The 45,846-nt window shown below is 62.7% G+C and carries 40 protein-coding genes (1 of these 40 running past the window's edge); 31 read left to right on the top strand and 9 right to left on the bottom strand.

The window, feature by feature from the left end; translation table 11 throughout:
• The first annotated feature begins 179 nt into the window (after positions 1-179).
• The 13 genes from AC56KL_RS19140 to AC56KL_RS19080 all read left to right on the top strand — a co-directional run bounded on the left by AC56KL_RS19140 (position 180) and on the right by AC56KL_RS19080 (position 17,656).
• Positions 180-497, top strand: a complete 318-nt coding sequence (locus tag AC56KL_RS19140; RefSeq protein WP_497181759.1) for a hypothetical protein — start codon at positions 180-182, stop codon at positions 495-497.
• A 180-nt stretch (positions 498-677) separates the two neighbouring features.
• Positions 678-1,478, top strand: coding sequence for an ABC transporter permease (locus AC56KL_RS19135; protein ID WP_497181758.1), 801 nt, complete (start codon positions 678-680; stop codon positions 1,476-1,478).
• On the top strand, positions 1,478-2,737 hold the full coding sequence (locus AC56KL_RS19130) for an ABC transporter ATP-binding protein (protein WP_497181757.1): 1,260 nt from the start codon (positions 1,478-1,480) through the stop codon (positions 2,735-2,737). The genes AC56KL_RS19135 and AC56KL_RS19130 overlap by 1 nt, the downstream gene beginning before the upstream one ends.
• Positions 2,734-4,203: an FkbM family methyltransferase gene (locus AC56KL_RS19125; protein WP_497181756.1), complete on the top strand. Its 1,470-nt coding sequence runs from the start codon at positions 2,734-2,736 to the stop codon at positions 4,201-4,203. The genes AC56KL_RS19130 and AC56KL_RS19125 overlap by 4 nt, the downstream gene beginning before the upstream one ends.
• A gap of 34 nt (positions 4,204-4,237) precedes the next feature.
• Positions 4,238-7,168, top strand: a complete 2,931-nt coding sequence (locus tag AC56KL_RS19120) for a glycosyltransferase (protein ID WP_497181755.1) — start codon at positions 4,238-4,240, stop codon at positions 7,166-7,168.
• Positions 7,161-8,615, top strand: a complete 1,455-nt coding sequence (locus AC56KL_RS19115; RefSeq protein ID WP_497181754.1) for a UbiA family prenyltransferase — start codon at positions 7,161-7,163, stop codon at positions 8,613-8,615. Before AC56KL_RS19120 ends, AC56KL_RS19115 begins: the two co-directional genes overlap by 8 nt.
• A 4-nt stretch (positions 8,616-8,619) precedes the next feature.
• Positions 8,620-10,545, top strand: coding sequence for an MFS transporter (locus AC56KL_RS19110; RefSeq protein WP_497181753.1), 1,926 nt, complete (start codon positions 8,620-8,622; stop codon positions 10,543-10,545).
• Entirely contained in the window at positions 10,542-11,600 is a 1,059-nt protein-coding gene (locus AC56KL_RS19105; protein ID WP_497181752.1) for a glycosyltransferase family 2 protein, read from the top strand. The genes AC56KL_RS19110 and AC56KL_RS19105 overlap by 4 nt, the downstream gene beginning before the upstream one ends.
• Before the next feature lie 10 nt (positions 11,601-11,610).
• On the top strand, positions 11,611-12,000 hold the full coding sequence (locus AC56KL_RS19100) for a GtrA family protein (protein ID WP_497181751.1): 390 nt from the start codon (positions 11,611-11,613) through the stop codon (positions 11,998-12,000).
• On the top strand, positions 12,000-12,869 hold the full coding sequence (locus tag AC56KL_RS19095) for a GNAT family N-acetyltransferase (protein WP_497181750.1): 870 nt from the start codon (positions 12,000-12,002) through the stop codon (positions 12,867-12,869). The genes AC56KL_RS19100 and AC56KL_RS19095 overlap by 1 nt, the downstream gene beginning before the upstream one ends.
• Positions 12,859-13,635 (top strand): PIG-L deacetylase family protein, encoded by a 777-nt coding sequence (locus AC56KL_RS19090; protein WP_497181749.1) that lies wholly within the window; start codon positions 12,859-12,861, stop codon positions 13,633-13,635. Before AC56KL_RS19095 ends, AC56KL_RS19090 begins: the two co-directional genes overlap by 11 nt.
• 35 nt (positions 13,636-13,670) lie before the next feature.
• Positions 13,671-15,788, top strand: a complete 2,118-nt coding sequence (locus AC56KL_RS19085; RefSeq protein ID WP_497181748.1) for a DUF7024 domain-containing protein — start codon at positions 13,671-13,673, stop codon at positions 15,786-15,788.
• A gap of 176 nt (positions 15,789-15,964) precedes the next feature.
• Complete coding sequence (locus tag AC56KL_RS19080) at positions 15,965-17,656, top strand: histidine kinase famiy protein (protein WP_497181747.1); 1,692 nt, start codon at positions 15,965-15,967, stop codon at positions 17,654-17,656.
• Between the two features lie 118 nt (positions 17,657-17,774).
• Here the strand turns inward: AC56KL_RS19080 and AC56KL_RS19075 are convergent, their stop codons facing one another.
• From AC56KL_RS19075 to AC56KL_RS19060, 4 genes are all read right to left on the bottom strand, one after another.
• On the bottom strand, positions 17,775-19,301 hold the full coding sequence (locus AC56KL_RS19075) for a DEAD/DEAH box helicase (protein ID WP_497181746.1): 1,527 nt from the start codon (positions 19,299-19,301) through the stop codon (positions 17,775-17,777).
• 374 nt (positions 19,302-19,675) lie between these two features.
• Entirely contained in the window at positions 19,676-20,443 is a 768-nt protein-coding gene (locus AC56KL_RS19070) for a hypothetical protein (RefSeq protein WP_497181745.1), read from the bottom strand.
• A 9-nt stretch (positions 20,444-20,452) separates the two neighbouring features.
• Positions 20,453-21,073 carry an LON peptidase substrate-binding domain-containing protein gene (locus tag AC56KL_RS19065; RefSeq protein ID WP_497181744.1) on the bottom strand — a complete coding sequence of 207 codons (621 nt, stop codon included), beginning with the start codon at positions 21,071-21,073 and terminating at the stop codon, positions 20,453-20,455.
• A 59-nt stretch (positions 21,074-21,132) separates the two neighbouring features.
• Positions 21,133-21,564: a hypothetical protein gene (locus AC56KL_RS19060; RefSeq protein WP_497181743.1), complete on the bottom strand. Its 432-nt coding sequence runs from the start codon at positions 21,562-21,564 to the stop codon at positions 21,133-21,135.
• Between the two features lie 198 nt (positions 21,565-21,762).
• Here AC56KL_RS19060 and AC56KL_RS19055 point away from each other — a divergent pair, with 198 nt between their 5' ends.
• The 4 genes from AC56KL_RS19055 to AC56KL_RS19040 all read left to right on the top strand — a co-directional run bounded on the left by AC56KL_RS19055 (position 21,763) and on the right by AC56KL_RS19040 (position 26,027).
• Positions 21,763-24,024, top strand: a complete 2,262-nt coding sequence (locus AC56KL_RS19055; RefSeq protein ID WP_497181742.1) for a CHASE domain-containing protein — start codon at positions 21,763-21,765, stop codon at positions 24,022-24,024.
• 145 nt (positions 24,025-24,169) lie between these two features.
• Positions 24,170-24,550: a YbaN family protein gene (locus AC56KL_RS19050; protein WP_497181741.1), complete on the top strand. Its 381-nt coding sequence runs from the start codon at positions 24,170-24,172 to the stop codon at positions 24,548-24,550.
• 120 nt (positions 24,551-24,670) lie between these two features.
• Positions 24,671-25,147, top strand: coding sequence for an RrF2 family transcriptional regulator (locus AC56KL_RS19045; protein ID WP_497181740.1), 477 nt, complete (start codon positions 24,671-24,673; stop codon positions 25,145-25,147).
• Positions 25,128-26,027, top strand: a complete 900-nt coding sequence (locus AC56KL_RS19040; protein ID WP_497181739.1) for an NAD(P)/FAD-dependent oxidoreductase — start codon at positions 25,128-25,130, stop codon at positions 26,025-26,027. The genes AC56KL_RS19045 and AC56KL_RS19040 overlap by 20 nt, the downstream gene beginning before the upstream one ends.
• Before the next feature lie 25 nt (positions 26,028-26,052).
• On the opposite strand, the gene AC56KL_RS19035 is transcribed toward AC56KL_RS19040, so the two are convergent.
• Positions 26,053-26,463 (bottom strand): hypothetical protein, encoded by a 411-nt coding sequence (locus AC56KL_RS19035; RefSeq protein ID WP_497181738.1) that lies wholly within the window; start codon positions 26,461-26,463, stop codon positions 26,053-26,055.
• Between the two features lie 188 nt (positions 26,464-26,651).
• Here AC56KL_RS19035 and AC56KL_RS19030 point away from each other — a divergent pair, with 188 nt between their 5' ends.
• Both AC56KL_RS19030 and AC56KL_RS19025 read left to right on the top strand, forming a co-directional pair.
• Positions 26,652-27,635, top strand: a complete 984-nt coding sequence (locus AC56KL_RS19030) for an MBL fold metallo-hydrolase (RefSeq protein WP_497181737.1) — start codon at positions 26,652-26,654, stop codon at positions 27,633-27,635.
• A 20-nt stretch (positions 27,636-27,655) separates the two neighbouring features.
• Positions 27,656-27,967: a hypothetical protein gene (locus tag AC56KL_RS19025; protein WP_497181736.1), complete on the top strand. Its 312-nt coding sequence runs from the start codon at positions 27,656-27,658 to the stop codon at positions 27,965-27,967.
• Between the two features lie 24 nt (positions 27,968-27,991).
• Here AC56KL_RS19025 and AC56KL_RS19020 read toward each other — a convergent pair whose 3' ends face one another.
• Positions 27,992-28,885: a LysR family transcriptional regulator gene (locus AC56KL_RS19020; RefSeq protein WP_497181735.1), complete on the bottom strand. Its 894-nt coding sequence runs from the start codon at positions 28,883-28,885 to the stop codon at positions 27,992-27,994.
• Between the two features lie 103 nt (positions 28,886-28,988).
• Between AC56KL_RS19020 and AC56KL_RS19015 the strand changes: the two genes are divergently transcribed.
• Genes AC56KL_RS19015 through AC56KL_RS19005 form a run of 3 tightly spaced genes read left to right on the top strand, consistent with a single transcriptional unit; the run spans position 28,989 to position 30,514 of the window.
• The gene (locus AC56KL_RS19015; RefSeq protein ID WP_497181734.1) at positions 28,989-29,594 is read left to right on the top strand and encodes a glutathione S-transferase family protein; all 606 of its coding nucleotides are present in this window, start codon (positions 28,989-28,991) and stop codon (positions 29,592-29,594) included.
• Between the two features lie 15 nt (positions 29,595-29,609).
• The gene (locus tag AC56KL_RS19010; RefSeq protein ID WP_497181733.1) at positions 29,610-30,128 is read left to right on the top strand and encodes a hypothetical protein; all 519 of its coding nucleotides are present in this window, start codon (positions 29,610-29,612) and stop codon (positions 30,126-30,128) included.
• Entirely contained in the window at positions 30,116-30,514 is a 399-nt protein-coding gene (locus AC56KL_RS19005; RefSeq protein ID WP_497181732.1) for a hypothetical protein, read from the top strand. The genes AC56KL_RS19010 and AC56KL_RS19005 overlap by 13 nt, the downstream gene beginning before the upstream one ends.
• Positions 30,515-30,556: 42 nt before the next feature.
• On the opposite strand, the gene AC56KL_RS19000 is transcribed toward AC56KL_RS19005, so the two are convergent.
• Complete coding sequence (locus AC56KL_RS19000) at positions 30,557-30,745, bottom strand: hypothetical protein (RefSeq protein WP_497181731.1); 189 nt, start codon at positions 30,743-30,745, stop codon at positions 30,557-30,559.
• A gap of 92 nt (positions 30,746-30,837) precedes the next feature.
• On the opposite strand from AC56KL_RS19000, the gene AC56KL_RS18995 reads away from it, so the two are divergent.
• The 9 genes from AC56KL_RS18995 to AC56KL_RS18955 all read left to right on the top strand — a co-directional run bounded on the left by AC56KL_RS18995 (position 30,838) and on the right by AC56KL_RS18955 (position 43,390).
• Positions 30,838-31,950: an HAF repeat-containing protein gene (locus tag AC56KL_RS18995; protein WP_497181730.1), complete on the top strand. Its 1,113-nt coding sequence runs from the start codon at positions 30,838-30,840 to the stop codon at positions 31,948-31,950.
• Between the two features lie 236 nt (positions 31,951-32,186).
• Complete coding sequence (locus AC56KL_RS18990) at positions 32,187-34,937, top strand: type VI secretion system Vgr family protein (RefSeq protein ID WP_497181729.1); 2,751 nt, start codon at positions 32,187-32,189, stop codon at positions 34,935-34,937.
• Between the two features lie 45 nt (positions 34,938-34,982).
• On the top strand, positions 34,983-36,728 hold the full coding sequence (locus tag AC56KL_RS18985; RefSeq protein ID WP_497181728.1) for an esterase/lipase family protein: 1,746 nt from the start codon (positions 34,983-34,985) through the stop codon (positions 36,726-36,728).
• Between the two features lie 111 nt (positions 36,729-36,839).
• Complete coding sequence (locus tag AC56KL_RS18980; protein ID WP_497181727.1) at positions 36,840-38,228, top strand: T6SS immunity protein Tli4 family protein; 1,389 nt, start codon at positions 36,840-36,842, stop codon at positions 38,226-38,228.
• 3 nt (positions 38,229-38,231) lie between these two features.
• Positions 38,232-38,498 carry a PAAR domain-containing protein gene (locus AC56KL_RS18975; protein ID WP_497181726.1) on the top strand — a complete coding sequence of 89 codons (267 nt, stop codon included), beginning with the start codon at positions 38,232-38,234 and terminating at the stop codon, positions 38,496-38,498.
• 628 nt (positions 38,499-39,126) lie between these two features.
• Positions 39,127-40,350, top strand: a complete 1,224-nt coding sequence (locus tag AC56KL_RS18970) for a tyrosine-type recombinase/integrase (RefSeq protein WP_497181725.1) — start codon at positions 39,127-39,129, stop codon at positions 40,348-40,350.
• Between the two features lie 216 nt (positions 40,351-40,566).
• On the top strand, positions 40,567-40,839 hold the full coding sequence (locus AC56KL_RS18965; RefSeq protein ID WP_497181724.1) for a helix-turn-helix transcriptional regulator: 273 nt from the start codon (positions 40,567-40,569) through the stop codon (positions 40,837-40,839).
• A gap of 184 nt (positions 40,840-41,023) precedes the next feature.
• On the top strand, positions 41,024-41,839 hold the full coding sequence (locus tag AC56KL_RS18960; protein ID WP_497181723.1) for a hypothetical protein: 816 nt from the start codon (positions 41,024-41,026) through the stop codon (positions 41,837-41,839).
• Positions 41,840-42,109: 270 nt separating this feature from the next.
• Positions 42,110-43,390, top strand: coding sequence for a tetratricopeptide repeat protein (locus AC56KL_RS18955; RefSeq protein WP_497181722.1), 1,281 nt, complete (start codon positions 42,110-42,112; stop codon positions 43,388-43,390).
• A 110-nt stretch (positions 43,391-43,500) separates the two neighbouring features.
• Here AC56KL_RS18955 and AC56KL_RS18950 read toward each other — a convergent pair whose 3' ends face one another.
• Positions 43,501-45,120, bottom strand: a complete 1,620-nt coding sequence (locus AC56KL_RS18950; RefSeq protein ID WP_497181721.1) for an SIR2 family protein — start codon at positions 45,118-45,120, stop codon at positions 43,501-43,503.
• Positions 45,121-45,431: 311 nt separating this feature from the next.
• Positions 45,432-45,846: the 3' portion of a group II intron reverse transcriptase/maturase gene (locus tag AC56KL_RS18945; protein WP_497181720.1), read on the bottom strand. 1,328 nt of this gene lie beyond the right edge of the window; only the last 415 of its 1,743 coding nucleotides appear in the window; the start codon falls outside the window, past its right edge; the stop codon is at positions 45,432-45,434.

Here is a 45,846-nt window from a genome sequence, read left to right as displayed (position 1 = left end):
GCTATTGGTGCTGCCATGCGCAAACTGGCACATCTGTGCTTTGGTGTCGTCCACTCCGGCAAGCCCTATGATCCAAAATACGCGATGTAGGGCTTGACGGGCAAGACGGTATCTACAGGTTCACCATGCTGCCGGCGTGCTACATTATTGCCATTACCCTTTCGATCCAGGAGAAGTCAATGAGCACCATGACCGGCAACGACCTGCCTGCCAAACCCGCCCTGGGCAAGAGCCTGCTGACGGTAGCGCTCGTCACGGCCGCGATCCTGATGATTCCGCTGGTCGCGATGCAGTTCACCGCCGAGGTCAACTGGACCGGCTCCGACTTCGTGGCCGCCGGCATCCTGCTGGGCCTGGCAGGCCTGGGCATCACCTTCGCGCTGCGCACATTGCGCAGCGCACGAAGCCGTCTCATCGCTATCGGCGTGGTCGGCCTCGCCTTCCTGTACTGCTGGGCAGAGATGGCCGTCGGGATCTTTACCAACCTGGGCAGCTGATAGCGCCCGTCGCGGAGACAAGTCATGACAAATTGAGCTTGACTCCAGACAAGATGTTACACCTGTAACAACGGATTGAGAGTTGGATGAAGTATAATTTTGGGTTCATCCGGCCAAGCCAATCCACATGATTTTCACCCTGACGTACCTGAACGGGGCGCTGCCAGCACGGGCCGCCCCATGATCTCGCCACTGATGCTGCGAGGCCTGTGGGCCTATCGCGGTTTCGTGCTGGGCAGCGTCAAGCGCGAATTCCAGTCGAAATACGTGAACGCGATGCTGGGCGCCGTCTGGTCGGTGCTGAGCCCGCTCGCCATGATCCTCGTGTACACCGTGATCTTTTCCGAGGTCATGCGTGCCAAGCTGCCGGGCAACGATTCCGGCGCCGCCTATTCCATCTACCTGTGCGCCGGCATCCTCACCTGGGGGCTATTCGCCGAGATCGTCGCCCGCGGGCAGAACATGTTCCTCGAGCAGGCCAACCTGATCAAGAAAATCAGTTTCCCGCGCATCTGCCTGCCGATCATTGTCGTGCTCAACGCGCTGGTGAATTTCGGCGTGATCTTCGGCCTGTTCCTCGTTTACCTGTTTGCTACCGGAAACTTCCCGGGCGCCGTGTTCTTCGCCATCGTCCCGGTGCTGCTGCTGCAGATCCTGCTGGCCATCGGCCTGGGGATGGTCACCGGTATCCTGAACGTGTTCTTCCGCGATGTCGGCCAGTTCGTGACCATCGCCATGCAGTTCTGGTTCTGGCTCACGCCGATCGTCTACCCGGCCTCGATCCTGCCCGAAGAAGTACGCCCCATGCTGGCCTACAACCCGATGGCGGCCGTGGTGGCGGCGCACCAGGCGATCCTGGTCGAAGGGAGAATGCCCGACTGGAATGGGCTGATCCCGGCCGCCCTGCTGGCCCTGCTGCTGTGCATCCTGGGCCTGCGTTTGTTCCGCAAGCGCTCCGGCGAAATGGTGGATGAACTCTGATGGGCACCATCGTCGTCAGCAAGCTGGGCAAGGCCTACAAACAATACCCGACACGCTGGTCGCGCCTGGGGGAATGGCTGCTGCCCGTGCGCGGGCCGCGTCACAAGCTCAAGTGGGTGCTCACTGACATCACGTTCCAGGTCTCGCCCGGCGAAGCCGTCGGCCTGATCGGCATCAACGGTGCGGGCAAGAGCACGCTGCTGAAACTCATCACGGGCACCACCCAGCCGACCACCGGCGCGGTCTGGATGGAAGGCCGCGTGGCCGCCCTGCTGGAACTGGGCATGGGCTTCCACCCGGACTTCACGGGGCGCCAGAACGTCTACATGGCCGGCCAGCTGCTGGGCATGACGGTGGACGAGATCACGGGGCTGATGCCGCAGATCGAGGACTTCGCCGGCATCGGCGAGTACATGGACCAGCCGGTGCGGGTCTACTCGAGCGGCATGCAGATGCGCGTGGCCTTTTCGGTGGCCACCGCGCGCCGCCCGGACATCCTGATCGTCGACGAAGCCCTGTCGGTGGGCGACGCCTACTTCCAGCACAAGAGTTTCGACCGCATCCGCCAGTTCCGCAAGGAGGGCACCACCCTGCTCCTGGTGTCGCACGACAAGCAGGCGATCCAGTCGGTGTGCGACCGCGCCATCCTGCTCGATGGCGGCCGCCTGGCGCGCGAAGGCAAGCCGGAAGAAATCATGGACTACTACAACGCCATGATCGCGGAACGCGAGAATGAGCAAGGGCGCGAAACCGTCCGGCAGAACACGACGGACGACGGCAAGGTCCAGACCATCTCCGGCACCGGCGAAGCGACCGTCGCCGACATCGCCCTGCTCGACGAGAACGGCCAGCGCGCCGAAGTGGTCGACGTGGGCGCCGCCGTCACGTTAGAGGTGAAGGTGAAGATCAATGCACCGATCCCGCGCATGGTGCTCGGCTACATGATCAAGGACCGCCTGGGCCAGCCGATGTACGGCACCAATACCCACCTCAAGGGGATGCCGCTCGAGAACGTCGTGCCAGGGGAAGAGGTGGCGTACCGCTTCGCTTTCCCGATGAACCTCGGCCCCGGCACCTATTCGGTGGCGACCGCGATCGTCAGCACCGAGACCCACCTGGTGAATAACTACGAATGGCGCGACCTGGCGCTGGTGTTCACCGTGATGAACATGCGCCGCCCCCACTTCGAGGGCTCGGCCTGGCTCGACCCGGCCATCGACATCCAACGCAGTCCATTGACGCATGAGTTGACGCAATGAGCTTTATCTCCTATTCGCAGAATGCCGAGGACGTGCTGCTGTGGCGCGCGCTCGGCCACATCAAGAACGGCTTCTACATCGACGTCGGCGCCAACGATCCGGAAGAGCATTCGGTCACCAAGGCCTTCTACGACGCCGGCTGGCGCGGCATCAGCATCGAGCCCCTGCCCTCCTTCCACCAGGCCTTCCTCGACCAGCGACCGCGCGACGTCAACCTGGCGATTGCCGCCGGCAGCGCGAACGGCGAACTGACGCTGTACGACACCCCGGCAGTGCGCGGCTGGGCCTCGCCGGAACAGGCGGTCGCCGAACTGCACCGCTCCGAGGGCCACGAAGTCGTCGAGATGAGCGTGCCGGTGCGCACCCTGGCCTCCGTCTGCGAGCAGTACGTGCGGGAAGGCCAGCCGATCCACTTCCTGAAGGTCGATGTGGAAGGCTTCGAAGGCGAAGTGCTGAAAGGGATGGACTTTGCGCGCTGGCGCCCGTGGATCCTGGTGATCGAAGCCACGCTGCCGAACAGCCGCGAAACCAACCATGCGGCCTGGGAAGAGTTGATCACGGGCCAGCGCTACCGCTTCGCCTGGTTCGACGGCCTGAATCGCTACTACGTGGCGGAAGAACACGCCGCGCTGCTGTCCCACTTCGGCGTGCAGCCGAACGTGTTCGACGATTTCATCCCGCACCACCTCGACAAGGCCTGGGCGGCCGAGAAGAAGCTGGCGGCCTTCCTGCGCGAGACCGAAAAGAATGCCGCCGAGGCCGGCAAAGCGGCACGGCTGGCGGCCGAGGATGCGGCGGCGGCGCATCGCGCGGCCCTGCTGAATGCCCAGGAATCGGCGCGCACGATCGAAGCCGCGCAACAGGCCACGCTGCAGGCCCAGCACGCGACCCTGGAGGCGCAGGGCGTCGTCGCGCAGGCCCAGGAAGCCACGCATCAAGCCCAGGAACGCGCCGAACGCATGGCGACCGACGCGCAGGAAGCGAATGCGCGCGCCGTCCAGGCCGAGCACGCAAGGCAGGCCGCCGAGGCGCGCATCGCCGCACTGCAGGCGGAGCTGGCGGCCAGCCAGCACAGCGGCCACCAGCTCACCGAATGGGCGCGCGGACTCGAAGCGCGCCTGCTCGCCACCCACAACAGCACCTCGTGGAAGATCACGGCCCCGCTGCGCGGCCTTGGGCTGGTGCTGCGCTCGGTGCGCCGGCCGGACCTGGCGCGCCGCGTCGTCACGCGCGTCACCAGGAACGAACGCCTGCGCCGCCTCCTGATCCCGGTGCTGCTGCGCTATCCGGCGCTGGGCAAGAAGGTCAGCAGCTCGCTGGCCGCCATCAAGCAGGCGGCGCCTGAACCGGTGGCGCCGGCCGCGGCCGCCGTTCCGGAAGAACTCAGGGGCCTGCCGGTCTCGGTGCGCGCGGTGCTGGGCGACCTGCGGCGCGCCCGCGATGCCGGCGCCGCCGGCGGGAACTGAGGGCCACATGCCGGCCCAGGGAATGCACAAGACTATGCGTATCGTTATCGACTTTCTCCACGCGCAGGACGGCATCGCGCCGGCCGCGCTGACCCTCGCCAGGACATTGGCCGACACGCTCAAGGGCGGCGCGCACGGCTTGCAGCTCGCCGCGCCCCTGTCCAGCCCGGAGCTGCTGGAAGACCTGCGCATGGCCTTCCCCGGCTGCGTGCGCGCCGTCGACCTGGGCGGCGCCGGACTGGCCGGCAACCCGCGCCTGCAGGCCGCCCTGCGCGAGCATGCGCTGGCCAGCCTGGCGCCGGATGTCGTTCTCGTGCCAGTGCCGGATCCCCATGCAGAAGCGACGGAAGGCGCGCCCTTCCCGGTCCTGTACCGCGATCCGCAGGAAGCCGATGCGGCCGCCCTTCTGGTCGAACTCGAAGCCACCGCGGCCGAGCGCGTGCAATGTCCGCTGGCAGGCCGCCCGAAGCTGGCCTACGTATCGCCGCTGCCGCCGGTGAAATCCGGCATCGCCGACTACAGCGCCGAGCTGGCGCCGGAACTGGCCAGGTTCTACGACGTCACGCTGATCGTCGACCAGGAACGCGTCGAGGACGCGCGCCTGGATGGCCTGCCGCTGCGCGCCCCCGACTGGCTGCGCCACCATGCCGGTGAATTCGAGCGCGTGGTCTACCACGTCGGCAATTCGCACGCGCACCAGCACATGTTCGAGCTGATCCGCGACGTGCCGGGCATCGTGGTGCTGCACGACTTCTTCTTCTCGGGGGTACTCGACAACCTGGAACGCGAAGCCTACCTGCCGCAGGGCTTCATGAAGGCGCTCTACGCGTCGCACGGCTATACCGGCCTGCTGGACCACCGCAAGGAAGGCCGCAATCCGGCGATCTGGACCTACCCGGTCAACAAGGGCGTGCTGGACAATGCGGCCGGCGTGATCGTCCATGCCGATTTCTCGAAGGAGCTGGCGGTGCAGTGGTACGGGCCGGGCGCCGCCGATGGCTGGCGCACCATCCCGCTGCTGCGCGGCCGTCCGGAAGCGTCCGGCACGCCTGACGCGCGCGCCGCCGCGCGCGAGCGCCTGGGCGTCAAGGACGGCGAGTTCCTCGTCACCACCTTCGGCATGCTGGGCCGCACCAAGCTCAATGAAGAGCTGCTCGACGCTTTTCTTTCCTCGCCGCTGGCGCAGGACCGGCAATGCCGCCTGGTCTTCGTCGGCGAGAACGACCCCGGCCTGTACGGCGGCGGTCTGGTGCGCAAGATCGGCGCCAGCGAAGCGAAAGACCGCATCCGCATCGCCGGCTTCGTCGATGCCGCCACCTATGCCGACTACCTGGCCGCCAGCGACTGCGCCGTGCAGCTGCGCGCCTCCACGCGCGGCGAAACCTCGGCCTCGGTGCTCGACTGCCTGCTGTATGGCATCCCGACCATCGTCAACGCGCACGGCTCGACTGCTTCGATCGACGACACGCTGCTGCTGAAGCTGCAGGATCGCTTTACGACGCCGGAGCTGGCCGACGCGCTGGCGCGCCTGCGCAAGGACGAAGCGCTGCGCAGCGGTCTCTCCGGGCGCGCGCTGGCGCACATGGCGCGCGAGCACGCGCCCGGCCACGTCGGCAAGCTGTACGTCGAGGCCATCGAAGCCTATGCCGCGCGCAGCCCGCTGGCCGCCTACCGCAAGGTGGTGCGCAGCGCAGCGCCCCTGGCAAGCGATGCCGAACTCGCGCCGCTGGCCGCGGCGATCGCCTTCAACCGCGTCCCCGCCACGGCAAGCGCGCCGCGCCAGCTGCTGGTGGACGTCTCGGCCGTGGTGCAGTCGGACCTGAAGACCGGCATCCAGCGCGTGGTGCGCAGCATCCTGCTGTCGATGATCGCCGATCCGCCGCCGGGCTATCGCATCGAACCGGTGTACTCGCACGGCGGCAACCGCAGCTACCAGTATGCGCGCCAGTTCGGCCTGAACATGGTGGGCGAGACGAGCTTGTCCCTGGAGGACGCCCCCGTCGACCTGCGCCCGGGCGACCTGTTCTTCGGCCTCGACCTGTTCACCAACGGCACCTCGCAGAACGAGCAGCTGCTGCTGTCGATGCGCGACCGCGGCGTCGGCATCTATTTCGTCGTGTTCGACATCCTGCCGATGCTGCGCCCGGACGTGTTCCCCTTCGGGACCGAGCAATACTTCGGCGACTTCCTGCGCACCGTGCACAAGGTGTCGGACGGCGTGCTGTGCATCTCGCGCGCCGTGGCCGACGAATTCGCGGCCTGGACCGACGGCCAGGGCCTGCAGCGCCGCACGCCCCTGAAGCTCGGCCACTTCCACCTGGGGGCCGACATCGACGCCAGCGCGCCCAGCTTCGGCCTGCCGCCGGACGCCGACGGGGTGCTGTCCGCCCTCAAGCAGCGCCCCAGCTTCATCATGGTCGGCACCGTGGAGCCGCGCAAGGGCCATACCCAGACCCTGAACGCCTTCGAGCTGCTGTGGGAACGCGGCCAGGACGTGAACCTGGTCGTGGTCGGCAAGCAGGGCTGGATGATGGAAAAGCTGTGCGAACGCATGGCTTCCCACCCGGAAACATCGAAGCGCCTGTTCTGGATGAACGGCATCTCGGACGAGATGCTGCTCAAGCTGTACGGCGCCTCGTCGGCCCTGCTGTCGCCTTCCGAAGGCGAAGGCTTCGGCCTGCCGCTGATCGAGGCGGCCCAGCACGGCATCCCGATCATCGCGCGCAGCCTGCCGGTGTTCCGCGAAGTGGCGGGCGAGCACGCGTATTACTTCGACGGCCTGGCCCCGCAAGACCTGGCCGATGCGGTCGAAGCCTGGCTGCTCCTGCAGCGCGAAGGCAAGGCGCCGCAGTCGACCGGCATGCCGTGGCTGACCTGGGATCAAAGCGCGCAGCAGGTGCTCGACGGCTTGGTGCGCCAGCAGTGGTACCGGGTCCTGCCGGGCGCAGGGAACGGCGATGCATAAAGCAGACGAAGCGGACATCAGCACGGAAGCCGCGGCGCCCGCCTTGCGGCCACTGGTCGTCGATCTCGACGGCACCCTGATCCATTCCGACCTGCTGTGGGAATCGGTTGTTCTATTTCTGAAGAAAAACATCCTGCGCGCTTGGCTGTTGCCGCTCTGGCTGCTGGCAGGCAAGGCCGGCTTCAAGGAGAAACTGGCGCGCGAAGTCGAGCTCGATCCGGCGGCGCTCCCTTATGACAAACACGTGCTGGCCCTGGTCGCGGCGGAACGCGCACGTGGCCGCACGATCGTGCTGGCTACCGGATCGCAGCATTGCTTCGCAGAGCAGATTGCGGCCCACCTTGGCCTGTTCGACCGGGTGCTCGCCACCGGTCAAGGCGTCAACCTGACCTCGCACAACAAGGCGCGCCGCCTGGTGGAACTGTACGGCGCGCGTGCTTACGATTACATCGGCAATTCGCGCGCCGACCTGCCCGTGTGGCTGGACTGCGCCCACCCCTGGTCGGTCACGCGCAAGCCGTACCGGCTTGCGGACGGCCGCGCCACCGTGCATGCAGGCAGCGTACGCGGCAACCGGGTACGCGCGCTCTTCAAGGCCTTGCGGCCTCGCCAGTGGCTGAAGAACCTGCTGGTATTCGTACCGATGCTGACCGGCCACGCGTTCGACCTGCCAAGCTTCATTGCGTCGCTGCTGGCCTTCGTGGCCTTCTCGCTGTGCGCTTCCAGTGCCTACCTGCTCAACGACGCGCTCGACGCGCAGGATGATCGTGTGCACCCGACCAAGCACACGCGTCCGATCGCCTCCGGCGCCCTGCCCTTGCCGCTGGCCCTGTTCGTCAGCCCGCTGCTGGCGCTCGCCGCCATCGTGCTGTGCGCCTCGGCCAACGTGTTGCTGCTGGCCGCGGTGCTGGTGTACTTCGCCAGCACCGTGCTCTATTCGGTCTGGCTGAAGCGCCTGATGATGGTCGACATCGTGACGCTGGCCATCCTGTACAGCCTGCGCGTGCTCGGCGGGGCCGCCGCCACCGGTATTGCGCCCTCTTTCTGGCTGCTGTCCTTTTCCTTCTTCGTATTCCTGAGCCTGGCGCTGCTGAAGCGCCACAGCGAACTGATCAACCTGCACAAGCGCGGCAAGGACAAGACCCGCGGCCGCGGCTACACCGTCGAGGACCGCCTGCCGGTCGGTGTCATGGGCATCAACAGCGCCTTCCTGTCGGTGCTGGTGTTCATGTTGTATTTTAATTCCGACGAGGTGCTGGATCTGTACCGCACGCCGGCCTGGCTGGCCGGGATCCTGCCGCTGCTGGTGTTCTGGCTCGGCCGCCTGTGGGTCTTGTCGTTCCGCGGCCAGGTCAACGAGGACCCGGTCCTGTACGTGAGCAAGGACAAGCTCAGCCTGGCCGTGGTGGCCTGCTGCCTGGCGCTCGCCTCCCTCGCTTCTTTCTGAGCCCATGCAGAACCCTGTCCCGACAACACGACCGTCCTGGTGGCGCTTCCCGTTCATGGTGGCGCTGGCGCTGTGCGCCCTGCTCGCCATGTACAAACCCTACTTTGGCGGCGACGTGGTCGAGTACACGCTGGCCACCGTCGCCATTGCCGACCATGGTTCGCCCGACATCCGCCCGGAAGACATCGCGCGCGTGCGCACCCTGCTGCCAGGCATGTTCAGCGAACCCTTCGACCTGCTCGAGCGCGGCATGCGCGCCGGCGACCAGCAACTGTATGCGGCGTTCGTACGCGGGCGCGATGGCGACGTATTTCCAGTCCATTACTTCGGCTATTCGCTGCTGGCGGCCGGCCCGTTCAAGCTGTTCGAAGCACTCGGCATCCCGCCCTTCAAGGCCTTCCAGGCAGTGAACCTGATGGCGGTGTTCGTGCTGGCGTTGGCGCTGCGCCGCTTTTTCGGATCGGAAGCCAAGGCCTGGTTCGGCCTCGGCTTGTTCATGTTGTGCGGCGGCGTCCTTTACCTGCACTGGAGCAGTCCCGAATGCGTCAGCGCGGCCCTGCTCCTGGCCGGCCTGATGTTCTACACCAGCGGCGCGCCGCTGGCTGGCAGCGTGCTCGCCGGGCTTGCCGGGCAGCAGAATCCGACCATCGTATTCTTCTTCGGCTTTGCGCCCCTGATCAAGCTGTGGCTCGACTACGACCGCGGGCTGGCCCTGGGTGTCAACCTGCGCGCGCAACTCACGCGCCGCAACCTCCTCGGGCTGGCAGCCGGCATGGCGGTGTTCGCACTGCCGCCGCTGTTCAACCTGTGGCAGTTCGGTGTTCCCAACATCATTGCCAAGCTGTTCTCCGACCCGGGCCTGATCAGTGCGACACGCCTGGCGTCGTTCTACTTCGACCTGAACCAGGGCATGGTCATCGGCGTGCCGGGCCTGCTGTTGTGCCTGCTCCTGCTGCTGCCGGGCGCTGGTGGACGAGCGCGCGGCATGTTGCTGCTGGCCATGCTGCTGACGCTGGCGCTGGCAGTCCCGGCGCTGGCAGTGCTGAACTGGAACTCGGGCGCCGCCGGTGTCATGCGCTACGCATTCTGGGCCGCGATGCCCTTCCTGTTTGCGCTACTGGTACTGCTGCGCCGCATGCCGCGCTGGCCGGATGCACTGCTGGCCGGCCTGGTCGCGATCCAGGCTGTCGCCATGCTGCACGCCCAACGCTACGACTACGTGCATTTCAGCCCGGCCGCAGTGCGGGCGCTGACCTGGGCTCCCCAGTACTATCACCCGGAACCCGAGATCTTTGCCGAGCGCGCAGGCAATCACGACAACTACGTCCAGCCGGACAAACTCTACATGCTGCAGCGCGACGGCGCGGTAATCAAGACACTGGTCCATGCTTCCAACGCGCACGCGGACGAACGGCTGTGCGGCAAGGGCGCAAGCCTGGCGCCCGACATGCCGACCGTGGAGAGCGCACGCGGCTGGCGCTACCTCGACGGTCCGTTGCGCTGTACTGCCGGCGGCTACTTGCAGCGCAGTTTCCAGTTCGATACGCTGCGCGCGGGTAAACCGGTGGCGCTGGTATCCGGCTGGTTCCCGCTGGAGGCAAACGGCCCAGGCTGGGAAGGCGCCTGGTCGCATGGCGCGCGCTCGCGCGTACGCATCGAACTCGACGGCGCCGCCGTCCGCTCGCTGCTCATCACCGGCAACTACCTGGCGCCAAACCGCCAGACCCGCGTCGTGGTAAACGGGACCGACCTCGGTTGGCATGCGCTCGACCGGGCCGGACCGCTGGCGCTGCCGCCAGCCGCCCGCGCCGCCAGCCTCGACATCGAATTCGAACATGCCTCGCCTACCGCGCCCAGCCCGGAAGACCAGCGTCAGCTCGCCTTTTTCCTGCGTGAGATCAGCGTACGACAAGCCCCCGCCAAGCCATGAATTCTCCAGACGCCAACATCGTGAGTATTCCCGTCACTTCTTCTTCGCCGCAAGCAGTGGACACGCCCAATGCGGTTGCTGTCGTCATTCCCAGCTACAAGGTGACCCGCCACATCCTTGGCGTCATCGCGGGGATCGGCCCGGAAGTGGCGCGCATCTATGTGGTCGACGACGAGTGCCCGGACGGCAGCGGCGCATTCGTGCGCGAGCACTGCCGCGATCCGCGCGTCGTGGTGCTCGAGCATGCCGAGAACCAGGGCGTAGGTGGCGCCGTCATGACCGGCTATCGCGCCGCGATCGCCGATGGCGCCAAGGTGATCGTCAAGCTCGATGGCGACGGCCAGATGGACGGCGGCCTGATCCCGGCCTTTATTGCACCGATCCTGGCCGGCGAAGCCGACTACACCAAGGGCAACCGCTTCTTCAACCTGGAGCGCCTGGGCGCGATGCCGCCGATGCGCCTGTTCGGCAACGCCATGCTGTCCCTGATCACCAAGCTGTCCTCGGGCTACTGGGACCTGTTCGACCCGACCAACGGCTATACCGCGATCCACGCCGACTGTGCCCGCTACCTGCCTTTCGACAAGATCAGCAAGCGCTACTTTTTTGAATCGGACATGCTGTTCCGCCTGAACATCCTGGGCGCGGTGGTCGCCGATGTGCCGATGGACGCCGTCTACGGCGACGAAGTCAGCAACCTGAAGATCTCGAAGATCGTCACCGAATTCTTCGGCAAGCACGTGCGCAATTTCGGCAAGCGCATCTTCTACAACTACTACCTGCGCAACATGTCGGTGGCCTCGATCGAGCTGCCGCTGGGGATCCTCTCGACCGTCTTCGGCATCGTCTACGGCGTCTCGCACTGGGTTGCGTCGGCCCGCTCGGGGGTCGAGACCCCGGCCGGCACCGTGATGCTGGCCGCACTGCCGGTGATCATGGGCGTGCAGCTGATCCTTGCCTTCCTGGCGCACGACGTGGCTTCCGTGCCGCGCCGCCCGCTGCACAAGAAAACCCTGTTCCGCCGGCAGCCGCCGAGCGGTGCAGCCAACCAGTGAAGCACATCGCATGACCGTTTCGGCACTCGCTTCACGTTTACTCACGCGCCAGTTCGCTGTCTTCGTCGCCGGCGGCCTGGTCTGCGCGCTGGCGGACATCGGCCTGATGCTGCTGCTGCTGGGGGCCGGCATGCAGGCTACCGCGGCCGCCAGCGCCGGCTTCGCGGCCGGGCTGCTGGTCAACTACGCCTTCCACAGCCGTGTTACCTTCAACACCGCGGCCAGCCCCGCGAACTTCACGCGCTACCTGTGCGTGGTCGGACTGAACTACCTGCTCACCATCGGGTGCGTGGCGCTGGCGGAATCTTCCTTCGACAACCCGCTGGTCGGGAAACTCGTATCGCTGCCGCTGGTGGCGGTGAACGGCTACCTGCTCGGCAAATACTGGATCTTCAAGTGATGCAAGCCTTGCAATCCCTGACATTTGCCCCTGTCCGGAACGACCCCGCCACCCTCGCCACCTACGGCGCGCTGTTCGCCGCGTGCTTTCCCGGCACCGACAAATTCACGCCCGCCTACCTCGACTGGCTGTACGTCGCCAACCCGGACGGCGCCGCCGTCGGCTACGACGCCTGGGACGGCGAGCGCCTGGCGGCGCACTACGTGTGCGTGCCGGCGCGCGCCTGGGTCGAAGGACAGGAGGTGCGGGTGCTGCTGTCGCTGAACACCGCGACCCACCCCGACTACCAGGGCAAGGGCCTGTTCACGAAGCTGGCCGCGATGACCTACGAGGCGGGCGCCCGGGCGGGGTTCGACGGCTGCTACGGGGTCGCCAACGCCAACAGCACGCCCGGCTTCGTGCGCAAGCTCGGCTTCCAGCTGGTGCGTCCGCTGGAAGCGCGCGTCGGCCTGGGATCGCTGCGCCATGCCCCCAAGCCGGCCGCCGCCTCGCTCTCCTTCGAGCGCAGCTGGAGCCTTGACGCCCTGGCCTGGCGCTGCGCCAACCCGCACAACCGCGTATGGCAGCGCGCCAATGGCGCGCGCCTCCAGTTCCACGCGGCCGCCGTAAAGCACCTTCCGGCCTATGCCGAGCTGGAGGCAAGCAGCGTGGCCGCCCCGCCGGCCGGCCGCGCGCCAGCGGCATTTCCCGTGCGCCTGTTCATCGGCCTTGCGCCGGACGCCACCAGCCGCTACTGGAACTACGCCAGCATCCCGATGCGGCTGCGCCCTTCGCCGCTGAACCTGATCTGGCGCGCCTTTACCCCGCGCGTACCACACCTGGACGCCGCGCGCATCCAGTTCACCTTCCTCGACTTCGATGCCTACTGAGCACAGCGCGCTGTTCCTGTTCGCCCACCAGGACGACGAGTTCGGCGTGTACCAGCGCATCCTGGACTGCCGCCGGCGCGGGCTGCGCGTGGCCTGCGCCTACCTGACCGACGGGCAGACCGCCGGCGCCAGCGCCGCGCAGCGCAACCGCGAATCCCTGGCCGTGCTGGCGCGGCTGGGCGTGGCGCCGGAAGACGTGTTCTTCGCCGGCGCCGAACTGGGCATCGGCGACGCGCGCCTGCCGCTGCACCTGGCGAAGGCGGCCGAGTGGATCGGGCGCTGGCTCGATCGCTATCCGCTGCTCGACGCCCTGCACGTCACGGCCTGGGAAGGCGGCCACCACGACCACGACGCCCTGCACGCGCTGGTCGTGCTGCTGGCCGCCGAGCGCGGGCTGCTGGGGCGCACCTGGCAGTTTTCGCTGTACCAGGCCAAGGGGCTGCCCGGCCCGCTGTTCCGGGTGCTGGCGCCGATCGTCGACAACGGGCCGGCGGTCGCCACCCGCATTCCCTGGCGCGCGCGCCTGCGGCACCTGCGCGCCTGCCTGTCCTACCCGTCGCAGCGCAGCACCTGGATCGGCCTGTTCCCTTTCGTGCTGCTGCACTATCTGCTGCGCGGCGTCGAACAGTTGCAGCCGGTGTCGGTACAGCGTCTGGACCAGCGGCCGCATGCGGGCGCGCTGTATTACGAGAAGCGCTGCTTCTTTACCTGGCCGCGCATGCAGGAAGCCCTGGCCGCATGGCGCGCCACGTTGGCCGCACACTGACACCACATTCACCATCATCGACAAAAGTTCACCGTATGCCCTTGCACGACAACAGCTTGCGCCGCCAGCCCTGGCTACCAGTCCTTTGTCTCGCCCTGAGCGCCCTCGCATGGTTCCTGTACCAGCGTAACCACGGCCTGCAACCGACCATCTTCGCCGACGAGTGGTACTACAGCAAAATGGCGCGCCTGATGCCCTTGGCCGAAGCAATCGTGCCGTCCTACCTCTACTTGTGGGTGTTCAGCGCCAGCGCCGCCTGCGGCGCCAGCTTCCTGGAATGCGTGCGCGCCGGTAACCTCGTGCTCTTCCTGGCGGCCGCCCCCTTTGTTTACCTGGTCACGCGGCGCTTTACCGGCAGCGCGATGGCCTGCGCTGTCACGCTCCTCGGCTTGCTGGCGCCGACAAACATCTACACGGCCTATTTCATGCCGGAAGCGAGCTATTACTTCGGCTTCTGGGTGTTGAGTTGGGTGGCGCTGTGCGGCGCCGCCTGGCGTCCGCTCGCAGCTGCGCTTGCCGCAGGCGCCGTTCTTGGGGTGATGAGCCTGGTAAAAGTGCACGCGCTGTTTCTTGCGCCGGCCCTCTGCCTGTTCCTGCTCTATGCGAGCTGGCAGCGTGGCGGCGCCTGGTTCCTGCGCGGTGTAGCTGCCGCGACGGCGGCCGGCGCATGCACGGTGGCGCTCAAGTTCGGCCTCGGTTGGCTATTGGCGGGCGAGGCGGGCCTGAGCCTGCTCGGGCCCTTCTACGAAAGCGCAGTGCATGTGGGCGGCAACTCGTCGCGCCTGGCATTGCTGATGCCCGCTTTCGTCAATGGCCGTGGACACCTGGCGGCGCTGGCCGTGCTGTACGGCGTGCCGCTGGCAATCCTGGTCCATGAACTCGCAACCCGCGCCCTGCGCGCCGGCCCGGACGGGCGCGGTGACCCGCGTAATTTGTTGCACCTGTACGCATTCCTGATGCTGGGCTCGGCCGCCGGCATGACGGTCATGTACACGGCGTCGCTGGCGCAGCCCGGCAGCCATGAAGGCCTGCGCCTGCACCTGCGCTACTACAGTTTTGCGCTGCCTTTGCTGGCGATCATCGCCGCCGCAGCGCTGGCAGGGGGCGGCGATGGGCGCCGCGACACGCGAGACCGGCCGGCCTTGCGCTGGACAATCGCCCTGGCCCTGCTCGGCATGCTTGGCTTTGCCTTCAGCCGCCTGCCCGGCTATGCGCTCAACATGATCGATGGTCCGGAGATCGTCGCACTCGGCCTGGATCGTTTTCCGGGGCGGCTGGTCATCGGATTGCAGGCCGTGCTGGTGCTGGCCTGGGCCATGCGGGCGCGCGCCGCCATGGCGGGCTACCTGTTCATGGCCTTGCCACTGGCTTTACTCATCGGCAACATCAACGTCGGCAAATTCATGGACTTGTACGCGCCGCTCCGCCCCGGAGACATGGCGGGCCGGGAAGTGCTCCGTCATGTGCCTGTGGCAGAGCGCGCCGAGGTCGTCGTGGCTGGCACCGACATGATGGAGATCATGCGCGCCCAATTCCACATCGACGACAGGGATAGCATGCCGCTCCTGCTCGAATCGCATGCGCCAATCGCCGAATACCAGGTTCCGGCCAATAAGAAATGGATACTCGTGCTCGGTAACATGTCCCTGCCCGACTCTGTACAGCCGGTAGTGCGCGCGGCGCACTACACCCTGGCGCGTAGGCCGGAACCGGAGCCCACGGTGCTCAGCATGCATCTTTCGCGTGAGCCGGACGCGAGGCTGGTGCGCGGCTTTGAAGGCCTGTCGCATGCCGAACCCTGGGGCCGCTGGTCGGACGCCAAGCGCGTGGTGATCCATTTCACCCAGCCCTTGCCGCGCCGCACCGGCCTGATCCTTAGCGCCAAGGCCTACGAGGCCAACACCACCTTGCCCTTCACGGTGCGCATAGGTGGCGTGAGCAAGCAATTCCGCCTTGGTTGGACCGAACAGCACATCGGCCTGCACTTCGACACCGACGGCAACGCACATACGCTCGAGATCGACGTGCCGCAGCCCGTGTCGCCGCAAGAACTCGGCCGCTCGGGCGACCCACGCAAGCTCGGTATCGGCATCAGCGAGATCACCCTGACCGACGGTTCCAGAGACATCCGTCCAGCCCAGGCTGCACGTTGATCTCCGTCAACCCCGCTCCCTCCACAGGCCGCTGTGTGAAGTCACGTACGGAATGGCGGCCCCTGCCCGGATAGAGTGAACCCAGACCGGCCGCCAGTGCGACCGGTCAGCTTGCGGCGCGGCTGCAGCCTTGCCGCATACTGCCGCCGCATGTCGGCGCCTCTTCGGGATTCACGATGGCCACAGGATCGGACAAGGAAGACAACCTACAGCGCCCCCTCGACGTGCAGGGCGGCGGCCAGAGCATGGGCGTGCAGGCCGTCGGCGAGGTCGATGGCAATGCCGTCTCCCCCACCGGAAACGCGGGCGTTAACCACTGGCAAGCCAGCTACATCGGCCACGGCGGCCTCGATGAGCGCGGCAACATCTTCTTCGCCGCCGTCGAGATGACGCGCATGCCGATGGTGATTACCGATCCCAACCTCGACGACAATCCGATCGTGTTCGCCAACGGCGCCTTCTTCGACCTGACCGGCTACGAAGAAAGCGAGGTCATCGGCCGCAACTGCCGATTCCTGCAGGGGCCCGACACCGACCGCAGCACGGTCGCAGAAGTGCGCAATGCGCTGTCCGAGCAGCGCGCGGTATCGGTCGACCTCGTGAACTACAAGGCCAACGGCGAGCCCTTCTGGAACGCCTTGTTCATCGGTCCGATCTTCGACCAGCAAGGCAAGCTGCTGTATTACTTCGCCTCCCAGATGGACATCACCGAGCGCCGCAGCATGCTCGAATCGAATTTGCAGGCGCAGAAGATGGAGGCGATCGGCCAGCTGTCGGCCGGCATGGCGCACGACTTCAACAACCTGCTGCAGGTCATCAACGGCAACCTCGACCTGGCCCTGCTCACGGCGACGAAGCTGCCGGCCGCGGCCGAACCGATCCGCCGCGCCCAGCGCGCCACCATGCAGGCCGGCAAACTCACCCAGCAGCTGCTCAGCTTTGCGCGCAAACAGCGCCTCGAACAGAAGCGCGTGAGCCTGAATTCCCTGGTCGTGGATTTTTCCGACATGCTGGTGCGCACCCTGGGCGACGAGGTGGAACTGCGGCTCGACCTGCGTCCCGGCCTGCCCTCCTGCTCGATCGACCCGACCTACCTCGAGATGGCCTTGCTCAACGTCGTCATCAATGCGCGCGACGCCATGCCGCGGGGCGGCGTGGTCACGGTGGGCACGGCCGTGCTCGCCGAGGACCGGCGTATCGCCAACCGGCTGCCGCCGGGTGAGTACGTGGCCATCTGCGTCAACGACGAGGGTGAAGGCATGCCGCAGGACGTGCTCAAGCGCGCCACCGAGCCCTTCTTCACCACCAAGGGCCTGGGCACGGGGCTGGGCCTGGCGATGGTGCATGGCTTCGTGCAGCAGTCGCAGGGCCGGCTCGACATCGAGAGCGAGCCGGGACGCGGCACCCAGGTGCGCATGATCTTCCCGGTGGCCCGGCAGTCGGCGCACGAGGACGGCGGCACCGACGCCGATTCCAAGGCGCGCGAAGCGGGCCGCAAGTGCCGCATCCTGGTGGTGGAAGACAACGAAGACGTGCGCGAACTGGCCGAAGCCATGCTGGCGGCGGCCGACTACGACGTGCTGTCGGCGCCCAGCGGCGAACGCGCGCTGGAACTCTTGGCCCGGGAAGCGGTGGACCTGCTGTTCACCGACGTGATCATGCCGGGCGGGATGAACGGGCTGCAGCTGATCGACCAGGTGCACGCCCGGCGGCCGGAGATGCCGGTGCTGGTGACCACCGGCTACATGGACGAACTGCCAGCGCGCGGGATGCGCGAAAAATCATTGGAGGTGCTGGCCAAGCCCTACCAGCACCAGGATCTGCTGGATCGGGTGCATGCGGCGTTGCATGCGCGCCGGGCGGCTTGATTGATCGCATTTCGTAGGGTGGTCGGCTTGGCCGACCGCGCGTTCAACTAACGGTTGCTCAGCCACGTATCATGCACTTGCTGAACGCGCGGTCGGCATAGCCGACCACCCTACAACTTCAATTACCGCGAGGACCGCCGCCGAGCAGGAACGCCAGCTTCTGCTTGCCCGGCTTGGCCTGCGACGCCGTCGGCGTCACGGTTTCGCGGCGCGCCGCGCTCGACGGCTCATAAGGCTTGAGGAACCACGGATCGACCTTCTCGCGGCGCGGCGTCGGGCTGTAGCCGCTGCTGCGCGGCGGACGTTCGCTTCGCTCGCCGCCGCGCGGCGCGGCCTCGTCGCGGCGTCCGCGGCGTTCGCCGTCGCGGGCGAATTCCGGACGGCCGCTCTCGCGCGGACGGCTGGACGGCGCCACGAAGCCCGGCAGCTCGCCGCGCGGGACGGTCTGCTTGATCAGCTTTTCGATGTCAAGCAGCAGGCGCTCGTCCTTGTCCGAGAACACCGACAGCGCGTCGCCCGAGGCGCCGGCGCGGCCGGTGCGGCCGATGCGGTGCACGTAGTCCTCGGCGTTGTAGGGCAGGTCGTAGTTGATCACGCAGGGCAGGTCCGAGATGTCGAGGCCGCGCGCGGCCACGTCGGTCGCCACCAGCACTTCGATCGACCCCTGCTTGAAGGCCTCGAGGGCGGCCATGCGCTCCTGCTGGGTCTTGTCGCCGTGGATGGCCGAGGCCTTGATGCCCTTCTTCTCGAGGTGGGTCGACAGGCGCGAGGCGCCGATCTTGGTGTTGGAGAACACGATCACCTGCTTCAGCTTGCGCTCGCGGATGATGTGCTCGACCACGTCGCGCTTGAGTTCCTCGTCGACCTTGTACACGATCTGCGTGACCCGGTCGGCGGTGGCGTTGCTGCGCGCCACTTCGATCAGCACCGGCTTGCTCAGGAAGCTGTTGGCCAGCTTCTTGATTTCCGGCGAGAAAGTGGCCGAGAACATCAGGTTCTGGCGCTGCTTCGGCAGCAGGTTGATGATGCGCTGCAGGTCCGGCAGGAAGCCCATGTCGAGCATGCGGTCGGCTTCGTCCATGACCAGCATCTGCACCTGGCCCAGGCTCAGGTTCTTCTGCTCGATGTGGTCGAGCAGACGGCCCGGGGTGGCGATGACGATCTCGACGCCGCCCTTCAGGATGGTGGTCTGGCCCTTCATGTCCATGCCGCCGAACACGACGGTGGAGCGCAGCGGCGTGTGCTTGGCGTAGGCCTTGACGTTGTCGGCCACCTGCACCGCCAGCTCGCGGGTCGGGGTCAGCACCAGGGCGCGTACAGGGTGGCGCGCCGGCGACATGCTGCTGTTGGCGTGCGCCAGCAGCAGCTGGATGATCGGCAGCGAGAAGCCGGCGGTCTTGCCGGTACCGGTCTGGGCGGCGCCCATGACGTCGCGGCCCTGCAGCACCAGCGGGATCGCCTTGGCCTGGATCGGGGTCGGATGCTCGTAGCCCTGGTCGGTCAGCGCACGCAGGATTTCCGGCGCCAGGCCGAGGTCGGTAAAGCGCACGGTCGGCGCCTCGTCGGCCTTCACCTGCTCGACCGGTGCGGTCAGGGTGATGTCGTCGGAATCGGCGCTCACGGGAGTATTCTGGATATCAGACATATTCTTGTTGGACAGTATTTCGTTAGCTCTCAGGCTGCGCCTGCGGGCACGGCCTACGCGGCCCGGCCTATGAGGCCCATTCGCCCAGCACGGGAAGCTTCCAGATGGGACGGCGGGCCGATCAGCGGACCGCACTTGTTGCGAAGGCGCCGGCCCAACGGGGCACGGCCGGGCAGACATAGAGGCACTTTTGCGGGCTACACGATACCTTAAATCGCCGGCACTGTATATAAGGTGCTGATTTCGTAGGGTGGTCGGCTACGCCGACCACGCGTTCGACGGACCCAAGCAAACCGTTGCGCGTGCCTTTAACGTGATTTGAACGCGCGGTCGGCAGAGCCGACCACCCTACATTTGACACCGCAAAATCCAATTCAAGGCGTCCACCCGCGCTGCTGGGCCGCCCGCTCGGCCGCCGGGTCGAGGGTGGCCCCGACGATGCGGGCGTCGATGGCGGCCTGCACTGCCGGCGGCAGCGCCGCGCCGTCGAGCCAGGCGGTGCCCGCCTGCGGCTGGGCCAGCACCGGGATGGTCCAGCGCCCGCCTCCGCGGCAGGCCAGGCCGGCCGTGGTGTCGACCACGAAGCTGCGGCAGTAGCTGCCGTCTTTCGAGACGAAGGTGACGCCGATGCGCACCCCGGTTTCCGAAGGGCCGGGACTGGCCAGCTGGCCGCCCAGGGCCTCGACCAGGCGTCCGCGCGCCACCAGGGCGCCGTCGACGGCGTCGATGACCGCCAGGCCGGGTTCTAGCCGCAGGGCCTGCCAGCCGAACACGCCGCCGACCGCGCCGAGCGCGAGCGCGGCGCCGACGGCCAGCCAGTGGCGCGGGGTCCAGCCGGAGCGGGCCGGCTGGGGCAATGGAGGCGGCGGCGCGCTGCGTCCCGGGCGCACGGCGTCGAGGTGGACCACCTTGGCCCCGCCGGGCGGCAGTGTCCGCTGGTGGCGCCCGCCGCCGTCGTGGCCGTTGGCCGAGACGCTGAACATGTGCGAGCGGCTGGCTGAGCGTCCGCTCTCGCGGCGATGCTGGGCGATGCGGGCGGCCAGCACCGGGTCGGCGCCCATGGCGCGCTCGACCGCGGCGCGGGCCGGCTCCGCCAGCTCACCGTTGATGTACGCGATCAGGAGGTCGTCCGAGAATTTCATGCCAGCACATCAGGAAGTGATCAATCCGTGTTCGTCGAGGACGTCGTGCAGCAGTTCCAGGCGAATCACGGGGTTGTCGAGCATGAGCATATGGTGTTTCTGCTGGTTAGGCAGCGGCAGCAGTTCGCACCAGCGGTTCGCCACCCAGCCGCAGTCGTCGAGGCGGAACGGCGGCTGCACCGGCCAGCGGTGGCGCGGTACGTCGTTCAGCGAGGACAGGACGCGGTCGAGCGCGTCGGACGCGCCCTGCAGTTCGGACGGCACCTTGACGTCGTGGTCGCCCTCGACCAGTTCGGCCTCGGCCATCCACAGCCCGTTCAGGCGCTGTTCGGCAGTGACCACCGTGAAGCGCGCCCCGCCGCGGCACAGCACCTGCAGGACGCCGGGAGAGGTGGTGGTGAGTTCGGTGACCGACGCCATGGTGCCGGCAGCGGCGAAGCGCTCCGGCCCGGCGTCCGGCTGGCGCACTTCGTGCCCGTGCGTGAGCAGCACCACCCCGAACGGCGCGTCGTCCGTGAGGCAGCGGCTGACCATGTCGAGGTAGCGGGCCTCGAACACCTGCAGCGGCAGCACCCCGTCCGGAAACAATACCGTACTGAGCGGGAACAAGGGCATGGAAATCGTCGACATGATCCCATGATGACAGAATCACAGGCGGAACGGGAGCACGATTGGGGCGGCTGGCCGGCCTATTCCGGGCCCTGCAGCGGCATGGTCCGGATGGCGTGCGAAAGATTGTCCAGGCGCCAGCGCAGCCTGTCCCAGCCCGGGTCCGGCATCGGCACCACACGCACCCGCAGCGCGCCGCCCGGCAGCGCCGGACAGGGAATATCCTGCTCGCCCGCAGCCTCGAACGGCAGGCGGAATTCGCCGCCCGGCGCCAGCTGCACCGGTCCGAACACGAGCGGCGCGGCGCTCACGTTGCGCAACAGCAGCACGTCCTGCACGCCCAGGGTCAGGCGCACGCCGGTCGGTGCATCCGGGCCCCCGCGCACTTCCAGCAGCAGCTCGTGGCTGGGCCCGCGCACGGGCGCCAGCATGCTCCACAGCAGCAGCAATAGCGGCGCGGCCGCCAGCATCGCGAGCGGCCAGTGCCTGCGCAGCAGGGGCGGAAGGCTCATGCGGACCGGCGCGCAGGGGCGCCATGCAGGACGGGTGAGAAAGTGTGAAAATGTTGCATTACATCAATTTTCAACGATAATGCTGTTGCCAAACGCGCAAACTGGCGTGCGCCTCAACAGAACAAGGATGCGTATCCTACCTCCTTCCGCGCGTTTCCGATCAACCTGCTCCATGACGCCCTCCGCGCGTACGACGAGATGCCGCAGTCCCCTGCCCAGCCCAGCCGCATTCCCCTGCCCGGTTCCCGCCGCCTGCCGCTGTTGCTGGCCACGCTGGTGTTCGTCATCACGTCCCTGGTGACCTTCGGCGCATGGACCAGCGCCAAGCGCACCGCCGAATCGCAGCTGCTCGAGACCTTCGACTATCGCACCCGCGACATGGTGTTCAGCATCGTCCGGCGCATGGCCGTGTACCAGCAGGTGCTGCGCGGCGCGCGCGGCTTCCTGCGCGGGTCCGTCGAGCTCGACCGGAGTGCATGGGAAGAATATTACCGGGTGCTGCGCCTGGACCAGTCCTTTCCCGGCATGGAAGCGCTGGGCATCGCCTCGATCGTGCCGGGCGAGCGCCGCGCCGCCCACGAGGCGGCCGTGCGGGCCTGGGGCCATCCCGACTATGCGATCCATCCGGCCGGGCCGCGCGACCCCTATACGGCGATTACCCATATCGAGCCCTTCGTCGGGCGCAACCTGCGCGCCTTCGGCTTCGACATGTACAGCGAGCCGGTGCGCCGCGCCGCGATGGAGCGCGCGCGCGACACCGGCCTGGCGGCCCTGAGCGGCAAGGTGGTGCTGGTCCAGGAAAACGCGTCCGCCCGGCGGGCCGGCGCGCTGATGTACCTGCCGGTGTACCGCGCCGGCGCGCTGACCGGCACCGTCGAGCAGCGCCGCGAGGCCATCGTCGGCTGGGTGTACGCGCCCTTCCGCCTGGTCGACCTGATGCGCGGCCTGGGCGGCGCCCATTCGACCGACCTCGATATCGAGATCCACGACGGCGAGCCGGCCGACGGCGCCAGCCTGCTGTACCGCTCGCCCAATGCCACGGCGCACCGGGCGCGCCTGCGCGCGAGCGCCCAGATCGTCCCGGGCGGGCGCACCTGGACCATCAGCATGCGCTCCAGCGCCGCCCTCGAAAACAGCCTCGACACGACGCGCCCGCGCCTGGTCGCGATCACCGGCCTGAGCCTGAGCTTCCTGCTGAGCCTGGTGGTATGGCTGCTGGCCAGCGAACGGCGCCGCGCGCTGCAGCTGGCGCACGGCATGACGCTCGAGCTGCGCCAGTCGCACGACCAGGTCGCCGCCGAGCAGAAGCGCATCCAGGTGATCCTCGAGAACGCGCCCGATGCCTTCCTGGCGCTGGACGCCCACGGCCGCATCACCGACTGGAACGCGCAGGCCACCCGGCTGTTCGGCTGGAGCGTGGGTGAGGCGATCGGCCGCGACGCCGGGGAACTGCTGCCGGAAGAACGGCGCGCGGGCTTCCGCGCCGCCTTCGCGGCCTATGCGCGCAGCGGCGACTGCGCCATGCTGGGCGCGCCGACCGAACTGCGCGTGCTCGACCGCGACGGACGGCAGGTGGCGGCCGAAGTCACGGTGGCCAAGCTGGCGGTGGGCGACGGCTTCGGCGCCACGGCCTTCGTGCGCGACATCAGCCAGCGCAAGGAAACGGAAACGCGCGAGCAGCAGCGCCAGGAACGGCTGGTGGAAGCGCGCCAGGCGCTGGCCCGGTCGCAGAAGCTGGAAGCGGTGGGCAAGCTCACCGGCGGCGTGGCGCACGACTTCAACAACATCCTGCACATCATCAGCGCCAACGTGCAGCTGATCCTGCGCGCCGACAGCAGCCACCGCAAGCGCCTGCTCAGCATCCTCGACGCGGTCGAGCGCGGCTCGAAGCTGGCCGGCCAGCTGCTCGCCTTTGCCCGGCGCCAGCCGCTGCACCCCCAGGAAGTGCATGTGGACGGGTTGATCGAGCGCATGGACAGCCTGGTGCAGCGCGCCGCGGGCGACGGGATCACGCTCGACAAGCGCGTGCCGCCGGACCTGTGGCCCATCCTGGTCGACCCGAACCAGCTCGAGAACGTGCTGCTCAACCTGGTGATCAATGCGCGCGACGCCATGGAGGGAAGCGGGGACATCGTGCTGGAACTGAGCAATGTCCACGTGGAGCACGATGGCGAGCTGGCGCCGGGCGACTACGTGACGGTGGCGGTGTGCGACAGCGGCCACGGCATGCCGCAGGACGTGATGGAGCGCGCCTTCGAACCCTTCTTCACCACCAAGCCCGAGGGCAAGGGCACGGGCCTGGGCCTGTCGATGGCGCACGGTTTCGCGCGCCAGAGCGGCGGCGACATCCGCCTGGCAAGCGAGCCGGGCAAAGGGACCACGGTGACGATCTATCTGCCGCGGCACGTGGCGACGGCGGCCTCGGCGGCGCGCGGCGGGGCAGCGGCGATGCTACGTTAAGTCGACATCCTCGGAAGCAATGGCCGCGCAATTGTGCGCGCGAAGCCAGGAATGAAACAATGTTTCATTGTTACCCACGTGGTGAAATATTATTTCAACATTATGCGCTTGCCCCTGCCGTCATGACGCGTGCTAGAGTGGCGGCATGAAACTGCTCTACAACGTGGCAGGTACGCTGGCAGTCGTGCTGGGCATCCTCGGCATCTTCCTGCCCCTGCTGCCGACCACGCCCTTCCTGCTGCTGGCCTCCTGGTGCTTCGCGCGCGGCTCGGAGCGCCTGCACCGCTGGCTGCTGTCGCACCCTGTCTTCGGCGACTACCTGCGCAACTTCGAAGCCGGCCGCGGCATCCCCCTGAAAGCCAAGATCGTCGCCACGGCGATGCTGTGGATCTCGCTGCTGCTGGTAATGCGCCGCTTCGACGAGCCGACCGTGCCGGCGCTGCTGGCGCTGACGGGGGCCTGCGTCAGCCTCTACCTGTGGCGCTTCCTGCCGACGCTCCGCCTCGACCGTTCAAGTAAAACCTGAAGCAAGCTCCCGTAGGGTGGGCAGGTTTCCTGCCCACGCGTTCGACCAGCACAAGAACAGCCGCGCGACAATTTTCGCTTCAGCCTGCGCCGCGCCCAAATTTGTACTATCATTAGTTACATGAGACGCGACAGCAAACTATCCTCCGTACTCCACGTGCTCCTGCACCTGGCCCACAGCGACCGCCCGATGACCTCGGAAGAAATGGCCCGCTTCCTCGACACCAACCCCGTACTGGTGCGCCGGGTCCTGGCCGGCCTGCGCGAGCGCGGCTACATCAGCTCGAACCGCGGCCACGGCGGCGGCTGGAGCATCACCTGCGATCTTGCGGCGGTGACGCTGAAGGACATCTACGATGCCGTGGGCGCTCCGCCCTTGTTCGCGATGGGCAACCGCAGCGAGAAAACGGCATGCCTGGTCGAACAGGCAGTCAACGCGTCGCTGGGCCAGGCCTTCGACGAGGCCGAGGCCCTCCTCCTCCGCCAGCTCGGCCAGGTCTCGCTGGCCGACCTGTCGGCCGACTTCAACCGGCGTTTCGCGGAATACAAGCGCCTTCATCCCCATACGAGGTTCGATCATGAGCACGACCCAGTTTGACGCCATCGTCATCGGCGGCAGTTACGCCGGCCTGTCCGCCGCCCTGCAACTGGCCAGGGCCCGGCGCCGGATACTGGTGGTGGACGCCGGGCGGCGCCGCAACCGCTTCGCCGCCGAGTCGCACGGCTTTCTCGGCAACGATGGCCGCATGGCCGCCGCCATCGCCCAGGCCGGCCGCGAGGACGTGGCCGCCTACCCCACCGTGCAGTGGCACGAGGGCAGCGCCCTGGACGCCCGCCCCGACGGCGACGGGAATGGCTTCACCGTCGAGCTCGACGGCGCCGGGCAGGTGCGCGGCCGCCGCCTGGTGCTGGCCACCGGCGTGCGCGACGAGCTGCCGCCGATCGAGGGCCTGGCCGAACGCTGGGGCCGCAGCGTGTTCCACTGCCCGTATTGTCACGGCTACGAACTGCAGCAGGGCGCGATCGGCATCCTCGCCAACGACGAGCTGGCCTTCCACCAGGCGATGCTGCTGCCCGACTGGGGCAGCGTGACCCTGTTCACCAATGGCCGCTACGCGCCGGACGCGGAACAGCGTGCCGCCATGGCGCAGCGCGGCGTGGTGGCGATCGATACGCCAGTCGTGCGCATCGTCGATGAAGCCACTGTCGTGCTCGCCGACGGCCGCCACATCCCGCATGCCGGCCTGTTCACCTACGGCCGCATGCACATGAGCAGCCCCATCGCAGAGCACCTCGGCTGCGCCTTCGACGACGGCCCGCTGGGCCCCTTCATCCGCACCGACATGACGAAACAGACCACGGTGCCGGGCGTCTTCGCGGGCGGCGACGCTACACGCGCGGCCGGCAACGTCGCCATGGCCGTGGCCGACGGCGCCATGGCCGGTATCGGCGCGCACCGTTCGCTGATCTTCGGCTAAAGTTCAGACGGGCGCCGGCCGAGCGCTATCCGCGGGAACAGCTGCGCTTGAGCCGCCCCCTGCTGTCGGCCGGATAGCTCAGCAGGATGGTGTCGGCGCGCCCTTCGGGCATCCAGGCCATCTGCACGTCGCCTTCGCGCGACGCGAACTGGTGGGGACCGACCTCCTCCAGCTGGACACGGCGGCGCTTGTCGAACACGGCATAGATCTGCTGGTCGAGGTCCATCAGCGTGAGCCAGTGACCGTTCGACAGGCGGTAGCTACCCTCGACTTCGTCGACGAGCTCGGCGCCGGTGGCAATGAAGCTGCCGGCCGCCCCGGTGGGACTGCGTTGCGCGACGATACTCACCTGGCCCTGGAGGCTGCACTGCAGCGCGGACACCTGCGGCGCCGCCAGCAGGCAGGCGACCGCAAGAAGCGGATACATGGTTCGCATGGCATCTCCTCGTGAATGAACAAGATGGCAGCCGCTCCACGGCGGCCGTCCCTTTGGTTCAGACAATGGAAGTGGCGTAGAGTGCAGGCAGGGCTTTCTACTTGGCGAGACTTATTGAGCGCGATCAAACGCTAGTCATCTTGGACGCCGAATTCAAGCTGACGTCGCATTGCCGACAATTGCGGATAATGGCAGATATGGAAATCCAGTTCCTCGGCACCTCCTCCGGCACACCGACCAGGTCGCGCAACATGACGGCGATCGCGATCCGCACGCGCGGCGCCCGGCACTGGTCGCTGGTCGATTGCGCGGAGGGCACGCAGCACCGGCTGCTGCGCACCAGGCTGTCGCCGATGAGCCTGCGCGCGATCTTCATCACCCACCTGCACGGCGACCACTGCTATGGCCTGCCTGGACTGCTGGCCAGCGCCGGCATGCTGGGCCGTTTGGAACCGATGACCATCGTCGGCCCGCCGCCCCTGCGCGGCATGATCGAGTCCATCATGGAGGCGACGCAGCTGAGCCTGCCCTATCCCATCGCGTGGGTGGCAATCGACGACCTGGCCCACACCGACGTCCTGCCCGACCTGCGGGTGCGGGCCACCGCGCTGTCGCACCGGATCGCCTCGACCGCCTACAGCTTCACTGAGGCGGCGGTGGAGCGCAAACTCGACATCGACAGGCTGAGGCTGGGCGGCATTCCGTCCGGGCCGGCATGGGGCGAGATCCAGCAGGGGCGCAACCCCGTGCTGCCGGACGGCCGCACGGTGGTGGCCGAAGCCTACCTGGCGCCGCCGCGCAGGTCGCGCAAGGTGATCATCGCGGGCGACAACGATACACCCGGGCTGCTGGCGCAGGAGGCCGCGACCGCGGACCTGCTGGTGCACGAGGCCACCTATACGGAAGCGATCCTGCACAAGGTGGGACCAGGACCGCAGCACAGCTCGGCGGCAATGGTGGCGCGCATGGCGCAGGAGGCGCGGGTGCCGAACCTGATCCTCACGCACTTCAGCCCGCGCTACCAGGACCGTCGCCAGGACAACATGAATTCCTTGACGCTGGACGACATCGAGCGCGAGGCGCGCGAACACTACACGGGCACGCTGGCGCTGGCGCGCGACCTGGCGAGCTACGAACTCGGGAAGGACGGCAGCCTGTATCTGCTGCCCTGAAGCCGGGCTACAATCGGGCCATGCCCAAGACGACACCCCTATTCCCCGGACCGAATACCGTGCGCGGCGCCGTGCTGGCCGTGCTGCTGTCGAACCAAGACCAGCTGGGCGCCGAGCCGCTGCGCGGCCGCGTCACCCTGGCCGCCATCGTCCGCGCGCTCAAGCGCAAGTACCACTGGCCGATCGAGACCGACAGCTTCCCGTCCAACAGCGCGGACGGCCGCGCCACCTGGGCCACGGTCTACAGCCTGCCGCCAGAGGTGATCACGCGGGCGCTGAACGCCGGCGGGCGCGACTGGCTCAGGAGCCGCAAGGCCGGCGGCGGCCAATAGCGCCCGCCCCTGCCGCCTTGGGGCTCAGTGAATCAGCTTCAGTTGCGCGAATTCGTCCACGGCGAAATCGACGAAGGCGCGCACCCGCGGCGCCATGTGACGCGCGCTCGGAAAGACGAGCTGCACCGGATAGGGCTCCGGCTCGTACCCGCACAGGATCGGCGCCAGGCTCCCCGCCAGCACGTCGGGCGCCGCCTGGTAGGACAGGGCGCGGGCGATGCCGAAGCCTACGCGCGCCGCGTTCAGGACGCCTTCGACGTCGTTCACCTGCAGCCGCGGCGTGAAGCGCACGACGCTCTCGCGTCCGTCCGCCCGGTAACGCCACTCCGGCAAGCCGCGTACCGCGGTTCCCAGGATCAGCTGGTGCCGGCCCAGTTCCTCGGGCGTGGCCGGCTCGCCATGGCGTTCCAGGTAAGCCGGGCTGGCCACGGTCAGGCGCCGCACCGCGCCCAGCCGGCGCGCCACCAGGCCCGAGCTGTCGAGGGGGCCAATGCGCAGCGCCAGGTCGATGCCATTGTCGATCAGGTCCAGGTTGCGGTCGTTGAGGACGAGCTCGACCTGGATCTCCGGATGGCGCATCAGGAAGCGCGTGACCACGGGCGCCATGTGGCGGCGTCCGAAGACCGTCGGCGCCGTCACCCGCAGCAGGCCGCGCGGCGCGGCCGCCGCAGGCTCGCGGACCGCCGTGTCGTAATCGGCCAGCAGGCGGCGCGCCTGCTCGGCCAGGCGCTGCCCTTCGCTGGTGGCCGCCAGGCGCCGGGTGCTGCGCTCGAACAGGCGCGTGCCGACCCGTTCTTCCAGGCTCAGCAGCAGGCGCGTCACCGCCGAAGGCGAGCGGTGCAGCTTGCGCGCCGCCGCCGCCATGCTGCCCGCATCGAACACGGCCAGGAACACCTGCAATTCATCCAGACGGTCCATCGTTCTTGCGAAAAGTGAAAGGGAGAATTGCGATTATGCCCGATTCCGCAATGCAGGAAGCCTGTCTATGATCGGGTCTCCCTCCACACCACATCCCAAGAACATGGTCCCTGAATCCCTCACCGTCTACGGCACAGCTCTGTCCGGCCACACCCACCGCGTGCAACTGTTCCTGCACCTGCTGAAGCTGCCCTACCGCTTCGTCGATGCGCCGGCGCCGCTACGCCAGAGCGCCGAGTTCCTGCGCATGAATCCGCTTGGCCAGATCCCGGTGCTGCAGGACGGCGCGCTGCTGCTGACAGACAGCAATGCCATCCTCGTCAACCTGGCCAGGCGCTACGCCCCGGATAGCGGCTGGCTGCCGGATGACCCGGTCGGCGCGGCGCACGTACAGCGCTGGCTGTCGCTGGCGGCCGGCGAGATCGCATTCGGCCCGGCAAGGGCGCGCGTCACGGCGCGCTGGGGCGACACCGGCATGCCGCCGGACCTCATGCACAAGCTGGCGGACAAGGTGCTGCAGCTGATGGACGCCAGCCTCGCGGCGCAAGACTTCCTGGCCGCCGCCGAGCCGACGCTGGCCGACCTGGCCTGCTACGCCTACATAGCGCATGCGCCGGAGGGCGGCGTTTCGCTGGAGCCCTACCCCCATGTGCGCAGCTGGATCGGGCGCATCCAGTCGCTGCCGGATTTCCTGCCGATGCCGGCCTGAACTTCCCGCCACGCCATGGACGACTACCGCATCCCCGCACCCTTCCACGCCGGCGAACTGCGCGCCCAGCAACTGGCCGGCGGCGGCCCGGCCGGCGCGCCCATCCGCAGCCGGATGCCGGACCAGCACCGCACGTTCTTTTCCCTGCTGCCCTTCGTCTGCATGGCCGTTTCGGACGACGCCGGATGGCCGCTGGCCACGCTGCTGCACGGCGCACCCGGCTTCGCGTCTTCACCGGCGCCGGGCCAGCTGCGCATCGACGCCCTGCCCGCACCGGGCGATCCGGCCGGCGCGCACCTGCGCCAGGGCGCGGAGGTCGGCATCCTCGGCATCGACCTGGGCACCCGGCGGCGCAACCGGGAAAACGGCATGGTGGGACAGATGGACGCCGATGGACTGCTGGTGGACGTGCACCAGTCGTTCGGCAACTGCCCGAAGTACATCCACGTGCGCCAGCTCGATCGCATGGAGCGGGAACCGGGCCTGGTAACGGCCTCGGCGCCGACCTGCCGCCGGAGGCGGTGCGCCTGGTGACCGCCTGCACGACCATGTTCGTCGCCAGTGCCAGCGGCAACGCGGCGCCGGCAGCAGCACGCGGCCTCGACATCTCGCACCGTGGCGGCGAGGCCGGCTTCCTGAAGCTGGACGGCCGGGTGATCACGGTGCCCGACTATCCGGGCAACCGCTACTTCAACACCCTGGGCAACCTGCTGCTGGAACCGCGCGCGGCCCTCGTCATGGTGGACTTCGCCAGCGGCGACATCCTGCAGCTGCAAGGCCGCGCCGGGATCACCTGGCAAGACGCCGCCTCCCCGGATCCGCGAGCGGAACGGTCATGGACCTTCAGCATTGCGCGCGGGTGGCTAAGGCGTGGGGCGTTTCCGTTCGTCGAGCGTACCCAGGACGATACCACTCAGTAAGCACTCTCGCACTTGCGTCTGGCGGCGCTTCTTTCATGACATTCAGAGCGCATGCTGATCGAATCGGCCTGCGCTGCCACTCTCCTTGCCTACGCCTTGTGCGGCGCCAAACCCATCGAGGATCAAGGGCGTAAGGTCATCCATGGGCGCAAGCTTGCCAGCGCAAGCCCGCGCATCAAGAAGATTGCTCACCGACAGCACGTGCTTTCGTCCTATCGCAAATGTTGTCATGGCGTATTAAAGCAAGTCCGTGATGGCCGGTCTGGCCTGGCGGCGGGGATGCCATCGTCGTGCCCCACCGTCATCCATTTCTGGAGATCGTCATGCAAGCGCGTCATCAATTTTCGCTGTTCATACTGTCGCTCACCGTCTCGGCGGCCGCGGTGGCAGGCCCCTACGCCGAATACAGGGTCACGATCGTGGGCCCGGCCGGCAGCCAGCCCTCCGCCATCAACCAGGCCGGCGCCGTGGTCGGCTACGCGCCGTCCGGCCCTACCACCTACCGCAGCTTCGTCAACTACGGCAGGGGTCCTATCGACCTTGGCCTGCTGGGCGGCGTTTCCAACCAAGCGGTGGCCATCAACGACAGGGGCGAGGTACTCGGCAACGTGACCACCGCGAGCGGCCAGCTGCGCGGCTACGTGTACTACCGCGGCAGCTTCCGCCCGATCGCCGGCGTTCCCGGGCAGCGCACCCGCTTAATCGACATCAACAATGCCGGCTACATCCTGGCGACCAGCGCTCCGGTCGCAGACCCCACCTCGGGCAACCCGCGCGGCTACCTGCGCGCGCCAAGCGGCGCCTACCGCGACATCGGCACCCTGCCCTACCCGAACCCGACCACCCAGCCGGAAGCGCTCAACAACCGCAACCAGGTCACGGGCGAATCCGGGCAGCTCCTGCTTCCGGAGATCCCGTTCTACGCCTTTGTCTGGAGCCGCGGCGTGATGCGCCAGCTGGGCAGCTTCGGCAACACGCCCAACTACGGCCTGGACATCAACGACCGCGGACAAGTGGCCGGCTACACCTCGACGCCCACCTTCCGCGAGGCGCTGGCCACCATCTGGACCCATGGCCGCCCGAGCATCATCGACCCGCGCCCGCCTAGCCCCGGCGGCCGGTTCAGCACGGCCGACGCCATCAACAACCACGGCCACGTGGCCGGCAACAGCGACTTCCTGGGGCCGTACATCTACCGGGGCAAGCGGATGGAGAGCTTGAATTCGCTCATCGACCGCAAGTCGGGCTGGACCATAGGCTTCGTGCGGGGGATCAACGATGCAGGGCAGATCGCGGCGGACGCGGTGCGCGGCGGGCTGCAGTATGCGGTGCGGCTGGATCTGAAACGGCCGCATGGGTTGGGGGCGGCGCAGATCGAGGCGGAACAGGAGGCAGATGCGGTTGCCGAGGCCAAAGTGGAGGCTGGCGAGCAGTAATGAAGTGAGCTCGATTGGCGCGATAACGCGGTGCGTCGTGCCAATCTATTTCTTTGCAATGATGTGCAAACCGAAATAGGTAGGTGAATCGCAACCGTAGCTCCAACAACTAAAAACTTGAAGCATGTCAACGTTACGCTGGCTCCGAGATTTACTATCGATCGTCGTCCACACCGTTATGGCGTTCATTAGCCAGCCAAGCGGGATTGTGCCACTCCCTGACAGGAAGCTTCGCAATGGACTTGAAGGATTTAAAACAGGCATTCGCCGTCTTATCTGAGGCGAAACGCCCCATCCGGTTGCGTCTATCGCAAGAGAAGCAGGTGCTAGACGATGTCTTGCTGGTCAAACGCGTTGCGGGAACTGAAACGCTATGCGGCGGATTGGAATACCGGCTTCTATGCGTATCGACACGTTCTGATTTGCGTTTAAAGGAATTCATCGCACTGCCGGTTGAGCTCCAGTTTGTGACGGATCGCGGGGACCTGCGCGCCGTGTGTGGAATAGTCGCGCAAGTGGCTGCCGGCCAGAGTGATGGCGGTCTGGCGACCTATGAGTTGGTCGTGCGAGATGCGTTAGCTCTGATGGAGTATCGCACCAACACCCGCGTCTTCCGCAATCACAATGAACTGGATATCACCGAAGTCATTCTGCGTGAGTGGCGCCAGAACAATCCGGTGCTGGCCAAAGCCTTTGACGTGGACTGGTCACATGTAAAGGGTCGCTATGCCACTCGAGAATTCACGATGCAGCACAACGAGTCCGACGCCGCCTTTCTGCGACGGTTATGGAAACGGCGTGGCATCGCGTGGTTCATGCGGCCAGGTCAAGCTAGCCAGTCGCAAAGTCAGAACATCCCCGCCCACGCCCTGGTGCTATTCGACGACGCATACACTCTACCGCAAAATGGCGCCGGCGCCGTGCGTTATCACCGTGATGGCAGCACGGAGGAAGCAGACACCGTTACCGCATGGAGTCCGGTGCGCACACTCAAACCGGGTAATGTCGCGCGCCAAAGCTGGGATTACAAGCAAGCCCGCCCGATGGCCAGTAACGCGCCCTCCCGTATAGAACAGGGAAAGTTGGGTAACCAGTTCGCGATCAGCCTCGATGATTACTTGATCGATGTACCGCATGCTGGGAAGGATCACGACGATTACCGGCAACTCGGCGAAATGCGCATGAAGCGTCACGAGTACGAATCCAAGTGCTTTTATGGCGAAGGCAGTGTGCGCGCCTTATGTGTCGGCGAGTGGGTCGCCCTGACCGGCCATTACGAAATCGACACGCATCCGCCGAAAGAGCGAGAGTTCATCGTCACACGCATGGAAGTTGATGCTGAAAACAACCTGCCCAAGACCGTCGACGAGCAGGTGCGGCGCCTGTTTGCGCTGAATCGCTGGGACGAAAGACCGTCCAGCAACGCTCTACAGCAAGCCGGCGAAGAGCGCGGCATGCGTTACACCAATCGCTTCTCTTGCGTGCGCCGTGGCATTCCGATTGTTCCCGCATTCGACCCCCGTGCCGATTTGCCGCGTCCCCAACTGCAAAGCGCAATCGTCGTGGGCCCGGCCAGCGAAGAAGTGCATTGCGACGAATATGGCCGCGTCAAGGTGCGTTTTCCCAGTACCAAGCCGGAAGACCACAGCCATGCGCAAGGTGCCGGCGCCAGCGACAGTGACTTGGATTCCGCTTGGGTACGTGTTGCTAGCACCTGGGCCAGCAATCACTGGGGAACAATTACCCTCCCCCGTGTGGGCGACGAGGTCATCGTCGATTTTCTAGGTGGAGACCCTGACAAGCCCATTATCGTGGCGCAGGTCTACGGCGGCAAAACCAAGCCACCTTCATTCAGCCATACTGGGGAACTACCCGGAAACAAGTACCTGGCTGGCATCAAAAGCAAGGAAGTGCACGGTACCCGCTACAACCAACTGCGGCTGGACGATACGCCAGGGCAGATCAATGCGCAGCTGTCCTCCCAGCACGGGTATAGCGAGCTGAATCTGGGATGGCTCACTCATCCTCGCAGTGACGGTAAGGGCGAGGCGCGAGGCGAAGGGGCCGAGTTGCGCAGTGATCGCGCTGTTGCGGTACGCGGCGCACAAGGCGTACTCATCACTGCCGCCGCACGCCAGCAAGCCAGCGGCAGGCAACTCGACCGTAATGAATTGATTGGCTTGGTGGATGCGCTGCAAGGCGTGCAGCAGTACTTGTCCGAGCTGTCGACGGCGCATCATGCGGACGGTACCGACGACAAAGAACTCAGTCAACTGATCGCTCACCTGAAGCGATGGGAAGCCGGCAGCAACACCGAAGTCGACGCCACGGGCGCCGGGGGTCAACCCGTCGTGGCACTGTCCGCGCCTGCCGGCGTGGCAGTGACGAGCCAGGACAACATTGCGATTGGCTCACAAACGCATATCGACATGGTCAGTATTGGCAATACCCAGCTTTCCGTCGGCAAGAAATTGCTCGCTCGCGTATCCGAGAATATCAGCCTGTTCGCGCATCAACTCGGCATAAAACTCATCGCCGCCAGCGGCAAGCTGGAAATGCAGACGCACAGTGACGACATCGAGGTCACGTCTGCCAAACGCATCGTGTTGACGGCAGCCGACGAAATCGTGCTGCAGGCGCCCAAACTGCGCTTCGTCGCGCAAGGTGCTCAGGTGGATCTTGGTGGCGGCACTATTACCCAGCAAAGCAGTGGTGAGCACACCATCAAATCGTCGAAGTTCGCTCATGTCAAACCAGGAGGCGGCAATCCACCTGGCTTAACTTTGCCCAAGAGCGAGCTGGCGCACGATCAGCAAACCGTTCTCCGTTGGATTGGAACAGACGAGCCGATGACGAATCAACGCTACCGCATTACGACAGAGGACGGGCGCACGTTCGAGGGGCGCACCGATGCAAGCGGGCGGACCGAGCGATTTACGAGTGCCATCCCTTTTGGACAGTACACCGTCGAAGCGCTCGACGACTGACACCGGTAATCGCAGACAAGACGATAAACGAGGCTGAAGGGCACGATGACAACCGCTGAATACCTGTTACCCGCGAAACAAAACGACGGTGCCGCTCGGAAGACTGAAGGCTTTGCGACACCGAAGCAGGACAAGAAGCTGCAGTGCGCCAGGTTTCTCCCCAAGCGGGTGTTGCCGATCGTTTTTCTACCCGGGATCATGGGATCGAACTTGCGAATGAGCACGCAGCGGCAAAAAGAGCTGCACAAAAAGGACAACATCGCATGGCGGCCAGACGTTCTTGGTCCAACGAACATTAGAAGTGCGTCCAATGAAAGTCCAGCAGGTCGACAACTGAGGCTCGATCCGATGCAAACCACGGTGGACATTTATGATCCCGCCGGTCCGATGGACATCAGTGGAGATGGTCGGCATGGCAATGTGACACTCGACGAGAACTTTCGTTCGCCATTGCTAACAGATGACCCACCAACCGCGAAAAACCCGCGTAGCGCGGTACAAAAGGCCCGAGCGCGAGGCTGGGGTGAGGTCTTTTTCAAAAGCTATGGAGAGCTGTTACAGCATCTCGAATCACGCCTCAACAATACATTCTCCGAAGGTAAGCTGCGGCAGGAATGGGGCGATGTCGTGGGCATTGATCCTCGTGTCTGGGGAAGCGACTCCAGCTTGCCGCAGTCGGCATTAACGGAAGCCGAACTCAAGAAAATCGCTACTGGCTGCTGGTTTGCTGTTTACGCGTTCGGATACAACTGGCTGCAATCAAACGGGGACAGCGCCAGAATCATCGCCAAGCGCATTAACCAGCTGATGGACGATCTCAACCAGTCAGGCTATGAGTGCAACCAAGTGATCGTCATAACCCACTCTATGGGTGGGCTGGTCGGCCGGGCACTGGTCCACCCGAAGTACGGAAATCTGCAGGACAAGGTGCTGGGCATCGTCCATGGCGTTATGCCCGCCATCGGTGCCCCAGCCGCCTACAGGCGCATGAGGGCCGGATTTGAGGATTCCGGCATGATGTTTGGCCCAGAAAACAGTCTTGGTGCCAAGGTGGCCGGCAATTATGGCGACGAAGTGACAGCAGTTCTGGCGAATGCACCAGGGGGATTGGAGTTATTACCGACCGCGTCCTATGGCAATCGATGGTTGCGCGTGACGCACAATGGACGTGACCTGGAGGCATGGCCGAAACAAGGCGATCCATACAGTGAGATCTACAAGGTGCGAGGCAAGTGGTATTCACTGTTTCTGGAAAAATGGATCAATCCGTCTAGACTGCCTTCAAGACTAGGCGGCGGCACTTTCGAGCGGACGTGCGAGTATCTCGACAAGGCCCAGGGCTTCCATCGACAGATCGATCAGACGTTTCATCCCAACAGTTATGCACATTACGGCGCCGACCAAGCGCGCCGGAGCTTTGGCGAAGTCATATGGGAAATCGACAAGAGCTGCGCTGACCCGACGGGATGGCAAGATTGGCCCATCCTTGGTGACACTAAGCAAGGGCGGGTGGAACTCGTCCGATGGGATCCTCTAAACAGCAAGGCCTTCAAAATTGTCGATTTTCAAGTACCCAAGCCGATATATGCCACTATCCTTCCGCCTTCGGCGCCAGGCGACCAAACTGTTCCAGCGAAATCTGCCGACCATCAGCTGAAGAGTGGAATGTTCAAGGGCGTGTTCCGCCAAAACGGTTACGAACACCAAGCTAGTTACAAAAATCCTCGGGCAATCGCATCGACGTTGTACAGCATTATGCGCATCGCGCAGACGGCTACATGGCAATGCTGAAATGACACTTATATGCGCCTATTAACACGTCTTCACATTGTTCCTCTTGCCGCCGTGCTCTTGATGCTTGTTGCCTGCGATCGCACTCCAAAAGAATGGAAGACCCCTAATATGACCGCACTTACACCCCGCCTTCAAGCCGTGTTCCAGAAAACCAAGACCGTCTGCTTTGGAAGATTCATGGTCGATTTGCCGTCCTCGGCAACTGTAGCATGGGGGGAAACTGATGTGTCACTTGGTATAAGCGTACTCCCAAACGGCGTAGATGAAGTGAAGAACCTGGCGCAAAAATTCATCGACGAACTCAACAGCGAGAAGGCGATCAACCACGATGACGTCCCGTTGCTACTGTCGGTAGAACATGTGCCTCAGCCCGAAGGCAAAGTCGTTATCGGTTACGAAGATTTTCAGGCCATCAACGGGCTCAAGATCAACGGATATTTCAGGCTGAATAAAGACGGCATTGTCATTAATGCACGGCCTTTGAGGAACGACAAAGATGGAACTGTATCACTCATCAAGAGCATTGCCCGGCGCCTAAAGCAACGTTCAGAAAACGACGTCCCAACTGAGCCCGGCAACTGTATCGAACATGCCTTCCTCCCTGACAACCCGGCTCCAGGCGAGGAACCGCCCGTAGAACTCATTCGTATCGGCTTTCGGTTAAAGGAGTTCCCTGACACACACCTCTCGGTTTTTGTCGGACCGTCGAATCCCCATTACGAAGAGAGCCACTCGCTGGAGTGGCGGCTTACTCAGCTCGAGAAGAACCAGAAAGCCCAGGATCCAAACAATCCGCTGATAAAAACTAAAGACCTGCGCAGAGGGGCGCGGCAGATCCACGACTGGCTGAACGGCTTTGAAGCCCTGTCCCGTACCCCGGAACAGGCGGAAATACACTCGATCCATGATTTCGCCATGGATTTCAGAGGGGTGCCGTCGGACCCGTTGAAACCATATGTAGAAATACAGATGCAGACTGGCGTTGCCGACAACGTTGCAGGCGCAACCAAAGCTAGCCTGACCGACGAAGAAGCAATAGCAGTTTGGGACAAGATTACTAGCACTATCCGTGTGCGTCCAACCGGCGCTGAGGCGGTCAAAACGGCCAAAATGGACTCTGGTCCTACGCTTCCACTCGGCGAGCTTGCGGCAACTGGGCGCGCGTGTCCGCAAACCGGCTGGTGGGTGCCTGATGAACCGAGAGACACTCAAGGTGACCGGCGGCAGCACGTCAAGGCAGGCGAGCGCATGCCGCATGTGATATCGCTCGGCAAACCGTCCATATGGCAAAAGCTGAAGGGAGAAAAGCCTACTTACCGTACGGCGACGGTGTGGAAACTAATCAGCTATGACGCCGCACCAGTTCAGGTTGACCCGATCTCGGCGACGCCAACAATTGCACATATTTCTCCCGACAGCTTTGCCGCCAAAGACGCTGGTGGCGGCACAACCGAAAGCAGCCGGAACAACGAAATTTCAGCGCAGGAGAAAGGTTAAGCCATGCGAAATGTGATTCGTCTTGGCGACCCCACGTCTCATGGCGGCAAGGTCGAGAGTGCCGGCGCAGATCATTTTACGGTTGACGGCATTCCTGTCGTTCGCGTTGGGGATGTATGCAGTTGCCCTATCAAAGGACATGACAACTGCACCATCGCCGAAGGAGAACCGGATCACGTCATTGACGGCGTTGCCGTCGCCTACGATGGGCATAAGACCACTTGCGGCGCTACCTTGATCGCCACCGTAGGGAACTTTGGTGGGCAATAGTCAGAGTATAGTCCCACCTCACTGATTTCGTGGCCTTGGCCGAACATTGGCAGAGGCTTACATTTCCCATTTCGGGCCACTGCGTTTGTCAGATGGAGGGAGGCATATTGGTGGATATTTGCAACTGACGGGAGCCTATATTTACCAGCCTTCTCATCATTGAATCACAAGGCTATGTACGCGGTGCGAACACTGCGCTTGGTGCCGAATCATTCTGTGAGGGCTGGTCCGCTTTTTTGGAGCTGCAGTTCCCTGACGTACAAGGTGCGCTGGTTTTGGGCCATGATTGGGAGCCGTTATACGTCTTTGAAAATTTGGAAGAGAAAGAACAATTTGCGCGTCGTACTAAAAGCTGCTCTGGGGTCGATCTCGGACCTTAGCAGACGCAAAACTCGTTTTACAGAACTGCGCAAATCGTAAAAAGCACTCTAAGTGCTTGATTTTACTGGTAGGCCTCCCCGGAGTCGAACCGGGCACCAACGGATTATGAGTTCTACGGCCATCCTATTGAACTGAATTTTCTTACCACCAACCATACCGCAAGCCATTGATATTGCACACATTTCACGTAGAATGAGGTTGAAAGAATTATACTCTACGTTAGACATAGTGCTTACAAAGTGCTTACATGGAAGTTGGTATGGGAAAAAAAGTAAAGTTAACTAAGACGTTTGTTGACGCGGTTATTGAACAAGGGTTTTACTGGGATACCGAGCTACGTGGCTTCGGGCTTCGAATTAGCGGCAGGACCAAGAGCTACATCGTTCAAGCTCGCATCAAAGGAAAAGACACTAGACTGACAGTTGGACGACATGGCATTTTCACTGCCGAACAGGCCAGGCAGCATGCTCGGCACCTACTTCACAAGATGTCCACTGGCACGAACCCAAAAGAAGAAGCACGCGCACGCCAGCAGGAAGACATTACTCTTGCCGAGTTGTTTTCTGCATACATCGAACGTAAGCGGTTAGCCCCTAGGACTGAGTCGGACTATCGGGGATACATGGCAAAGTATTTTTCCGAGTGGAAATCCCTGTCCATTACTGCGATCAAGCCAGATATGGTTGAGCGAAAGCATAGTCAACTTGGCGAGTCACATGGTGCCGCGCAGGCAGACGTAGCGATGCGATGTCTTCGCGCAATGTTTAATTTTGCTGAAGGAGTTTTTCTCCGGGCAAACGGCGATCCATTGGTGCCCTCCAATCCAACAAAGCGGTTGAGTGCATTGAAGCAATGGTTTAACCCACAAAGCCGTAAAACATACATCCAAGAGGTAGAGATTTATTCTTGGTATCAAGCAACATGTAAAGTCGTCGCTGCGACACCAAGCGCCAGCACAGAAACTGTTAGAGACTATTTGCTGTTTTTGCTCTTCACCGGTCTGCGCCGTACTGAAGCGTCCCTATTGCAGTGGAGCAACGTCGACTTTGAGGAGCGCAGATTTACCCTTCCCCGAGAGAACACAAAAAACAGGACTGAGTTCTCTTTACCCCTAACGACATACACTCATGCCCTTCTGAAGCGGCGTGCAGCATTAGCGAATTCAAACTTTGTTTTTCCCGGCACAGGCAAGACAGGACATATTGTTGAGCCTCGATACGTGATGAAGAAAATTACTGATGAGTGCGGCGTTGAATTTACCTTGCACGATCTGCGACGGACCTACGCCACCTACGCGGCCACCAAAATTGACAACAGCTGGACAGTAAAGAGACTGCTCAACCATCTTACAGGGCAAGATATTACTCAGCGATACCTCCAGGGGATCGAACGCCTGCGCGAGCCTGCCCAATTGGTTACTGATTACATTTTAGAATTGATTAGAGAGCCAGAGCCGAGTCACCATCCTTAACCTCCCACCAATCAAAAAACACGCAAATTTAACGATTGCCGGACACCTCAATAATTAATAGCCCTGCCGTACTAGGACAAGCTGAAATTCCGGATTTCACGCTATTTGACCACATTAACTATTAACCATAAATTTACTCCGCCACGGTGAAATATTTTGTTGCGCGATTAATTATCGTGAATGATAATGCGCTCTCCATAACCGACCGGAGGAACTATGAAGCGGAATTATCTGCAGCGAAAGAATGAAACCATTGCCGTTGAAAATAACTTTCGCACCGTCGCAATCACAAAAGATGACGCACTACTCACTTCTGAAGAAGTATCTACGTTAATTGGGAAGTCGAAAGCTTGGCTTGCCCGTAAACGCTGGGAGGGCGGCGGGATACCCTATCGAAAAATCGGACACCACGTCCGGTACCAAGCTAGCGTCGTCATGGAATGGCTAAACAGCCAACCGCAAATGACGTCAACAAGTCACCTCAAGTAATGAAATCAATTGCAAACGCAGGCACTGCTACGGGAGCAATCTCCAACGCTCACGTCAGTGCCGCGCTTTGCTCTATCAGAGAACAAAGCGTACATAGAGCAACAATATGCATCGCAGGAGTCGTGTTTTCATTGATAAGCTGAGCATCACAATTCCGATTGAACACAGCAATTGGATAGCAGCGATGAACAATCTTTGCGAGGCAACATATACACATGAAAACTTCACTCAGGTCTTACACCAACGTGACAGTGCTAGATTTCAGATATACCAATTCGCTTGGTTACTTCAACTGCGAACCTCATCTGCACAAGAAAACGTATTCATTCAAACATACCCAAAAACTGTCGCTACGGCGTTTATGCGCCTTGAGTGGAATCCGGAGAAATCTGGAGCGGTTGCAATGGCCGAGCTGTGCAACTTCTTTGATTCACTTGTTCCCGGCTTTTCTACAGCGCTAGTGAACGCAAAGATTACACGGGCGGATATTAGCTTCGACGTGGAGCGTGCTAGTCCAAATATGTTCTATACCTATACCAACTCAAGTCGGACTTCTACACGGATATACCCGAACGGCTATTATCTTGGCGCACCGAAGAGCACTCGTCGATTGCTCGTCTACAATAAAGCTGTTCATAATCGCCTTCAAGCCACATCTGGAACTTTGGCAAGACAAACACCAATATCTAGATTTGAATTTGGATTTAACAACCTCGGAAAAATAACCGACATTCCAGCACTTCCAAACGAAATTAGCAGGTATGGAATTGCATTGAAGTATAAAGCTGGACGACTAGCAGTCTCGCCCACATGGGATCGCTTTCTTTCAAACAGTGATAGGTTTGGTGCGCAGGAGGCGTTCAGCCTTGTTCCGCGAAGAGAGACGAAATCGCAATTGCGCCGCATCCTAAGTGAACATTGCAAACCATGCTGGTTCAATGTTGAAACAATTTGGAATGAAGCTAAACAAGAGTTAGCGAAAGCCCTCTGTAGACATTAAGCTCCGCACGGAAATTTTTCTGCGAATATCTGCAATTTTTGGACGGCATGGGAGTCAATTTGCAATCGCTTGCAACCCCCTGGCTTGACACGATCAGCAGCTCGATCAGCAGCTGAGTAAGGGGCTGCTACCTAGCGGGTCCTCCTTCATAAAGAACCACCATGGAAGTATTTCTGAACGCAAAGCATGATACGATTCCTACGTTCAAGTAACCCGTTACTGTGCACTGCTAGTATCGACCTGCACTTGTAGCTTCATAGGACCCTGACCATGTTAATCAAGAAAATTTTGCGGCACCTGCTGTTCGTTGTTCCCCTTCTCGGCATACTAAGTGCCTGCGGCCCGGCTGTTCAAACTGGAGTTCAAGCCTTCAATAAACGCGATTACTCGACAGCTGTGTCCATATTTTCGAAGAACGACAACGACGCTACAGCTCAGTTTTACCTCTTCCAGCTTTACGATGCTGGATTGGGCGTAAAAGCAGATGAAGCAGCAGCAAAAAATTATCTTGAGAGATCTGCGTCAAATAATTATCCCGATGCTCACCTTAAGCTTGCTGAACGTTACCTTTCGGGTACTCCCCTTTACCCACAGAACCGCGAACGAGCCCTCGTACATTTGAACGCTGCGGCTGCACTGAAACATCCAGACGCCAACCATGAGCTGGGCAACTATTACGCAGACAAGGATGGCGGCAATGATCTTGCAATGGCACGGGCTTACCACGAGCAAGATAAGGGAACTATCGAAGGAGATTCATGGCTAGCGTTTTATCACGAGCATGGGGTCCATGGCTTTCCCTATTCTCCTGTTACTGCATTTGGGTTTGTATCCGGTTCGCTAGCTCATAAAGATGCAAGTTTTAAGTTGCCGAGGGTTGCTAGTAATGCTTTCGCCCTAGCCGAGTATCATTACTATGGTTTTGGCACGCCTCCCGTGCCAACCAAAGCAGTCGCGATATTGAACGAACTGAAGAGTTCAAACGAACAATGGGCAGACGACGCTGACGCTATGCTGGCTTGGATTCAATATAATGGCGATGGAGTTTTACCTGATCAGCGGACCGCTGTCGAAATCTGGGAAAAATTGGCTAGGAAAGAGTTAGCTTCAAGTAAGGCGATGCAGATCAGCCCATACGTGAAGCGAGGCTTACTAAAGGCGTATAACACCGGTGTCGGAGCGCCATTTGACGCCGATATTAAACACGCGATCAAATCGGGGAAACTTCGAGATCAGAGCGTTCCTCTTGCTTGGCTCTACCAAACTATTGATGAGGCCGCTTTATGTCCGGACTGGCCCCCATCTCTTGCAAACCCTGGGCGGTACCGAATGCTCGCGGCACAAGTGCACCTAATATATGCTGACTGCAAATCGCATGGGAGAAACCCAGATCTAGTCCAAGCGTATGATGTCGCGCGACTGGCAATAGCTTTTGACCCAGCGAAGGGGACGAAGAAAGCTCAAGAAATTTGGGCGGCAATGTCAAAGCAGCAGCGTGAATATGCGACGAAATTGCATAATATCAACGAAACGTTATATATGCTCCGATGAGGAAATAATCGCTAGTGGAAAACTTCTGTTAGCCCATATTTAAGCTGCAGAACGTTTTCCACATGAATTGAATTTTCAAATCAGCCTACTCATCTTTTTCGTCGAACGAATTAGTTTTCGGCCTGAACCGCGCCAGCTTCGCCCTCTGCTCGCTTCACCTTCCTCGGAGCAGCTGGGGTTACCTCATCCCAGCCATACTTGAAGCGATCATATAAGCAGACCAGTTTCCGGAAGAAGGTCGAGTAATTATTATTGCTGAGTTTGCCCAAATTTTGTTGAAGGAATTGCTGCGCAATTTCCAGATCGAACCTTTCCTTCGGAACAAAAGCGAGGAATATCGCTGCCTTTTCTGGCGTGTTAGTCTCGACAATTTCGCGCATCGATTTGTTTTTCTCAGAGCGAAGGTATGCTTTCAGATAAGTCGCCGTTGAGTAGGAGCCAGGCCCCTCACCCATATGTTTTTTCACATCATAACCAGACTGTTCATAAGCATCTTTCGAATCTACTGCAAGAGCTCTAAGATATTTATAAACTGGGACATAGGTAGCAATTTTCCCAATGTTTGGCACTGTCGTACCCAACACCTTCGTGGGATCAAACTGCTTATCATCAAGGACAATGTCGTGGAAGATGTCGATGAGCGTTACTCCCTGATAGCCTATCTCACTTGCCCCGCCCTCTATCACGCTATTCATCCCAACCCCAACAACAAATTGCAAATCATCTTTCTTATCGATTTTGTCGATATCAGCAACATACAATTTGGTCTCCGGCGTTTTCGATTTGACTAGCTCATAGATCTGCTCTTTGCAAAGTCGGAGTACGCGTGCCGGAATCTTTCTCTTCACCGTTTCAAGCGCCTGATAGACAGGAACAAAACTGTGAGCCTTCACAATTGTGATGGGAATCTGACCACCCTCAATAGCCATTACGGTCTGGCTATAGCTGTCTTGGCCAGGGTCAGCGCGACCAACAAAAATTAAGTTATTCTGTAGCTTAGATATGTTATCGGTGCCGAGGACGGATACGATTGCCTTTAGAAGGGCAACAATATTCGGATCAGTGAGGGAATAGCCAATAAAGACTATCGGATGCTCTACAAACAGTGTAATTAGCTTCGCTGCTAAATACGGGTTCTTGTTATCAAACTCATCGTAATCATGTTTAGTAAGAACTAACGACGAAGGTCGCGACGACGAGCCGTGTATCTTATATATCTCTGCTATTGACTGTGGATTCGAGAAGAGCAACTCAGATTGACCAACGAACACCTTGTAATCAGGAAATAGCTGCTCAAGCAGCAAGTCCCAATTGGTAGTAATGATGCCATCCACGTTGAGACGGGACAAGATCTCTATTTCATCCTTATACGCTGACGACATTAGGTCCGAGAGAGACAGTGACGTAAGGTAGTTTGATATCTCAATGCGCAAGGCAGACGTTTTATCCTTGAGCTTTGACTTCTTTTTATCCCGACTTGCCTCGTACTGTGGAGATGCCCACCAGTGCTGGTGAAAGTCTTCAGCAATGAGCTGTGCCGTCTCGGGAAGACTGCCATCCGCAGTCGTATAGTAGTAGTCGAAGCTCTTGATATCCTTGCAGAACCTCCTAAGTAGCGCCTCCCAGTCCTCTAGCCCTATGTATCGACGCGAAAAGCCCGAGCCAACGAATAGGAACGGGGTAGACGGCGCAGATTGAAAGTGCTGTGTAAGCTGTTCAGCGAGACTCACATTGACTCCAAGCGTTTAGCGTTGACTAGGAACAATCGATTGTACTCGTAAACAAATGTTAAAACATTGCAGATTACTAGATGTTTTGTTGAGCTCCCGCACGGAGTGCTTACAATGTGCTTACAAATCAAAAAGGGTCAGCATATGATGTATGCTAACCCTTTGATTTTATTGGTAGGCCTCCCCGGAGTCGAACCGGGCACCAACGGAGTAGGATGGGCAGCCAACCCCCAAAGGGTGGTCAACGGCCTTCCTCCGAACGCAACGTGCAAGTTTCCAAGCATTGCGCTCTCCAGCAAAGTATCCACGCTTTATCGCACCGCTAAAGCCGGGTCAAACAGCTGATTTAGCCGAATGCCGTCATACTGTCCGTTGTGAATCTTCCTGTGGCAAGGCCCACATGCAGGGATTTGCTTACGGTTTATCACGGCTAGTAGCCGGTTGAAGCCCACTGGGGACTTCTCACCCATCTTTCGAACGTGACGGACATGATGCATCTGAACGTCGACATCCGAGCCACATATCGCACAATGCTCTCCCAGTTTGCTGCGGGTCCGAAGCCGCAGGTGTCGTTGAAATAGAGCGTCTGGAGAAGGAATTTCGCCAATCCTAAATCTCGTGGGGTTCCTCTCCCAGTTCGACTCGAGTGGAAGACTGACGCCAACCTTTTCGCCCTGTGACGTAGTTCTGAAGACGGTGAGTCTGTCTCCGAACTTCTGGAAGGTC

The sequence above is a fragment of the Telluria sp. ZB4P34 genome, from assembly GCF_059686055.1.
Note: the sequence above shows the minus strand (reverse complement) of the source record. Positions and strands in the feature narration are given on the sequence as shown.

Coding starts and splice junctions, on each gene's coding strand:
- AC56KL_RS19060 (WP_497181743.1), bottom strand. CDS start 21,564: ATGAGCCTTCCGCCCCTGCTGCGCAGGCACTGGCCGCTCGCGATGCTG.
- AC56KL_RS18955 (WP_497181722.1), top strand. CDS start 42,110: ATGTTAATCAAGAAAATTTTGCGGCACCTGCTGTTCGTTGTTCCCCTT.
- AC56KL_RS19045 (WP_497181740.1), top strand. CDS start 24,671: ATGAGACGCGACAGCAAACTATCCTCCGTACTCCACGTGCTCCTGCAC.
- AC56KL_RS19020 (WP_497181735.1), bottom strand. CDS start 28,885: ATGGACCGTCTGGATGAATTGCAGGTGTTCCTGGCCGTGTTCGATGCG.
- AC56KL_RS19035 (WP_497181738.1), bottom strand. CDS start 26,463: ATGCGAACCATGTATCCGCTTCTTGCGGTCGCCTGCCTGCTGGCGGCG.
- AC56KL_RS19000 (WP_497181731.1), bottom strand. CDS start 30,745: ATGACAACATTTGCGATAGGACGAAAGCACGTGCTGTCGGTGAGCAAT.
- AC56KL_RS18975 (WP_497181726.1), top strand. CDS start 38,232: ATGCGAAATGTGATTCGTCTTGGCGACCCCACGTCTCATGGCGGCAAG.
- AC56KL_RS19100 (WP_497181751.1), top strand. CDS start 11,611: ATGACCGTTTCGGCACTCGCTTCACGTTTACTCACGCGCCAGTTCGCT.
- AC56KL_RS18995 (WP_497181730.1), top strand. CDS start 30,838: ATGCAAGCGCGTCATCAATTTTCGCTGTTCATACTGTCGCTCACCGTC.
- AC56KL_RS19075 (WP_497181746.1), bottom strand. CDS start 19,301: ATGTCTGATATCCAGAATACTCCCGTGAGCGCCGATTCCGACGACATC.
- AC56KL_RS19070 (WP_497181745.1), bottom strand. CDS start 20,443: ATGAAATTCTCGGACGACCTCCTGATCGCGTACATCAACGGTGAGCTG.
- AC56KL_RS18965 (WP_497181724.1), top strand. CDS start 40,567: ATGAAGCGGAATTATCTGCAGCGAAAGAATGAAACCATTGCCGTTGAA.
- AC56KL_RS18980 (WP_497181727.1), top strand. CDS start 36,840: ATGACCGCACTTACACCCCGCCTTCAAGCCGTGTTCCAGAAAACCAAG.
- AC56KL_RS18985 (WP_497181728.1), top strand. CDS start 34,983: ATGACAACCGCTGAATACCTGTTACCCGCGAAACAAAACGACGGTGCC.
- AC56KL_RS19120 (WP_497181755.1), top strand. CDS start 4,238: ATGCGTATCGTTATCGACTTTCTCCACGCGCAGGACGGCATCGCGCCG.
- AC56KL_RS19050 (WP_497181741.1), top strand. CDS start 24,170: ATGAAACTGCTCTACAACGTGGCAGGTACGCTGGCAGTCGTGCTGGGC.
- AC56KL_RS19085 (WP_497181748.1), top strand. CDS start 13,671: ATGCCCTTGCACGACAACAGCTTGCGCCGCCAGCCCTGGCTACCAGTC.
- AC56KL_RS19065 (WP_497181744.1), bottom strand. CDS start 21,073: ATGTCGACGATTTCCATGCCCTTGTTCCCGCTCAGTACGGTATTGTTT.
- AC56KL_RS19090 (WP_497181749.1), top strand. CDS start 12,859: ATGCCTACTGAGCACAGCGCGCTGTTCCTGTTCGCCCACCAGGACGAC.
- AC56KL_RS18970 (WP_497181725.1), top strand. CDS start 39,127: ATGGAAGTTGGTATGGGAAAAAAAGTAAAGTTAACTAAGACGTTTGTT.
- AC56KL_RS19010 (WP_497181733.1), top strand. CDS start 29,610: ATGGACGACTACCGCATCCCCGCACCCTTCCACGCCGGCGAACTGCGC.
- AC56KL_RS19135 (WP_497181758.1), top strand. CDS start 678: ATGATCTCGCCACTGATGCTGCGAGGCCTGTGGGCCTATCGCGGTTTC.
- AC56KL_RS18990 (WP_497181729.1), top strand. CDS start 32,187: ATGGACTTGAAGGATTTAAAACAGGCATTCGCCGTCTTATCTGAGGCG.
- AC56KL_RS19115 (WP_497181754.1), top strand. CDS start 7,161: ATGCATAAAGCAGACGAAGCGGACATCAGCACGGAAGCCGCGGCGCCC.
- AC56KL_RS19080 (WP_497181747.1), top strand. CDS start 15,965: ATGGCCACAGGATCGGACAAGGAAGACAACCTACAGCGCCCCCTCGAC.
- AC56KL_RS19105 (WP_497181752.1), top strand. CDS start 10,542: ATGAATTCTCCAGACGCCAACATCGTGAGTATTCCCGTCACTTCTTCT.
- AC56KL_RS19110 (WP_497181753.1), top strand. CDS start 8,620: ATGCAGAACCCTGTCCCGACAACACGACCGTCCTGGTGGCGCTTCCCG.
- AC56KL_RS19040 (WP_497181739.1), top strand. CDS start 25,128: ATGAGCACGACCCAGTTTGACGCCATCGTCATCGGCGGCAGTTACGCC.
- AC56KL_RS19125 (WP_497181756.1), top strand. CDS start 2,734: ATGAGCTTTATCTCCTATTCGCAGAATGCCGAGGACGTGCTGCTGTGG.
- AC56KL_RS19095 (WP_497181750.1), top strand. CDS start 12,000: ATGCAAGCCTTGCAATCCCTGACATTTGCCCCTGTCCGGAACGACCCC.
- AC56KL_RS19025 (WP_497181736.1), top strand. CDS start 27,656: ATGCCCAAGACGACACCCCTATTCCCCGGACCGAATACCGTGCGCGGC.
- AC56KL_RS19015 (WP_497181734.1), top strand. CDS start 28,989: ATGGTCCCTGAATCCCTCACCGTCTACGGCACAGCTCTGTCCGGCCAC.
- AC56KL_RS19140 (WP_497181759.1), top strand. CDS start 180: ATGAGCACCATGACCGGCAACGACCTGCCTGCCAAACCCGCCCTGGGC.
- AC56KL_RS19130 (WP_497181757.1), top strand. CDS start 1,478: ATGGGCACCATCGTCGTCAGCAAGCTGGGCAAGGCCTACAAACAATAC.
- AC56KL_RS19055 (WP_497181742.1), top strand. CDS start 21,763: ATGCCGCAGTCCCCTGCCCAGCCCAGCCGCATTCCCCTGCCCGGTTCC.
- AC56KL_RS18960 (WP_497181723.1), top strand. CDS start 41,024: ATGAACAATCTTTGCGAGGCAACATATACACATGAAAACTTCACTCAG.
- AC56KL_RS19030 (WP_497181737.1), top strand. CDS start 26,652: ATGGCAGATATGGAAATCCAGTTCCTCGGCACCTCCTCCGGCACACCG.